Consider the following 55,421-nt stretch of genomic DNA (forward strand, 5'->3'; position numbering starts at 1 on the left):
TTCACCCATGGAGGAAGCTCGGGAGGCTCGCTCATGTCAACTCCTGGATGGGCTCGATAATGAAGCACAGTACTTTCAGTGCCTTCCCGGCATGCACGGGTTCGGTGCCGTGGACCACTTCAGATCCAAAGGCGAAGCCGTCTCCGTCTCGCAAGCCCGAGAGGACCCAGCGTGGGCTCCGTGTGAAGTCGTAGCTGGACGACAGTGGGTCCAGCCCGGTACGGGTTCCCTCGGTCCAGTCGTTGGGGAAGGTCTCGTGCACAGTGTAGAACTCGCCTCCGCCTTGGGGATTGCAGGCCCGCACGCGGCTCGGGCTCGGCAACTACACGTTGCACTCGTTCCGAAAGGCGGTGGCGACGGCGCTCGACCAGGCGGGCCTCTCGCCGCGCAACATCGCCGAGTACCTCGGGCACGCTGACCCGTCGCTGACGATGGGCACCTACATGAGCAAGACGGTCGGCGGGCCGAGGACAGCCAACGCCCTCGACTCCGTGCTTGGCGCATGATCGAGGAATCGGGGATTGCCGTCGCCCGGGATGGGTTGAGTCGAGCTGCGGCTGCGATCGACCCCGACGACCTGCGCGGATCAACGATTGCGGCCGGCCAGGCGTTGTTCTGGGCTTGCGCGCTCGATGAACAGCTTTGGGAAGTCGCCGGTTACGTCGAAGCAAGATCAGCAGCCGAGTGGGGGCGGCTCCTACCCGCGATGCGTCTCGCGAGGAACGCCGTGGCACACGGAGCAGCGATCTGCGTTCGCCACCAGGAGGGCTTGTCTTGGCCAATGCGATGGCCCGCTCGCTGGGCGGACGTCTACTGGGCACCTGTTGAGATCCCGCTCGCGGCCCTCGAAAAGAAGCCAACCGCAGCAGCAGTCGAGCTCTACCGACAAATGCAAGATCGGTCGGTGGGCGACACCCTCGAAGGCGTCGCAAACTGGTTCGACATCATGATGCCGTTCGACGAATCCGCGGGGTAAGCGCAGGACCGCGTGACCCATAACGCAAAACAGCCCCGGGGATTCCGGGGCTGATCTGGGTATTCGGTAGAGCCAGTACACCACTACTCGAATAAATCGGTCCTGCTGCCGCCGCCCCTGGTGGAACTGCAGAAATTGGCTGATCTGACGCCGAATTTCGCCACCTCTGCACTGGTCGAGCAGGTGAGTCGATCGCTTCGTCGGCGTCTCGAACCGGCCCTGGTCAAGCAAATCGCCGCCGAGTACGAATCGGGTGCGACGACACCGAGTCTCTGCGACACCTACGGACTCTCTAAGACAGGCATCCTCCGACTACTCCGAGACGAGGGGGTGGCACTGCGCCGCCAGCCACTCACGGACAATCAGGTCGAGGTCGCACGAACGCTGTACGAGCACGGCCACCCGATCGCCGCCATCGCAACCCGTCTCGACACCAGCTACAACAACGTCCGGCAGCGGCTGATCAAGGAAGGGGTTCAGCTACGCCCACGTGGCGGCAGTTACAAAGATGGAAGCCACCTCGTCGGGAGAGGTGAACCGTGACCTGCGTCCCGAGGAGGCGAATCTACAAGCCGGTTGGCGCGAGCCCACCGCGGCGCCGCGACCGAGCCGAAACCGATCAGTTCGCACAACCCCAAAGTACACGGGAGTCTTAATTCAGTAAACCCTGTACTATTGCCACATGCCCTCAGCGACTCTCACCGCCTCGGTGACGCACACCGCTGCGCTCGCCCGCCTCGGCCACGCCCTCTCCGACCCGACGCGAGCTGGCGTGCTGCTCGCGCTGCGAGAGGCTCCGGCATACCCGTCCGATCTGGCTGATGCGCTCGGCGTTTCGCGGCAGGTCATGTCGAACCAGCTGGCATGCCTTCGAGGTTGCGGGCTCGTGGAGTCCGTGCCCGATGGGCGACGGACCTGGTATCGACTCGCAGACGCCCACCTGGCCCCCGCCTTAGACGAGCTGCTACGCGTCGTTCTCTACGTCGAGCCCGGCTGCTGCGCCGGAGAGAGCTGCACCTGCGCATGACAACCACAGCTTCCCACCGCATCGATGACCGCCGACACGTGCTCCAACGCCGGGTCCGATGGATCGTCACCGCCACCATCGCCTACAACCTGGTCGAGGCCGTCGCCGCGATCGCCGCTGGCACAGTCGCATCCTCGGCCGCGCTGATCGGGTTCGGTTTGGACTCAACCATTGAGGTTCTATCGGCGGCCGCGGTTGCCTGGCAGTTCACCCGCCGCGATCCCGAGCGGTGGGAGAAGGGCACCCTCCGCGTGATCGCGGTCGCGTTCTTTGCCCTTGCCGCGTACGTCACGGTCACGTCCGTTCTCGCTCTCGTCGGCCAGGTCGACGTCGAGCACTCCCCGCTCGGCATCGTGATTACCGCCCTCAGCGTTGTCATCATGCCGTTCCTCTCCCTCGCAGAACGCCGAGCAGGCCGCGAGCTGGGATCGGCAACCGCCGTTGCCGACTCCAAGCAGACCCTCATCTGCACGTACCTGTCCGCCGCGGTGCTCGTCGGCCTCGTCGTCAACAGCCTGTTCGACTGGTGGTGGGCCGACGCGATCGCTGGCCTGATCATCGCCGCCTTCGCGGTCCGAGAGGGCGTCGAAGCGTGGCGCGGTGATGCTTGCGCTACCTCAGTGGGGATGCTGCTCGAGGATGAGCACGACGATGAGCACGAGCACGTCCACCACGAGCATTGAGCCGTGCGGGCTAACGCCAAGCCGCTGATTGCAGCGGCTTCCGTTCTGGTCGTTGTCGTTCTCGCTGGCCTGGTCTACTTCCTCATCAACCGCGCACAGGCACCCGATCCCGCATCGGCCAGCGTCGTCCGATCGGACTCGCACGTACTCGACGACGGCGGCGCCGATGCCGTGACCGTCGTGGAGTTCCTGGACTTCGAGTGCGAGGCGTGCGGCGCGTACTATCCGGTTGTCGAGGAGCTGCGCGAGAAGTACGCCGGTCGCATCACCTATGCAGTGCGGTCTTTCCCGCTCCCGGGGCACTTCAACGCCACCCATGCTGCGGTCGCCGCCGAAGCCGCCGCCCGGCAAGGCCGCTTCGAGGACATGTATCACCGACTGTTCGAGACACAAGACGCGTGGGGCGAAGCCCAGGAATCTCGCGCCGCCGTGTTCCGGGACTACGCCGAGCAGCTCGGGCTCAACATGTCCGCGTACGACGCAGCGGTCAGCGACCCGATGACCGAAGAGAGAGTGCGCTCCGACTTTGAAGAAGGGCGCACGTTGGGGGTCGGCAGCACCCCGACCTTTTTCGTCGATGGCGAACCGCTCGTGATTGAGCGGTGGAACGACCTGGATACAGCGATCGAGTCGGCTCTGCGCGGCTAGACGACGACCGACCGAACCTCCCGCTCCCACGCCTGTGTCGCCATTTGCACGGCGTCCCACGGCGAGCCCAGCGGCGGGGTGTACGAGAGGTCGAGGTCGCTCATTCCGGCGACGGTCATGCTGTGGTGCAGGGCGGTGGCGTAGGTGTCGACGCGCTTGGAGATTTCGGCTCCGCGGGTGCCGACGAGCTGCGCGCCGAGGAGGCGGCCGTCGCGGGTGTCTCCGGTGATGCGTATGTTGATGGGGGTGGCTCCGGGGTAGTAGCGCTTGTGGTCGTCGGCGATCGCGGTGTGACTGTGCGGGGCGTAGTCCGCAGCGGCGGCTTCGTGATCGCGGAGGCCGGTGCGGGCGGCTACGACGTCGAAGACCTTGACGACCTGGGTGCCGAGGCTGCCGGCGAAGCGAGCGTCGCCGCCGATGGCGTTTTCTCCGGCGACGCGGCCCTGCTTGTGCGCGGTGGTGCCGAGAGGCAGGTAGGTGACGCCGAGGAGGCGGTGCTGGGTGACAACGCCGTCTCCGGCTGCCCACACGTGCGGCAGGCCGGTGCGCATGTGCTCATCGACGACGACCGCGCCACCGGCCCCTGTGGTTGCGCCGGCTGCGGTGAGGAGGCTGGTGTTGGGGCGCACGCCTACGACGACGAGCACGAGGTCGGCGCTGCGGGAGAAAGCGTCACCGTCGCGGGTGCCGGTCACGGTGAGCTGACCCGCGTCGCGGGTGACGGCTTCGATGCGAGTTCCGGTGAGGACGTTGACGCCGTGGCGGGTGAGTTCGTCGCGGACGAGGGAGCCGAGTTCGGGGTCGAGGGTGGAGAGCACTTCGGGGCCTCGTTGGAGTTGGGTGACGTGCAGGCCGCGCACGGTGAGGGCTTCGGCCATCTCGAGGCCGACGTAGCCTGCGCCGACGATGATCGCGGTTTCGGGCTGGTGCTCGTCGAGGTAGCGCTCCAGCGCGAAGGTGTCGCCCATGGAGTGCAGCAGGTGCACGCCGTCGTTGGCGCCGAGCTGGTCAAGGCCGACGATGCCGGCGGTGGACGGGGATGCTCCGGTGCCGACCATCAGGGCGTCGTAGGCGATCTTCGATTCGGTGCCAGCGGCGTCGCGGACGGTGAGTCTGCGCCCGCCGACGTCGATGCTGGTGGCCAAGGTGTCCAGGCGCAGGTTCATGCCGGTGGCTTCGAGGTCGGCGTGTGTGCGGTGGGCGAGGGATTGCCAGGGCTGCACTTCGCGGGAGAAGTAGTACGGGATGCCGCAGATGGAGAAGTTCGGGAAGGCGTCGGCCACGACGACGGTGACGTCGACGGAGGGGTCGAGTTCGCGGGCGCGGAGGGCAGTGGAGATTCCGGCGTCGCTTCCGCCGATCGCTACAAGGTGCATGGGTGTGCCTCTCAGGAGGTGGTTTCGGGTTGCATGGGGACCACGACGTCACCTGCGGTGCGGGCGGCGGTCGGGTAGAAGACGAGCAGCAGTGCGAGCCCGAGGGAGGCGCCGACGAGCTGGGCGAGGATGAACGGTGCCGCGGAGGTGGGGGCGATGCCGGCGAACGTGTCGGTGAACATGCGGGCGATGGTCACGGCAGGGTTGGCGAACGATGTGGAGCTGGTGAACCAGTACGCGGCGCCGATGTAGGCCCCGACCGCGGCCGCGGTCACCGGGCCTTTCCCTGTTCGGGCGAGGGCGAAGATCAGCAGCACGAGCCCGGCGGTGGCGACCACTTCCCCGACCAGGTGTCCACCGGTCGCGCGGTCATTGCCGGAGAGCGCGGGAGCGGTGTCGAACATCAGCCCCGCGAGGAGGGTTCCGGCCATGCCGCCGAGAACTTGCGCGGCCAGATACGGGGTGAGGTCGCGCAGCGGCAGGCCCGTTCTCTCGCGGCGCCCGAGCAGCCAATCGGCAAGCGACACCACGGGGTTGAAGTGCGCTCCCGACACGGGCCCGAGCATCAGGATCAGCACCATTAGGCCGAGGGCTGTGGTCAGGCTGTTCTCGAGAAGCTGCAACCCCACATCGTCCGAGGAGAGCCGCTGCGCGGCGATCCCCGATCCGACAACGACAGCGACGAGCATCCCTGTTCCGACGAACTCGGCAGCGGCACGGCGGAGCACGTGCGGCCGCGTGGCGGACGGGTGAGAGCGGGCGGTGGTTTTCATGTCGGCTCATCTTGACCCGAGCGATATAGATCAGTCAAGATTGATTCAATGAACACTGAACGAACTGACGCGGTGGAGGCACGGGCCGCTCGGCATGCCGCTCTTAGTGACCCGTCGCGCCTGCGGATCGTTGACCTCCTGACGCTCGGCGACCTGTCGCCGTCGGAAATTCAGACCGCTCTGGGCATGCCGGGAAACCTGGTGTCGCATCACCTGAACGTGCTGGAGACTGCGGGCATGGTGGCCCGGTCGCGGTCGGAAGCGGACAAGCGACGCAGCTACGTCCACCTGACCGACACCGCGCTGCAGGGCCTCACCCCCGGTCGAGTAGAGAGGGCGGGCCGAGTGGTGTTCGTGTGCACGGCGAACTCGGCTCGATCCCAATTGGCCGCGGCGCTGTGGTCGACCCGCAGCAGCATCCCTGCCGCGTCCGGCGGCACACACCCCGCAGACCGGATCGATCCCGGCGCGATCGCCACGGCGGACCGTCACGCACTCGACCTTCCCGATGAATCGCCGCGGGCGTTGGAGACGGTGCTGACCGGTTCGGACCTCGTGGTCACCGTGTGCGACAACGCGCACGAAGAACTCGGCGTGACCGGGCATCTGCATTGGTCGATCCCGGACCCGGTGCGCGTCGGCACCGACGACGCCTTCGACACCGCCTACGACGAGCTGGAACGCCGCATCACGGAACTCGCTCCCCGGCTCGCCGCCATCTGACCCTCCCAGAAAGAGAACCCTTGACTGACACCACCCCGACCGTCCTCTTCATCTGCCAGCACAACGCCGGCCGCTCCCAGCTTGGCGCCGCGCTCCTAGAGCACCTGGCCGGCGACCGGTTCACCGCGACATCGGCGGGACTGTCGCCCGCGGGCGAAGTGAACCCCGCCGTAGCTGCGACGGTTGCTGAACTTGGTATCGACATCACCGACCGGGTGCCCCGTGCTGTCACCAGCAAAGACCTCGATACGGCGGACGTTGTGGTCTTGATGAAGCCCGGCCTGGCTCTGCCGTCCACGCCGCGTGGTGAGGTGTTGGAGTGGTCCTTCCCGAACCCGGAGGCGTGGGACGCCGAGGCTGTGCGGCCACTGCGCGAAGCCGTCTCCGACAAAATCCGGACAACACTCCTCGCACGCTGAGCAACGAGAAGGGGGCGGAATCGCTGATGCGATCCCGCCCCCTTTCCTGCGTCCAGTTAGACGGTGGCCGGAGCGCGGCCGATCTGGAGCACCTGAGCCGGCGGGGCACAACAAGCACCGCCCAGGGATGCCCCGGAGGCGTCGAACAGGCCGGCGCCGCCGCACACGCCCGTGTCGGGCAGCGCGAGCTCCACCCGGCGGGCAGCCTCGTGGTCGCCCGCGAGCTCTGCGACGACGCTGCGCACCTGTTCGTACCCGGTGAGGGCGAGGAAGGTCGGTGCCCGCCCGTAGGACTTCGCGCCCACGAGGTAGAAGTCAGGCTCCGGCTGGGCGAGGTCGGCCGCGCCGGTGGCCGCGACCGAACCGCAGGAATGCACGTTGGGATCGACCTCCGCAGCGATGCGCACGGGCGCCTGCAATGTGGGATCCAGCTCCAACCGCAGCTCCGACAGGAACGACAGGTCGGGGCGGAACCCGGTGAGCACCACAACGCGATCGGCGGTGAGCCTGCGGCCATCTTCTGCGACCAGGACCGGGCGGTCCCCATCCGTGGTGACGCGCTCGACGCGGAACCCGGTCACGAGCGACACCAGCCCGGCGTCGACGAATTCCTTCGCCTTGATCCCCAACGCCCCGCGTGCCGGTAGCTCGTCGGCCTCACCACCCCCGAAGGCGTTCCCCGCGCTGGCACGGCGCAGCGCCCACGTCACCGTCGTGCCCGGGTCGCGGCGCGCCATGCGCGCCAGCGCGAGGACCGCCGTCACCGCCGAATGCCCGGAACCGATGACGACCGTGTGCCTCCCCTCAAACCCTTCCCGATCCCGGAAGTCGGGGATGCGGTACGACAGCAACCCGGCGGCGGCCCGCTCGCCCAGTGCGGGCAGACCGTCCGCGCCCGCGGGGTTGGGCGAGGACCACGTGCCCGAGGCGTCGATCACCGCGCGCGCCTGCAACCGGTACTCCTCCTCCTCGCTCGGCTGCACGTGAACCGTGAACGGCTGATCGCCGCGGCCCGCGTCAACGAGACGATCACGACCCAGACGGGACACCCCGACAACCCGAGCGCCGTACCGCACCCGGTCGCCCAACTCAGCAGCAAGCGGCGCGAGATAGCCGCTGATCCACTGCGAACCCGTCGGATACCCCGTCGTCGGAGCCGTCCACCCAGTGGGCTCGAGAATCCGCGCTCCGGCCGCGTCGATCAACTCCGGCCACTCCGAGAACAGGCGCACATGCCCCCACTCAGCAACCGCCGAGGCTGGACCAGCCCCGGCCTCCAGTACAACGACCGGCAGATCCCGCTCGACCAGGTGGGCGGCAGCAGCGAGCCCTTGCGGGCCGGCGCCGATCACCACGACAGGCAACGTGCTCTCCATCACTCACTCCTCACGCATCGAGAGAATTCGATGGATCGAGAATCCTCGATGTATCGACAAATGTCAATGCGACGTGCCAGAATCGTTGCATGCCCACGACACTTCCCCTTCTCACAGCGGACGCGGCGGTGTGCTGCGCGCCGGTCACCGGCGGGGTGCTGTCGCCCGACGAGGCCGAGCGAATCGCGCGAACGTTCAAGGCCCTAGGCGACCCCACCCGCGTAAGACTTCTCTCCCTCATCGCAGCGTCCGGCGACGGTGAGGCATGTATCTGCGACCTCACCGAGCCCGTCGGGCTATCTCAACCGACCGTCTCCCACCACATGAAGCTGCTCGTCGACGCGGGCCTCGCCACCCGCGAACAGCGCGGCCGCTGGGCCTACTACCGCGTCGTCACTGAAACGCTCGAGCGGGCCGCGAACGCACTTCACCCGTGAGCACTATCAGCATCCGTACGATGCAGCCCGAGGACTGGCCCGCCATCGAAGCCATCTACCGCGAGGGCCTCGCAACAGGCAACGCGAGTTTCGAAGCGGAGCCACCCACCTGGGACGCCTTCGACGGCGGGAAGCTGACGGCGGGCCGGCTCGTCGCCGTCGATACCGATAACGATGTGATCGGCTGGATCGCTGCGTCGGCTGTTTCGACCCGTGAGGTCTACCGCGGGGTTGTTGAACATTCGGTGTACGTCGCCACGCGCGTTCGCGGGGGTGGCGTCGGTCGAGCGCTTCTGAGTTCATTTCTCGAAGCGATGGACAACGCAGGAGTGTGGACGGTGCAGTCGAGCATCTTCCCCGAGAACCAAGCGAGCCTCGCGCTTCACGACCAGGCGGGCTTCCGTCGCGTCGGACACAGGGAACGCATCGCGCTCATGATCTACGGTCCGTGGGCTGGGCAATGGCGCGACACCATTCTGGTAGAGCGACGCCGCGCAGACGGGTGAAACCCCCGAAGAAATTGTTCGAGTAAGACCAGAGTCCTATCCCCGAAGTAGCGGGAGCGGGGCTTGAACCCGCGACCTCACGATTATGAGTCGTGCGCTCTCACCAACTGAGCTACCCCGCCGCGCCGCACCCACACGGCGAGATGTGGATGCTGCGAGCCCCGAGTCAGGATTGAACTGACGACCCCTTCCTTACCATGGAAGTGCTCTGCCACTGAGCTATCGGGGCGTGCCGCCCCTCGCGGGGCAACCAGAAAAGAATATCAGAGCCGAGGCGTCCGACAGAATCGGTCAGCCGACGGTGTGACCGCCCTTGGTGTGCTCGGCCAGCCACGGCATCGGGTCGATGCGCGTCGTGCCACCCAGAAGCACCTCGAGGTGCAGGTGCGGCCCGGTCGCCTTGCCGGTCTGGCCGACCCGGCCGATCACCTGACCGGCGGTGACCTTGTCGCCCTGCTTCACCTGCAGCGAGCCGTACTGCATGTGGCCGTAGCGGGTGGAGACGAGCTGACCGTCGATGATGTGATCGATGAGCACGGTCACGCCGTAGTCGCCGCCCGCCTCGGTCGCGATGCGCACGGTCCCGGCCGCCACGGCGTGGATCTCGGCCCCTTCGCCCGGCGTGAGGTCGACGCCGTTGTGCGGCGTGGCGAACTCAGACTCGTAGGCGAGCGACCCGAAGGCGGCCGAGATCGGCACACCGACGGGGAACGGGTACTGGATCGGCGACGTCGGGTCATTGACCCACGTGTTGGCGAACAGGCGCACACCGGACTCGGCCGCGAGCTCCGCCATCGAGGTGACGTTGTAGCTCTCGGGACGATCGAGGGTGTTGGGCTGTTCGGCGCCCGAAGCGACGAACGCCTGGATCTGGCTGCCCGATCCCGTCGTGAGCTTCTGGCTGGCCGTCACGGCGGTCGAGGTCGAGGTCGAGGTGGTGGTGTCGGATGCCGAGGCGATCGCCGCGGCGGGAGTCGTCGTGCTGACCGCGAGCAGTCCCACGACGGCCATGACGCCCACGGAGAAGGATGCCGCCGCCATCCGCTTCACCACCGCCGTCGCACGGGGCCGACGCGGTGCGACGTGCGGGGCCGGCTCGGCAGCGGACACGGTGTCGTCGGTGGCGTCGACGACCGGGCGCTGGACGGGGGTCTCACCGGTGAACGAGAACAGTCGCGCGGCGAACTCGAACTCGTCGAGGTCGCAGGCATCGTCCGCGGGGGCCGTGAAGGCGGAGCCCGACGGAAGCTGCTCGGCCACGGGGATCGACTGCGCGGCGACCGGCTGGTCGTCGGCGGCGTCGACGTGGACGTCGCTCAGGCGGGCGTCGACGTGGACCTCCACCTCGGCGGCACCGTCGGCGGCGACCGACTCGAAGACGGCGCGCGCTGCGCGGCGCAGACGCCGACGCGACGCCTCGTCGGGCTGCGCGCCCACGACGGTCTCGGCCACGATCGCCGCGGCGACATCCGCCACGACGGCCTCGGCGAGCGAGGGCTCGTCGGTCAGGTCGGTGGCGGGGGCCTCGGCGAGCGCGGCTTCGGGCGAGACCACGTCGGGAGCGGAGGCCGCGGCCGCCTCGGCAGCCCGGCGCCGGTACTCCGCGCGGGTCAGCACACCCGACCCGTTCGGCGTCGCCGCCGCTTCGGGTCGTCGGCTTGCGCGCCGTGACGGCGCGGCGTCAGCCGTGGGGGTGTCGAGGGTCACATCACAGGCTCTCGTCAGGCCGCACGGAAGGGGGAGCTCCGGGCGGCGACGTACTACGGGCTTCGGATCACTCTGCCGTTCGGGCCGGCAAAGATAACGATCGGGTAAACACTACATGCTGCACGCTGGGAATGCCATGGACGCGCGGTGGACGTTCCTATCCGTTTCCGCCCACGCCGTCGACCTCGTCGAGCAGGTCGCGCATCCGCTCGAACAGGCCGGGCCCGGCGGCGATCGTCATGTCGGCACCGGGTGCTCCGCCGGGCCGACCGCCGACGAGGCCACCGGCTTCGGTGACGAGCAGGGCGCCCGCCGCGTGATCCCACGGCTTCAATCCGCGCTCGAAGTAGCCGTCGAGTCGCCCGGCCGCGACGTACGCGAGATCGAGCGACGCGGCCCCGGCCCGGCGAAGATCGCGCGCGAGCACCATCAGGCGTCGCACGCGCGCCAGGTCGCCGTCGTGGGTCGCCGGGTCGTATCCGAAGCCGGTGGCCAGGAGGGCCCCGGCATCCGTCACCGTCGACACGGCCAGCCGCTGCTCGCCGAGCCAGGCTCCCCCGCCGCGCAGCGCATGGAACAGCTCGTCCACGACGGGGCTGTAGACCGCGGCGGCCTGCGCCTCCCACCGGCCCGGGCGGGGCTCACCGGTCACCGCCGCGATGCTGACGGCGTAGTGAGGGATGCCGTAGGCATAGTTGACGGTGCCGTCGATCGGGTCGACGATCCAGGTCACCCCGCTGGTGCCGGGCTGCGCGTCGGACTCCTCCCCGACGAAACCGTCATCGGGTCGCTCCTCAGCGAGCCGGTCGCGGATGAGCTGCTCGACCTCGCGGTCGGCCTCGGTGACGATGTCGGCGAGCGTGGACTTCGTCGCCGCCACGGCGACGCCCTCGGAGCGCCGTCGCCGTGCGAGCGCACCCGCCTCCCGAGCGATCTCGACAGCGATCACGTGCAAGCGCTCGGCATCCACCATGCCTCCACCGTACGCGCACTACCGTGGGCTCATGAGCGCGCTCTACGACGTCGTGATCGTGGGCGGGGGCCACAACGCCCTCACCGCCGCCGCCTATCTCGCCCGCGCACGCAAGCGCGTCGTCGTGCTGGAACGACAGCACGGATGGGGCGGGGCGGCGGTGTCCGAACACCCCTGGCCGGGAGTGGACGCGCGGCTCTCGCGCTACTCCTACCTCGTGAGCCTCCTGCCGCGGACGATCGTCGACGACCTCGACCTCCCGCTGGATCTGCGCCGGCGCCGCTACAGCTCGTACACGCCCGACCCCGGCGATCCGACCCGCGGTCTCCTCGTCGACAACGCGGATGCCGTGGCCACCACCGCGAGCTTCATCCGCACGACCGGCGACGTGCGGGAGGCGGAGCGCTTCTCGGAGCTCTCCGATCGCCTGCTCCCGCTCGCCGCCGCGGTGTTCCCGACCGTGACCTCACCGCTCCGGCGCGAATCCGAGCTGCGCGCGCTGCTGCCCGACGCGGGCCTCTGGGATGCCGTGACCCGACGCCCGCTCGGCGATCTCCTGCGCGACAGCCTGCACACCGACATCGCGCGCGGCGTGGCGCTGACCGACGGCCTCATCGGCACGTTCTCGTGGGCCGACGACCCCTCGCTGCGCCAGAACCGGTGCTTCCTCTATCACGTGATCGGCGGCGGCACCGGAGACTGGGACGTTCCGGTCGGCGGCATGGGGAGCGTCAGCGCGGCGCTCGAGCACGCGGCGCGAGCGGCCGGCGCCGAGCTGCGCGCCGAGGCGGAGGTGGTCGCGATCGATCCCGACGGGACCGTCACGCTCGCCTCCGGCGAGACCTTCTCCGGGCGGCTCGTGCTCAGCGGGGTCGGGCCCGCGGTGCTCGCCGATCTCCTCGGCGATCCGCGCACAGACGAGGCCGATCCGCCCGAGGGGGCTCAGCTGAAGGTGAACCTCCTCCTGTCGCGCCTGCCACGCCTGCGCGACGACGAGGTGGCCCCCGAGGCGGCGTTCGCGGGCACGTTCCACGTCAACGAGACGATGAGCCAGCTCGACGACGCCTACGCGACGGCCGCGACCGGCGGCATCCCCGACCCCCTCCCGGCCGAGATCTACTGCCACTCCCTCACCGACCCGTCGATCCTCGGCCCCCGGCTGCAGACCTCGGGGGCGCAGACGCTCACCCTCTTCGGTCTGCAGCTGCCACACCGGCTGAGCGCGGGCGCCGATCCCGACGACTACCGCGCGAGGCTCATGGATGCCGCTCAGCGCACGCTCGACGCGGTGCTGGCCGAACCGATCGCGGACTGCATCTACACCGCCCCCGACGGCACGCCGTGCATCGAGGCGCGCACGACCGTCGACCTCGAGCGATCGCTGCGGATGACGGGCGGCGACATCTTCCACGGCCCGCTCGCGTGGCCGTGGGCGGCGGACGATGAGCCTCTGGACTCCCCCGCGCAGCGGTGGGGCGTCGCGTCCTCCCACGATCGCGTGCTGCTGTGCGGATCGGGAGCGCGCCGCGGGGGCGCCGTCAGCGGCATCGGCGGCCACAACGCCGCGATCGCCGCTCTCGAGATCCTCGGATGAAGCTCGCGGCGCGGCGCGGCGCGCCGCCGGGCGGCCGTCAGCTGTGCTGCTGTGGAGGAAGCGGGGGCGGCGGCGGGAAGCCCTCGTACCCCTGAGCCGGCGGGCTCTCGACGGAGGGCGACGCGGAGGCCTGCGGCTGGTGCGCCGCGGGGGCGGCGGGCGCCGCGGCATCCGAGAACCAGACGCGCGCACCCGGCGACGGCTGCCCCGTGTAATAGGCGTTCCAGTCGGGAGACCCGTCGGGGAACACCGGCAGCGGGGTCACGCCGTCGGCGTGCGTCGGCCACGGCGCGGGCGACGGAGCCGAGGGGGTGAACTCCGCGGCGGGAGCGGCGGGAGCGGCCGGCTGCGGCGCGGGGGCGGCGCCGTACGGGGCGGCGCCATAGGGGGCAGCGCCGTAGGGCGCGGGGGCGGGCACCGACGGGCGGGGACGCTTGGGGGCGAAGAGCGCGTTCACGAGCGGGATGAGCGCGGTGCCGACCGCGGCGAGGATCGCCAGCGCGACGACCACACGCCAGTACAGCGGGCGGTACGTCACGTACTCGTCGGTCATGAGAGGCAGCACCAGCATGACCATCAGGATCGCCACCAGGCCGATCGTGACGTAGGCGACGATCGACGTGAACGTGGTCTGGTGACGCAGGAATGCGTTGAGGTACAGGCGCGTGTGCAGCAGTGCGCCCTGGATGATGAGGGCGATGAGGATGAAGCGGAACACACGCTCGGCGCCGGAGCCGAAGTAGCCGGTGGTCGGCATCCAGATGAGCACCGCCCCGACCAGGAGGATCAGCACCCAGGAGATCATGCTCGTCAGCGCCAGCCACGTCGGGCGGCGCGGGGCCAGGTTCGACTCGCCGATCGCCACGCCGGCGAAGCCCGCGAGCAGGAGGATCGTCAGGAACGCCTTGCCGACGATGCCGTTCGAGTCGCCGATCAGCACCCATACGACACAGACGAGCGCCGCGGCGATGAGCGCCCCGATCGCCACCCAGATCGTCGCCCGCAGGATCTTCGTGGAGTGCGGTGAGCTCGTCGGCTCGGTCATGTCGTTCCCTTCGTCGGGCATCCATCCGTTCCCCCATCCTGACACGGGGTGCGCCGGCCGTGCAGGTATGCGGGCGGGCGGCGCGCTACCCGGGAACGCGAAAGGCCCCGCCGAGACGGGGCCTTTCTGAGGGTGGCGAGTGAGGGATTCGAACCCCCGAAGTCGAAGACGGCTGATTTACAGTCAGATCCCTTTGGCCGCTTGGGTAACTCGCCAAGTGCGCACCCGCCCGGCTTTTGCAGTCGACCGGAGGCGCGATCAACCATCTTACCCGGCCGGGCGCCTTCCGAAAAACCGGAGGGCGCATCGCCTCGTCAGACGGGTGCGACGACGCGATCGACGAAGGCCTCGACGCGGTGACGCGTGCCGTCGATCCGCCTGTCCACGCTCGCGCGCACCTCGCTCGGCGCGAGCGGTGCGGCCAGCCGGACGTTCTCGTGGCAGCCGAGATCGGCGCAGATATAGGTGCCGACGCTGTCGCCGCGGGCCCCGGCATCCCCCGCCCGTCGCGCCGTGAACAGGGCGACCTGATTGCCGGGCTGCATCGTGTGGCAGAGGTTGCACATCGCGGCGCGCGGCCGCGCTCCGGATGCCGCGCGCAGCACGATCCCGGTGGGCACACCGTCGCGCTCAACGACCAAGTACCCGCGGCCGCGGAAGTCGGGGTCGGACCAGGCGAGGAAGTCCAGGTGGTCCCAGTCGGCGAGCACGAGCGAGAGCGGCACGCCCATCCGATCGACCTCGTCGGGTGTCGCGTTGACGAGCGCGGCGCGCACCTGATCCTCCGTGAGCGGCTGCATCCGTCCAGTCTACGAACGCGTCCGCGCCTGCGGGGGCGGGCCTCCGGGGTCTGCTCGCGCGGGCGCGGCTAGACTGCCACGCATGGCTGACAGCTCTTTCGACATCGTCTCCAAGATCGATCGCCAGGAGGCGGACAACGCGCTCAACCAGGCCCGCAAGGAGGTCGAGCAGCGCTACGACTTCAAGGGGACCGACGCCTCCATCGACTGGAGCGGCGAGGCGATCCTCATCAAGGCCAACAGCGAGGAGCGCGCGAAGGCCGTGCTCGACGTGTTCCAGACGAAGCTGATCAAGCGGGGCATCTCACTCAAGTCGCTCGACTCGGGCGAGCCGCAGGCATCCGGCAAGGAGTACCGCATCACCTCCACACTCAAGGAGGGCATCTCCTCGGAGGACGCGAAGAAGATCAGCAAGATGATCCGCGACGAGGGACCCAAGTCGGTCAAGGCGCAGATCCAGGGCGACGAGTTGCGCGTGCAGTCCAAGTCGCGCGACGACCTGCAGGAGGTGCAGCGGATGCTGAAGGCCGCCGACCTCGACGTCGACCTCCAGTTCACCAACTACCGCTGAGGGCGCCGGCCGCGCGGTCAGCCGCGGCCGAGACCCGGCACCAGCACGGGCGTGCGCCGCTTGTACTCCCGGTAGGCGGGCTCGTCGCCCCAGCGGGCGTCGGCGCGCTTCTCGAGCAGGGGGATGCCGCTCACGCGGGTCAGCAGCAGCACGACGAACACCGGCGAGACGAGAGTGACCCACTGCCACCCGGTCGCGGCGGGCAACGCGACGACGGCGACACCCACCCACACGAGGATCTCGCCGAAGTAGTTGGGATGCCGCGACCACGACCACACGCCCACGTCGATGAACCGGCCCGTGTTGGCGGGATCGCGCCGGAACGCGGCCTTCTGCCCGTCCGCGACGATCTCGATCACGAGACCGGCGAGCCAGACGACCGCGCCGACGACGATCCAGACGTCGAAACCCCGGCTCTCTCGCGCGGTGATGCCCACCCACGCCGCCGAGGACGTGACCGCGACCCAGAGACCCTGCATGATCCACACCCGCAGGAACGCCAGCGGGTTCACCTTGATGTCGTCGAAGCGCCCGTCCGAGCCCTGGGCGTGCACCCGGACGAACAGGAACACCGACAGCCGTACGCCCCAGATCACGATCATGGCGACCAGCACCCAGGCTCGCGCATCGGCGGGTGCGACCGCGATCAGCAGGCCCACCGCGACGAGCGCGAAGGTCAGGCCGCCGGTCAGGTCGAAGAACTTCTCCGTGCGCAGCAGCACGGCCGGGAGGTACGCGATCAGCTGGATCGCGAAGGCCGCGGCGACGGCGAGGGCGAACAGGGGGATGCCGCCGAGCGACTGTCCGGCGGTACTGCCGGCGACGGCGAGCGCGGCGCCGAGACCGAGGGCGACGAGGATCGTGACGAGGATGGCTCCGGGGCGCTGTGACATGGGGTCTCTCCGGGTGGGACGGGTCGGGCGGGTGGGACGGGGAACGGGGGCGGAGCGGTCAGCTGTAGAGGGCGTCGATCGTGCGCGACTCGCGGTTCAGCAGCTCGCGCCGACGGATCTTGAGGGTGGGTGTGACGATCTCGCGGTCCTCGGCATCCGCGAACACGAGCGCGAAGCGGCGCACCTGCTCGCTGCGCGAGACCAGCGTGTTCGCATCGTCGACGGCGCGCTGCACGGCCGCCCGCAGATCGGGGTCGTCGAGGGCGACGCTGCGGCCGTCGTGGGCCGAGGTCACGGCGTCCTGATCGAGCACGATCAGCGCGGTCAGGTAGGGCCGACCCTCCCCCACGGTGACCGCGGACGAGATGAGCGGGTGCTCCTCGATCGCCGCCTCCCAGCGCGCGGGCGCGACGGTCTTGCCGCCGGAGGTGGTCACGACATCCTTCACCCGGCCCTGCAGCACCAGCCGGCCGCGCTCGTCGAGCGTGCCGAGATCGCCGGTGCGGAAGAAGCCGTCCACGAACGCCTCGCGGTCATCGTCCGGGTTGCGGTAGCCGGAGAACACGCCGACGCCCTTGGCGAGCACTTCGCCGTCGTCGGAGATGCGCACGGTCGAGCCGGGCAGCGGGACGCCCACCGTCCCGGAGCGGATGCGCCCCGGGAGGTTGCCGGTGAGCGGCGCCGTCGTCTCGGTCAGGCCGTAGCCCTCGATGACGGGGATGCCCATCCCCCGGAACAGCAACGACAGCCGCGACGGCAGGGTGGCGCCTCCGGAGAGGACGTAGCGGATCCGCCCGCCCATGAGCGCGCGGATACGACGGTAGAACAGCGCGTCGAACAGGCGCCGACGCAGCGAGAGGCTCCACGAGGATGCCGGGACCTCGCCGTCGTCGATCCGCTCCTCCCGGCGCGCGGCCTGCACGGCGGTCCGCGCCGCCGCGGACCACACGCCGCCCAGACGCTTCTCGGCGGCCTTGGAACCGGCGGCCGCGGCGATCTTCTCCAGGATGCGCGGGACCACGACCAGGAAAGTCGGGCGCAGGACCGACAGCGACGCGACGACCTCCGACGGCTCCGAGAGGTGGGCGATGCGCATGCCGCTCGCCAGGCAGATCAGCTGCAGCCCGCGGGCGAGCACGTGCGCCAGCGGAAGGAAGATCACGGTGCTGCCGTCGGCGCGCACGATGTCGGAGTAGGCGGCCGCGATGTTGAGCACCTGCCCCAGGAAGTTCTCGTGAGTGAGCACGACGCCCTTCGGCGTGCCGCTGGTGCCGGAGGTGTAGACGATCGTCGCGGGCGATCCGGGTCCGGCCTGCGTCCGGGCCCGCTCCAGCGCGTCGTCGCCGACGGCGGCCCCGCTCGCGATGAGCGCGGGCAGACCGTCGGCCAGCGAGATCACCGTCGCGAGGCCGGCCTGCTCCAGCGCCGCGCGGGAACGCGCGTCTCCGCAGAAGGCGACGCGCACCTGCGCGTCGTCGACGATCGCCGCCACCTGGCTCGACGCCGAGGAGTCGTAGACGGGCACGACGACGCCGCCCGCGAACCAGACCGCGAGGTCGGCGACCGCCCACTCGTACCGGGTCGGAGCCATGATCGCCACGGCATCCCCCGCCTGGAGCCCTCCGGCGAGCAGCCCCTTGGCCACGGCGCGCACCTCGTCGGCGAAGGCGGCGGTGCGGACACCCCGCCAGCTCGCGCCGGCGCTGCGCACGTCGAACGCGACGTGGTCGGGTGCCTCCGCGACGCGGCGGACGAGGAGGTCGGTGACGTTGCGGTAGGCGGTCAGGTCGGCCAGTGGCGCGGTCGTCGCTTCTCTCACGGGCAGAGCTCTCCTTCGGATGGGGCGTGGCTACCTGGTGTTCGGAGCCGAGGCCCGATCGGATGGGATATCCGCAGCGACATCCTCGCACGCCGCGAAAACAGCCCCGGAGGGGTTGCATTACGGTCGACGTATGTGTAGCCGAGCGGGCGCGTTCGGTCGGCCCGCCGTCACACCCACGCCCTCACCGGCGCCCTCGCCGACGGCCTGATCAGGAGATCGCGCCGGACAGGAGCCAGCGCCGGAGCGCGGCGTACGCGGCATCCCTCGGGCCGGGGGCCGACAGGAAAACGTCGTGGATCGCGCCGTCGATGCGCGCGACCGTCACCAGCGGACCCAACCGCGTCGCGGCGCGGGCGATGTCGTCGACGACGAGCACGCTGTCGGTCGAGGTCATCTGCGCGCTCCACAGCACGGGCGAGGTCGACCCGGTCGAGAGCATCGTGAGCACGGGCGCGTCGATCGTCATGCCCGCGGCGACCGTGGCGTGGCCACGCATGACCGCGGCCAGCCAGCCCGGATGGGTCGGGAAGCCCCGCTCGGGCCGCCACCCCTCAGGGCTGTCGGGCAGAGTGCCGAGCTCGCGCTGCGCGCGGGTGTAGAAGCCGAGGTCGACGACCGGGTGCGCCCCGAGCGGGTCGAAGCGCGCGCGCATCTCGATGAGCGGTGCGATCGCCTGACGCCCGATCGTGCCGGTCTGCAGTTCGAGCCACGGACTGTTGAGCACGACGGCGCTCGCGACGCCCGGATGCCGCGCCGCCCACAGGCTGAGCGTCAGCCCGCCCGTGGAATGCCCCAGGAGCACGAGCCGTCGCCGGCTCGCGCCGTCGTGTCCCATCGCGGCCAGTGCCGCCGCGATGTCGCCGTCGTAGTCCTCGAGGGCGGCGACGTAGCCGGGGGTCTGGCCGGGGCGCAGGCTGCGCCCGTAGCCGTGCAGGTCGAGCGCGTAGAACCGGGCGCCGAGGCCCGTCCACAGCCGGGCCAGCCCGGTCTGGAAGAAGTAGTCCGACCACCCGTGCACGTACAGCACGTCGACGCCGTTCAGGGCGCGCAGCCACGGCATCCGCGGGAGGGAGCGCACGAGGGTGGCAGGACCGGCGTCCGCCTCGAGCTCGAGCGTGAGCTGTTCGAAGCCCGGCCCGAGGATGTCTGCGCCCCACCCGCCCGCCATGCCGCCAGCCTATCGGCGGGACCCGTGCGCGGCACGGATGCCGGCCTCGCCGGCGCGAGCGGAGGAGATTTCTCCTCGGGAGGACGGATGCCGCGAAGACGACCTCCCGACGCGAAATCTCCTCCCGAGCGGTTCATCGTGCACTGTGGAGCCGTTGCGGCCCGACATGATGGCCGCCGTCGATCTGCAGGACGAGCCGCTCACCGATGAGCAGATCGACGCGGTGGCCGGCGATCCAGATCTGGCGCCGCAGCGGCAGACGCATCCACCGCAGCCGGGGCACGACGAAGGTCTCGAGCCCCGAGTCGGACCAGACCTCCGCCGCGGCGAGCACGCGGCGCGCACAGGCCGGAAGACGAAGCCGCGCGAGCGCCGCGGCATCCATCTCCGCATTCCGCAGCGCCGACTCCCACACCGCCAACGCGACCTCGAACGGCTGGCACGCGGCGACAGCAGCGAGCACGTTCTCGGGGGCATCGACCAGGGCATCCGGATGCCGCGGAACCACCGGCCGCGCCCAGTGCACGACCGCGGTGGCCGTCGGCGCCCTCCCCGCGTGCGCGTGAGCGGCGACGTGGACCCGCGTGTCGTCGTCGCGCACCCACCACCCGCGCCGGCGCGCCTGCGTCACGCACGAGATCACCACGCCCGACCGTGCCGCCGCGATCAGGTGCGGGTCGGCATCCGGTACGGCCAGCCAGCCGCGGGCCACGCGCACCAGCTCCCGCCGCGCCACCGCGCGGTCGAGCGCACCGCGCCCGTATCCGGCTCGCCCGATCCGGTCGCTGCGGACCACGCCCCCGCGCTCTCGGGCCCACGTCGCGGCATCCATGTGCGACATCGTGACCCGCGGCGCATCCGGCGACCCCGCACGCCGCGGCATCCGTGTACAACCTGTCGCTTTCGCCCCGCTGGGGAGGAGCCGAAGCAGGCCGACCGGTGCGCGCCAACGGAGGAGATTTCCGTTCCGGAGGATGGATGCCGCGAAAACGACCTCCCGACGCGAAATGTCCTCCCGAACCGACGGCTTACTCGCCGCGGGAGACCCGGACCATCTCGTCGCGGTCGACGACCTTGATGCGGGCGCGGTCCTGGGCCGCCCCGAGGGCGACCTCGTGCTCGTCCAGGCGGTGCCAGCCGTCGAGATCCGTCCACGCGACCCCGCGCGACTCCAGCAGCGCCGGGATCGCCTCGGCGGAGGGATCGGCCGGCTGCCACCACGACGCCTGGTCGTTGATGAGGTGGCTGATCGTCTCCATCGCGTCAGACTTGGTGTGGCCGATCAGTCCCACCGGACCGCGCTTGATCCAGCCGGTGGCGTACACACCGGGGACCCGCTCGTTGGAGTCCTTGTGCAGCACCTGGCCCTCGTGGTTGGGGATCACGCCGTGCTTCTTGTCGAACGGGACGCCGGGAAGCGGGGAGCCGAAGTACCCGACGGCACGGTAGAGCTGCTGGATCGGCACCTCGCGCAGCTCGCCGGTGCCGACGACGCCGCCCTCCGCATCGGGACGGGTGCGCTCGTAGACGAGGGCCGCGACGCGCCCGGTGTCGTCGGTCTTGACCTCGACCGGCTTGGCCCAGAAGTGCAGGTGCAGTCGGCGCGACGCCTCACCACCGGCGTTGTTCACGCCCGGGCGCTGACGCCACGACTGCAGCACGCGGTCGATGACCATGACCTGCTTGTTGCTCGCGACCGCGGCGCGCGAGGCCTCGTCGTAGTCGAAGTCCTCGTCGTAGACGACCATGTCGACGTCGCGCAGCTCACCGAGCTCGCGCAGCTCGAGCGGCGTGAACTTCACCTGCGCCGGGCCGCGGCGGCCGAACACGTGCACGTCGGTGACCTGCGACGCCTCGAGCCCGGCGTGCACGTTCGCGGGGATCTCGGTGACCAGGAGGTCCTCGGCGTGCTTGGCGAGCACGCGGGCGACGTCGAGCGCGACGTTGCCGTTGCCGATGACGGCGACGGACGCCGCATCCAGGGGCCATTCGCGCGGGAAGTCGGGGTGGCCGTCGTACCAGCTGACGAAGTCGGCCGCGCCGAACGAGCCGACGGCGTCGATGCCCGGGATGTCGAGCGCGGCGTCCTTGATCGCGCCGGTCGCGAAGATGACGGCGTTGTAGTGCTGCTTGAGGTCGTCGAGGGTGATGTCCTCGCCGAAGCGGACGTTGCCGAAGATGCGGATGTCGCCGCGGTCGAGCACGTCGCGCAGGGCCGTGATGATGCCCTTGATGCGCGGGTGATCGGGCGCCACGCCGTAGCGCACGAGCCCGTACGGGGCCGGGAGGTGGTCGAACAGGTCGATCGAGACGTCGAACTTGCGCTCCGCCTTCAGCAGGATGTCCGCCGCGTAGATGCCGGCAGGACCCGCGCCGACGATGGCCAGCCTCAGCTTGGTCATGGGTGTTTCCTTCGTGTTCTTCCGGTCGTTGAGCCCGGGCCGGCCGGCCCGCGCCGACACGCGATCAGCTGGAGCGGTCGACGATGACGTGGGCGAGTTTGACGAGCGCGTCGCGGACGGGGCCGGCCGGGAGCGGGTCGATCGCCTCGATCGCGGCATCCGCCCATTCGTACGCCTTCGCCCGGGTCGCCTCCGTGACCGCGTGGGTGCGCAGCTGCTCCATCGCCTCGTCGAGGATCGCCGGATCGGCGCCGTCGGCGATGCGGGCCACGCCGTCGTCGATCGTCGCCTTCAGCGCGCGCGACGCCGGGTCGGAGGCACGTCCGAGCAGCAGATACGGCATCGTCGGAACGCCGGCGCGCAGGTCGGTGCCGGGGACCTTGCCGGTCTGTGCGGGATCGTCGGAGAGGTCGATGACGTCGTCGAGCAGCTGGAAGGCGACGCCCACCTTCTCGCCGTACTCCAGCGCGGGCCGGCGGTACTCGGACGGAGCGTCCGAGAACAGGATGCCGGCCTGAGCGGATGCCGCGATCAGCGAGCCCGTCTTGTCGGCCAGCACCTGGAGGTAGAAGTCGACCGGATCCTCGCCCGCCTGCGCGCCGACGGTCTCGTGCATCTGACCGAGCACGAGACGCTCGAACGTGTCGGCCTGCAGGCGGATCGCCCGCTCGCCGATCTGCGCCATCAGCTGGCTGGCGCGCGAGAACATGAGGTCGCCGGTGAGGATCGCGACGTTGTTGCCCCACACCGCGTGGGCGCTGGGGACGCCGCGTCGCACGTCCGCGCCGTCCATGACGTCGTCGTGGTAGAGCGAGCCCAGATGCGTCATCTCGAGCGCGGTCGCACCGGTCACGACCTGCTCGGTCGTGCCCTCGCCGAGCTGCGCGGTCAGCAGCGTCAGCATGGGCCGCACCCGCTTGCCGCCCGCCTCGTAGAGGTAGCGGGTGGTGGCGTCGGCGAGCGCATCGCTCACGCGCAGTTCGCGGGCGAGGGTGTCCTCGACACGGTCGAGGCCGTCTTCGACGACCGCGAGGAGCTTGCGCATCCGGGGACCGGCGAGCACGCGCTCGGTCAGGCCGAGATTGGCCGTCAGTCGCGCGCCGGCAGCGGAAGGGCTCGGAGTCACCATCCCAGCCTACCCGCGGCCGTCAGGTCCCGCCCGCCGCGGGTTCAGACCAGCGGCTTCACCGCGCGGTGCAGAGCCACGATGCCGAAGGTGAGATCGCGGTGCGCGACGCGGGTCCACCCGGCATCCCGGATCCACGACGACAGGGTCACCTGGTCGGGCCAGTCCTTGATCGACTCGTTGAGGTAGTCGTACGCGTCGGCGTTGGAGCTCACCGTCCGGGCCACGGTCGGGAGGATCCGGTCGTTGTAGAAGCGGTACAGGCCCGCGAAGGCCGCGTTCTGCGGGTGCGAGAACTCGCAGACGACGAGCCTGCCCCCGGGCGCGGTCACGCGCAGCATCTCTGCGAGCGCCTTCTTGGGGTCGTTGACGTTGCGCAACCCGAACGAGATCGTCACGACGTCGAACTCGTCGTCGGCGAAGGGCAGTGCCATCGCGTCGGCCTCGACGAACGTGACGTTCGGGACGTGGCCGTGCCGGCGACGACCCTCGGCGATCATGCCGGGAGAGAAGTCCCCGGCCACGACCTCGGCGCCGCTGCGGGCGATCGCCACGGAACTGGCGCCCGTCCCCGCAGCCAGATCGAGGATGCGCTGGCCCGGGCGGGGCGCGATGGCGCGCGTCGTGGCGATGCGCCAGAGGCGGTCGTTGCCGAGGCTGAGGACCGTGTTCGTGCGGTCGTACCCCGCCGCGACCTCGTCGAACATGCCGCTCACGCGGGACGGATCCTTGCCCAGGTCGGCGCGGTGCTCACTCACCCTTCGATCCTAGGCGCGGGTCCCGGCCCACGGTGCGCCCCCGCCGGGCGCGACCGCGTCGAGCACCGCCAGCCAGCGCGCGGCGGTGGCGCCGTCGTACGGCGCCCGCTCCGCGCGGACGTCGGCCTCGAGCGCGACCGCGACGTCCTCCAGGCGGTCGACGATCTCCCGCGGGTATCCATAGCGGACGCGGTGCTCGTCCCACTCGTCGCGGTCGTCGATCCAGATGCCCCGGCCGTCGCGGGCGCGCACGACGTCGAGGTCCATGTCGATGCCCGTCGGCGTCGGGATGCCGTCGGCGTCGGCCGCGGCATCCCATCGCAGATCCCACGCGATGTCGATGTAGATCGCGATGCGCGGGTGGGTCGCGTTGAGGGTCGCCGCGTACTCGCCGCCGGGCGGGACGAGCGTCACGTTGTCGCCGAGGCTGACCGTGTCGACGCCGGGGCGCGCGCTGCGCCAGCCGTCACGCTGGCCGACCCAGTCGCCGTGCTCGTCGCTGCCGAGGAACACGCACTCGTGCTCCCAATGCGGGCCGCCGTCCCACTTGCGCCAGCGGAAGACGAGCGGGGTGCCGGGCGCGGGGCGAGCGGTCATGGTCGCGAGCCTAACCGGCCGCCACCGTCGCCGCGGCCGGCACGGACGCGGCGGATTAGGCTGAACGGGTGAGTTCCGCGCCGTCCCGTCCGCCCCGTCTGCGCATCGTGACCCGCGAGATCGCCCCCATCGACGACCCGCTCGAGTACGCCGACCCGGCCGATCCGCTGGTGTGGACCCGGCGCGGCTCGTGGCTGGTCGGTGTCGGCTCCGCCCTGACGCTCACGGCCTCGGCGACGGATGCCGCGACCCTCGCCGACCGCTGGCGCGAGGTCGCGGCGGCGGCGGTGGTCGACGACCACGTCCGGGCGCCGGGAACGGGGCTGATCGCCTTCGGCGCACTCCCCTTCGACACGCAGTCCGCCTCGTCGGCCGTCCTCACCGTGCCGCTGCTGACCGTGGGCTCGCGCGACGGGCGCACGTGGGCGTCGTGGGTGCTGCCCGAGGAGGGCGCCCCCGAACCCGACGAGCCGCGCGCCATCGGCTACGGACCGCACTGGTCGGCCGCGGTCGGCCCCGGCGCGCTCACCCCCGAGGGCTACCAGGACGCGGTGCGCGCGGGCCTCGCGGCGATCGCCTCGGGCGAGGTCAGCAAAGTCGTCCTCGCCCGCGAGCTGGCGGGCACGGTGCCGGCCGACGCCGATCTGCGCCGGCTGGTGCGCTCCCTCGCCTCGGCCTACCCCGACACCTGGGTCTACGCGGTCGACGGTCTCATCGGAGCCAGCCCCGAGACGCTCGTGACGGTCTCCGGGGGCCAGGTCACCGCGCGCGTGCTCGCCGGCACGGTGGCGCGCGGTTCGGGTCCGGATGCCGATCGCGAGGCGGCTCTGCGGCTCGCCACCAGCGCGAAGGATCTGGCGGAGCATCAGTACGCCGTCCGCAGCCTCGTCGACGCGCTCACCCCGCACACGAGCGCGCTGGCCGCCGCCGAACAGCCCTTCACCCTCGCCCTGCCCAACGTCTGGCACCTCGCCACCGACGTCGAGGCGACCACCTCGCCCGAGACGTCGGCGCTCGATCTGCTGGGCGTGCTGCATCCCACGGCGGCCGTCGCCGGAACACCGACGGCCGCGGCGCTCGCGGCCATCCGCCGCATCGAGCCGTTCGACCGCGGGCGGTACGCGGGCCCGGTCGGGTGGGTCGACGCCCACGGCGACGGGGAGTGGGCCATCGCGCTGCGCGGGGCGCAGTTCGACCTCGCGGCGACGGATGCCGGCGGCATCCCGTTCCGCGCCCACGCGGGCGCGGGGATCGTCGCGGGCAGCGACCCCGAGGCCGAGATGCTGGAGACCCGCGTGAAGTTCCGGCCGATCGTCGACGCGCTGGCGTAGGGCGTCTCGACTCGGCGCTGCGCGCCGCAACTCAACGACCGGGCGCCGCGGGCTCAGGTCGCGGCGAGGCGGACCTTCTCGGCCTCCACGTCGAAGTCCGCCGCGGGCCACTGCGGATCGACGTCCTCGAGGGCGTCGAGCAGGAGCGCCTGGACGGCGAGGCGCGCGTACCACTTGCGGTTCGCGGGCACGACGTGCCACGGGGCGTTCGGCGTGGACGTCCGCTCGAAGACCGTCTGGTAAGCCGCCATGTACTCGTCCCAGCGCTGCCGCTCGTCGACGTCGCCGGGGTTGTACTTCCAGTGCTTGTCGGGACGGTCCAGCCGCTCCCGCAACCGCTCCTTCTGCTCGTCGGCGGAGATGTGCAGCATCACCTTCACGAGGCGGATGCCGCGGTCGGTGAGGCCCTTCTCGAAGTCGACGATCGCCCCGTAGCGGCGCTCGATCTCCTCGGCCGGGGCCAGCGCGCGCACCCGCCCGATGAGGACGTCCTCGTAGTGGGAGCGGTCGAAGACGCCGATGAGGCCCGGCGCCGGCACGCGCTTGTCGATGCGCCACAGGAAGTCGTGCGCGAGCTCCTCCGGCGTGGGCTTCTTGAAGGCGGCGAGCGCGATGCCCTGGGGATCCACCGAGCCGACGACGTGGCGGACGATGCCGCCCTTGCCGGCGGAGTCCATCGCCTGGAGCACGAGGAGCACGGCGGGGGCGTCCTCCTGGATGCGGCTCTGCGCGTACAGGCGCTCCTGCAGCTCGTCCAGCTCGTCGGCGCCCGCCTCGAGGTCCGACCGGCCGCTGCTCTTGCCCTCCTCGTACCCCGGCGTCGAGGACGGGTCGAGGTCGGCGAGGCGGAATCCGGGGTCGGCGCGGAGGATGTCGGCGGGGTCGGCGCTCCAGTGCTTCTGGCTTCTCGCGGTCATCACCACATCATGGCGCGACCCCGGGGTTTCGGCCAGGGCTCAGCGATCGAGCGCGACCTCGACGATCTGACGGCCGGCCACGCGGGCGGTGAGCGCCTGATCCAGCTCGGTCCGCGTCGCGGCGCGGACGTAGTCCCAGCCGTAGGCCGCGGCCAGCGCGGCGACGTCGACGTCCTGCGGCGTGTAGAGCACCCGCTCCATCGCGGACGGCGCGGCCACCGACGCGACCTCGAGACCGTCGAAGATCGTCCCGCCCCCGTCGTTGCCGACGACCACCTGGAGGCGCGGGGCCTCCTCACCGACCGGCAGCAGCAGCGCGCCCACGTCGTGGAGGAAGGCGAGGTCTCCCGTCAGCACCCGGGTCACCCCGACCGCCGCGGTCGCCTGACTCGCGAGGGCGATGCCGGTCCCGGTGGCGATCGTGCCGTCGATGCCCGCCAGTCCGCGGTTGGCGTGGACCGGGACCTTCTTGCCGCCGAGCACCTCGTCGGCGACCCGCACCAGCCGCGACGACGCGAACAGCAGCCGGTCGTGCGGCCAGGTGGCCCGCCAGACGGCGTCGACCAGCGCGACCCGGTCGATCGGCCTGCGCGCGATCGCCAGTTCCGACGCGATCGCCCCCAGCCGTTCGGCGGGAACGGCCGACGACAGGGCCTCGGCGTCGGGCGCCGGCGGCGCGAGATCGACGGATGCCGCGCGCGACGCCCGCATCCACGCGCCGAACCAGTCGCGGTCGACGTCGCCCACGGCGGCGACGACCGCATCGACCGCGATCGACGACCCGTTGAGATTGAGGGGCTCCCCCGGCCCGCGCACCGCGAGCACCTCGACATCGTCGCGCGAGAGCACCGCGACGACCTCGCGACTGAGCGTCGGATGCCCGAACACGACGGCGCGTTCGATGCGACCGCCGAGCTCCGGGTCGCGGAGCAGGCGGCGGTAGCCGTGCACGAGGTTGCGGCCGAACCGCGCCCCGCTGACGATCTCGGCGACGAGCGGCCACCCGCCGGCGTGCGCCAGCGCCTCGGCGCCGGTCCCGGCATCCGCGCCGGCGATCACCACGGTGCGCGGTCCGCGCACGAGCACATGGGGGTCGCCGTCGGGATCGGTCGGCAGGTTCGACTCCCCGATGCCGCCGCCACCCTGGTACAGCGCGCCCGACGGCTCGATCTGGACCGGATCCTCCGCGGCGACGTCGGGCCCGACGGGCGCGGTGTCCAGCTCGAGCTCCGGCGTGCCGAGCCACGGCGGCAGGCCGCCGGCCAGCGGGTCGCGCAGCGGCAGGTTGAGGTGCACGGGCCCGGCCTGACGGGTGCCCGCGCCGAGCGCCGCGGCGACCGCGTCCTCCGCCACCCGCCGCAGCATGGCGGACTGCTCCCCGGTACCGTCGGCATCCACCTCGTCCGGCACCGGCAGATCCTCCTCCAGCCGCATGTTCGGAGCGAACATGCCGGGCTGGCGGGTGGTCTGGTTGGCGCCGACGCCGCGCAGCTCGGGCGGACGGTCGGCCGTCAGCAGGATCAGCGGGACACCGGCATGGTGCGCCTCCAGCGCGGCGGGAAGGAGATTGGCGACCGCGGTGCCGGACGTGCACACGACGACCGCGGGCATGCCCGACTCGCGCCCGACGCCGAGCGCCGTGAAGCCGGCGACCCGTTCGTCGATGCGCACGTGCACGCGCACGGCGCCACGGCTCTCCAGCTCGGCCGCGACGAGGGCCAGCGCCTGCGAGCGCGATCCCGGGCTGACGACCACGTGCCCCACGCCGAGCTCGACGAGGCGCCCCAGGAGCGCCGCGGCGGCATCCGTCGCCGGCGCGCGACCGGCGAGAGGGCTCTCGTCCATGTCAGGCGGCGCTGCCGCGACGGTTCTCGTCGGGGTCATCGTCCGGGGCGGTCGCGGGCTCGTCGCCGGCGCCGCGCCGGCGGTCGGGCTCCGGACCCTCGGAGTCGAGGGCGGCCAGCTCCGCCTCCAGGCGGCGGATGCGCTCGTCCTGGTCGGCGATCGAGATCGCGCCCAGGCTGCCGAGGAAGTCGGGGTTGTCGTCGGGGGCGCGGAAGGTGCTCACCCGCTGGGGACGGCCGCGACCGACCACGAACCACATCACGCCGCCGATGATGGGCAGCAGCACCACGAGCAGGATCCAGACCGGCTTGCTGACGCCGCGATGGCGCGTCGGCGGCTGCAGGGCGCAGTCGACGATGCTGTACACCCAGAAGGCGATCAGCAACAGCGCCAGAGGCAGCAGAATGCGCACCACCCCTCCATCCTAGGCGCGCGCCGGCATCCTCGGCGGGCGCGGGCACGGGTACGGGCGCACGGACGACGCGCGTAGGCTGGAGGCATGCGTGTCCGTTCGGCCCTCGTCTACAGCGTGCTGCGTCTCCTGGTGTTCGTGGTGCCGTTCGGGATCATGATGCTGTTCCCGGTCATGCGCGAGTACTACTGGCTGTCGGCGATCTTCGCCGCCCTCATCGGCCTGAGCCTGTCGGTGCTGTTCCTGCGCCGTCCGCTCGACGATCTGACCGCGGGCCTCGCCGAGCGTCGCGCGCGCCGCGCCGCGACCGACGAAGACGTCGAGGATGCCGCGGCCGACCAGGCCGCCGCCGCACCGACGGAGTGAGCGCGGGCGCCGGGTGACCGGTGCCGTCAGCCCGTGAACGCCCAGAACAGCAGCGCCGCGACGGCCAGCGACGTCAGCGACGTCAGCCCGAGCGCCACGACCAGCTCCCGCGGCGCGCGATAGGTCCAGACGATCAGGACGGCGCAGGCCGCGGGGATGAGCGCGAGCAGCGCCAGCCAGGCGAGCGGGTAGAAGACCGCCAGGAACGCCACGATCGCGAAGGCGCCGACCACCAGCACCGTGAACAGGATCTGCGTCGCCCGGCGCCCGATACGCACCGTGAGCGTGCGCTTTCCGGCGAGGCGGTCCTGATCGATGTCGCGGAGGTTGTTGGCCAGGAGCACGGCGCAGGCGAGGAGCCCGGCGATCACGCCGCCGAACCAGCTCTCCTGCGGCACGGTGCCGACCTGGACGAAGGTGGTGCCGACCGTGGCCACCAGGCCGAAGAAGACGAAGACGAACAGCTCGCCGAGACCGGCGTACCCGTAGGGACGCTTGCCGCCGGTGTAGAACCAGGCCGCCACCAGGCACGCGGCGCCGATCAGCGCCATCCACCAGTACCCCGTGCGCACGATGAGGGCGATACCGGCGGCCGCCGCGATGCCGAAGAAGACGAGGGCGACGATCAGGACGGTGCGCGGCTGCGCCTTGCGCGACGCGGTGAGCCGCGCCGGCCCGACGCGGTGGTCGTCGGTGCCACGGATGCCGTCGCTGTAGTCGTTCGCGTAGTTGACGCCGATCTGGATCGACACCGCGACGACGAGGCAGCACAGCGCGACCACCCAGCGCAGCGGCATCCCGCCGAGCAGCGCCGCGCCGGTGCCGATGAGCACGGGCGAGACGGCGAGGGGCAGGGTGCGCAGGCGCGCCGCGCCGATCCAGTCGCGCGCGGTGGCGCGCTCGACGTGCGCGGGGTCGCCGGAGAGCTGCGCCCTCTGCGGATTGCCGCGCGGCGTGTGCGCCGCGGAGCGCCGTCCCGAACGGGCCTTCTTCTTGCGGGTGCTGCCTGCCACGCGAGAATCCTATGCCCGCGGACGCATGAGTCCCCTGTGATGCCGACGCGGCGCGCTCACGCGCCGGCGTCCGCCGCGAGCCGGCGGAGGGCGGCGCGATCGGGCTTGCCGCTCGGCAGCAGCGGGATGGCGGCGACCGGCACGACCGCCCGGGGGCGTGCGGGCGCACCGATCTCGGCCTCGACGGCGGCGCGGATGCCGCGGAGGGCGTCATCGGCATCCCCCGCGCCGGCCGCGACGACCACGACCGACGCCTCGCCCCACCTCTCGTCGGGCACCGGGACCACGACGGCGTTGACGAGCCCGGGAAGTGTCCGCACCACCCGTTCGACGCGGTCGAGCGCCACGTTGATCCCGCCCGAGATGATGACGTTGTCGCGGCGACCGGTGATCGCGAGGCGTCCGTCGAACGCGCCGGCGTCACCGGTGCGGTACCAGCGGGTGCCCGCCGCGTCGCGGAAGAACGCGGCATCGGTGCGCGCGGCATCGCCCAGGTAGCCGTCCGCGAGGGTGGGACCCGACAGGAGCACCTCGCCGTCGTCGATGCGGACGCCGACGCCGTCGAGCGGCACGCCGTCGTAGACGCAGCCGCCCGCGGTCTCGCTCGATCCGTAGGTGCGCACGATGCGCACGCCGGCGTCGGCGGCGCGCGCGGCGAGCGCGGGGGCGAGCGCCTGCCCGCCCACCAGCACCGCCGAGAACCCGGCGAGTGCGCGGCGGGCGGCCGGATCGGGGTCGTCGAGGAGGGTCTGCAGCTGCGCCGGGACGAGGGACGTGTACGTCGGCACCGGCCGCCCGCCGTCGCTCGATGCCATGGAGGATGCGGCGGCGACGAACCCCGCCGTGCGGAACGGCCCCGACAGGAGCGCGGGCTCGCGTCCGGCGACGAGCGCGCGCACGAGCACCTGGACCCCGGCGATGTAGCCCGGCGGCAGCGCGAGCAGCCACGCCCCCTCGCCGATGCGCGCGCTCGTCGCGAGCGCCGAGGCCGTCAGCGCGGAACGGCTGAGCGCGACCGCCTTGGGGTACCCCGACGACCCGGATGTCGTGACGACCACCGCGGTGCCGGCCGGAACCTCCGCGGGCAGCGCATCTCCGGAACCGGACGGCGCGCCGAGGGCGATCGCGGGGCCCGCCCCCAGCACCGCGCCCCGCAGTCCGCGCAGCACCGCGCGCGCATCGGCGGCATCCACCCGCTCCAGCTTCACCGTCGCCTCCGCGCCGTCGCGTCAGTAGTGGTACGGATAGGGCGACCAGTCGGGGTCGCGCTTCTGCAGGAAGGCGTCGCGACCCTCCACGGCCTCATCGGTGCCGTACGCGAGGCGCGTGGCCTCGCCCGCGAACACCTGCTGGCCGACCATGCCGTCGTCGATCGCGTTGAACGCGAACTTCAGCATGCGGATCGCGGTGGGCGACTTGCCGAGGATCGTCCGCGCCATCGCGATCGCCTCGCGCTCGAGCTCCGCGTGCGGGACCACGCGGTTCACGGCGCCCATCTCGTAGGCGCGCTGCGCCGAGTACTCCTCCGCGAGGAAGAACACCTCGCGCGCGAGCTTCTGACCGACCTGACGCGCCATGTAGGCAGACCCGTACCCCGCATCGAACGAGCCCACGTCGGCATCCGTCTGCTTGAACCGGCCGTGCTCGGCGCTCGCGATCGACAGGTCGCAGACGATGTGCAGCGAGTGCCCGCCGCCGGCGGCCCACCCGGGGATCACGGCGATGACGACCTTCGGCATGAAACGGATGAGCCGCTGCACCTCGAGGATGTGCAGCCGGCCGGCGCGGGCCGGGTCGGGGGCGGTCGCGTCGTCGGCCGCGTAGGTGTAGCCGTCCCGGCCGCGGATGCGCTGGTCGCCGCCGGAGCAGAACGCCCAGCCGCCGTCCTTGGGGCTCGGGCCGTTGCCCGTCAGCAGCACGACGCCGATGCGCGGGTCCTGTCGCGCGACGTCGAGGGCCCGGTACAGCTCGTCGACCGTGTGCGGCCGGAAGGCGTTGCGCACCTCGGGCCGATCGAACGCGATGCGCGCGATGCGGCCGTCGCCGGAGACGTGCGCCGTGATGTCGGTGTAGTCGGCCGCGCCGGGCGCGAGCGTCCACGCGGTCGGATCGAACAGCTCGGAGACGAAGGTGTCGGTCACCCGGCCAGCCTACGCGCGGGCATCGCCATGGCGTCGTGAGGGTGTCGTCATATGGCCGGGACGGGTGGGCGAATCCCCCTACGCTGGGACGGTGACGTCGACCCCCCGCATCCTCGCCCTGTTCGCCGCCGGAGCCCTCGCGCTCGGCCTGTCGGCCTGCGCCTCGACGGGCGGCGGTGCGGCGTCGCCGACCGCGACCGACGCGACCGCGTCGCCGATCACCGCCGGCGCGTGCGAAGGGACCGAGGGCGTCACGCTCGTCGTCGACTCCTCCGCCCTGGCGGGCGGCACCTCCGACACGCGGTGCTACACGACCACCGCCGAGGTCGCCGTCGCCGACATCGTCGCCGCGGCCGGGCTCGAGATCGAGGGCACGAAGGAGTACGGCGACCAGGTGATCTGCCGCGTCGACGGGCTGCCCTCGGCATCCGAGCCGGTCGGCTCCACCCAGGACCCGGCGTACGTCGAGAAGTGCGAGTCGATGCCCGCCGCGTTCGCGTACTGGGCGCTGTGGACCAAGCCCGCCGACGGCGCGTGGGACTACGCCCAGGAGGGCGTGTCGACGCTGACGGCTCAGCCGGGTGAGAGCGTCGAGCTGCTCTTCAGCCTGGACGGGGCGCCCGCGGCTCCCGCGGCCTGAGCGGCGCCGACGCGCGTAATCTCGGCGCGTGAGCTTCCGCACCGGCCCCCTGCGTGCCGCCGCCGCCCTGGCGGTGGGCTTCGTCGCGGTGCGCGTGGGGTACCGGGTGCTCTTCCACGGCGCCGACGGCGCCGGGCCGGTGGTGCTGCCACTGCCCCTGTGGCGCCTCGCGCCGCCGCTCGCCCACGTCGAGGTGCTCGGCCCCGCGACGGCGGGAGGGCTCTGGGATGCCGCGGTCAGCGCCCTGCCGATCGCGCTGACGATCCTCGCGTTCGGACTGCTCAGCGCCGTGCTCGACCTGCCGCGCCTGCTCGCCCGCGGCGCCCGGCGCGGCCCCTTCCAGGGCCTCGCCCGGGCGCTGTCGATCGGCTGGGCGACGCTGCCGTCGCTCGCCGACGCGGTGCGTTCGGCACGGCGGGCGGCGCGGCTGCGCGGCGAACGGGTCGGCGTCGCGGGCTCGGCCCGACTGCTCGCGCCGGTGCTCGAGGCGACGCTGGAGCGTGCGAGCGCCGTCGCCGCGGCCCTCGAACTGCGCGGCTACGCCGGACGGGGGCTCGAGGGCGACTGCGCGCACCCCGTGGCCGGGCAGGACGTCGCGCTCGGGTTCGGCACCGGCGATCCGGTCGTCGTGGCGGACGCGGTGGGGCGCGGCATCCGCCCCGGCGCCCTCACGGTGCTCACGGGAGCGACCGGGTCGGGCAAAACGACCCTGCTGCGGGCGCTGAGCGGCCTGCACAGCCATGTCGACGGCGGGTGGATCCGCGGCGAGCTGCGCGTCGCCGGACACGAGCGGACCGCCACCGCGCCCCGGGATCTGTCGCGCGTCGTCGGCGTCGTGCTGCAGAGCCCGCGCGCCGCCTTCGCGACGACGCGCGTGCGGGACGAGATCGGCCTCGCCCTGGAGCTGCGGGGCGTGGCCCCCGTCGTCGTGGACGAGCGCGTCCGCGAGGTGGCGGTGCGGGTCGGGATCGTGGACCTGCTCGACCGCGAGCTGGGGGCACTGTCGGCGGGGCAGGCGACGCTCGTCGCGATCGCCGCCGCGATCATCGAGCAGCCGGTCCTCCTGCTCGTCGACGAGCCGCTCGCCGACCTCGACCGCACCGCCCGCGCCCGCATCGTGGCGCTCCTGGGCGCGCTCGCCCACGAGGCCGGCGTCTGCGTGGTCGCCGCCGAGCACCGCGGCGACGAGTTCGACACGGTCGCCGACGCGTGGCTGCGCATCGACGCGGGTGGTTCCCACGGGCGGCCCGGGGTGCTCGCGACCGCGAGTGCGGGGCTCGCGCAGGCAGGTCGCCCCCGACCGCCGCGGACGGCGCCCGAGCCGGCGAACCCCCGGACTCCCTCGACGGAACCGGTGCTGTCGACCCGCATCACCGTGCGGTACGCGGACCGCGTCGCCGTCGACGACGCACCGATCGCGCTCCACGCCGGCGAGATCGTGGCGCTCGTCGGCCCCAACGGCGCCGGCAAGTCGAGCCTGCTCGTCGCCCTCGCCACCGGCGCGCACGCCCGCGAGGTGCGATTGGTCCCCGATGACTCCGACGCACTGTTCGTGCGCGACACCGTCGCCGCCGAGTGTCGGCGCACCGACCGGCGGGCGCGTCTGCCGGCCGGCACGACCGCCCACTGTTTCGCCGGGCTCCTCGGGCGCGGCAGCGACGACGAGGGCGGCGTGCAGGAGGCGCGAGAGCTGTGGCACCGGCATCCGCGTGACCTGTCTGCCGGTCAGCGGCGCTGCCTCGCTCTCGCGATCCAGACGGCGACAGGCGCCCCCGTCCTGCTCGTGGACGAGCCGACCCGCGGCCTCGACCCCGACGCGCGCCGCCTGGTCGACGCCGCCCTCGCGCGGCTCGGGGATGCCGGGACCGCCGTCCTGATCGCGACTCACGATCCGTCGGCCATCGCCCGCGCCGACCGCGTGCTGCCCCTGGCGGCCGGACGGCTCGCCGCCTCGCCCGCCGCGCCGCCCGCCCTCGCCGACCCCGCCCGCGCCGACCCCGCCCGCGCCGAACTCCTCCAATCCGCGACCGCCGACCCCGTCTCGGGGCCCCCACCCGGCCTCGCGCCACGATCCGGAGGAGTTCGGGACACGCCCCCCACCCGCACCCCACGGCGAGCCGCAGCCCGGACCCCGCAGCCAGGGCCCCGGCCGCAGGCCCGACCGCGGCGCAGCCTCACCGCGGCCCTGATCGCGGCGAACCTCGTCGCGGCGGCCGCGTTCCTGTGGCCCCTCGTGGCGACGGCGGTGCCGGCGCAGGCGCAGGCCGCCGCGCCGGTCATCGCGATGGCGCTCGCCCCTCTCGCGATCATCGTCGCCCTCGCGAGCCTCGACACGACGGTGCGGTCGGCGCACACCCTCGCGCTGCTGGCCGTGCTCGCGGCGATCGGGGCGGCCGTGCGCATCGCGAGCACCGGGGTGGGCGGCGTGGAGGCGCTGTTCGTGCTCCTGATCCTGGCCGGGCGGGCCTACGGGGCGCGCTTCGGACTGCTGCTCGGCGCGGCATCCCTCGCCCTGTCGGCGGTGCTGTGGGGCGGGGTCGGCCCGTGGCTGCCGTTCCAGATGTTCGCCTGCGGCTGGGTCGCGGCGGGCGCGGGGCTGCTGCCGCGGCGCGTGCGCGGCGGCGCCGAGGTCGCGATGCTCGCGGCGTACGGCGTCGTGTCGGCGTACGTGTTCGGGCTGATCATGAACATGTGGTTCTGGCCGTTCGCCGTCGGCGCCGGGACGAGCATCTCCTACAGCCCGGGCGCGCCCCTCATCGAGAACCTCGGGAACTTCCTCGTCTACTCGCTGGTGACCTCGACCCTCAGCTGGGACACGCTGCGCGCCGTCACCACGGTCATCGGGATCGGACTCATCGGGCGTGCGCTGCTGCGCTCGCTGCGGCGCGCGAAGCCCGTCGCCGGGGCTCCCGGGCCGCCGTCGCCCCCTCAGAGACCCCGCGGAGCGCTCGCTACAGTCGAATCATGACCACGACGGTGCGGCCCCTGACCCCGGACGAGATCGGCTCGGAGGCGTTCCTCCCCCTCCTCTGGGAGGCGGCCGGGGTGGATGCCGACGCGCTCCTGTGGATCCGCGACGCCGAACTGCCCCGGCTCACCGTCGTCGGCGTCGTGGCCGGCGGCATCCTCGGCTTCGCCGCCTTCGGCCCCGACCCCGCCCGCGGCCGCACGGAGCTGCACTACATCGCCGTCGCGCACGAGGCGCGGGGCACCGGTCTCGGGTCCCGACTCGTGGATGCCGCGCGTCGCGCCGACCCGACCCTCCCGCTGTTCGCGAGCACCGACGACGACGCGGTCGAGTTCTACCGTCGCCTCGGCTTCGCGGTCTCCGATGCGCCGCGCGACCCGCGGTGGCCGACCCGGCAGCGCTACGACTGCACGATCCCGCCGCTCGGCGACCCGCTCGAGCTGACCCTCGCCGTCTACCGCGACCACGCCCTGCGCTACGCCCAGCGCACGTCGGCCACACCGTCGCCGCTCGTCGCGGAGCTGGGGGCACTGCTTCCGGCGGGCTCCTCCGTGCTCGAGCTCGGTTCGGGCCCGGGCCGCGACGCCGATGCGCTGGAGGCGGCGGGCTTCGCCGTCGACCGCACGGATGCCGCGGCATCCTTCATCGCGCTGCAGCACGCGGCGGGCCATCGCGCACGCCTGCTCGACGTGCGCGACGCCGACTTCGGCGGCCCGTACGACGCCGTGTTCGCCAGCGCCGTGCTTCTGCACGTGCCGCGGGCGCGGCTGCGGGGCGTGCTGCGGCGAGCGCGCGCCGCGACCCGGCCGGGCGGGGTCATGATCGCCTCGTTCAAGAAGGGCGAGGGCGAGCACTGGTCGGCGCACAAGCTCGACGCGCCGCGACACTTCGTGCTGTGGCGCGAGGATCCGCTGGCCGAGGCCTTCGCCGCCACGGGCTGGACCGACGTCGTCGTCCGCGACACGACGGCCCCGGATGCCGCGGCCACCGACCCCTGGATCACGGTGACGGCTCGCAACCCGGAGGCCGGGTGATGCTGGTCGTCGGCTCCGTCGTGATCCGCGTCGACGACCTCGCGCGGGAGACGGCCTTCTGGACCGCGGCCCTCGACTACGTGGTGCGCGAGCCCGCCGGCGACGACTTCGCGCTGCTGCATCCGCGGCACGGGGCCGGGGTGAGCGTGTCGCTGGATGCCGTCGCGGCGCCGCGCGTCCTGCCCCCGCGGATCCACCTCGACCTCTACGCGCAAGACCAGGACGCCGAGGTGGCGCGGCTGGAGAGTCTGGGCGCGCGCCGCGTCGTCTGGGACCGGCAGCCGGCCGATGCGGACTACGTGATCATGGAGGATCCCGAGGGCAACCGGTTCTGCGTCGTCGACGCGGCGGAGTGGTCGGGATGGGCGGGGGCGGCATCCGCGGTGGCATCCGCTGCGGAGTGAGACCCGCCGGCGGCGCGGCCGTGGGAGAATGGGGCACGGCCGTCGTCCACCCGAGGATGCCGCCGGAAGGGCATGTCGTGCAGATCAGGAACTCCTCGGACTGGCGAGATGCCCTGCCGTTCGAAATCGCCGTCGCCGCCGAGCAGGCCGTGCCGGGCGACGCGACCCGGTGCTCGGGCTGCGGACCGACCAGCGAGCCGTGGCCGCGCGAAGCGCTGTGGGTGATGAAGCACCGGCATCCGAACAATCCGGCCGGATTCGTGCGGTTCTACTGCGCCGACCACAAGCCCGCGGCCAAGCTCGCCGCCGCGCCCGCGCCGACCACGCGCGAGCGTGCCCGCGCCGCCCGGGTCGCCTCGGGCACGCCGCGCACCGTCGCCGCCCCCACCATCCCCGAGCGCCCCGCGGTGATGTGCCCGGACTGCTTCGTGCAGGTGCCCGCGACCGGCATCTGCGGTATGTGCGGCACCCCCGTCGCCTGACCCTCACCCGCGGGCCGTATCCGAACTGCAAGCTCGCAGCCGCGACACGCCGACACCCCGCGCCCGGCCACGGCGTGTCGCCCGGCATCCCTTGCAGTTGGGTGCGTGCGGCTGGCCGTTAGGATCGCGGGATGGTCGTGCTGCACCGCCTCACACCGTCGTCGGACGGCGCACCTGCAGCGGTCCTGCTGCCCGGGCGCGGATACACCGCGCAGGCGCCGCTGCTGCACTGGACCGGCGTCATCCTGGCTCAGAACGGATGGGACGTCTACGCCGCCGAGTGGGCATTGGGTGACGCCGCGGACGACCCGGCCGACTTCGTCGCCCGGGAGTGGGGCGAAATCATCTCGGCCCTCCCGTGCGCGCCTGACCTTGTCGTCGCCAAGTCTCTGGGCACCTTCGCGGCCTCACACGCCGTCGCGGCAGGCATACCTGGGGTGTGGTTGACGCCGCTGGTCGTCCACGATGTCGTGGCTACGGCGTTGCGCGCGGCATCCGCGACTCATCTCATCGTCGCCGGCACGACGGATGCCACGTGGTGGCCCGACCGCATCAGCGAGACCGCAGCCGCGGTGATGGAGATCGCCGGCGCCGACCACGGTCTGCAGTCGGACGGCGATTGGGAGGAGTCGTACGCGGTGCAGCGACGCGTGTTCGCCCGAATCGCGGCGCATGCCGCCGCCCTGGCACGTCGCTGAGCCCGCTTCGGCCCCACCGTCACCTCCACCTCCTCACGCCCCGACTGCAAGCTCGCAGCCGCGACACGCCGCCACGCCTCGCCCGGCCACGGCGTGTCGCCCGGCATCCCTTGCAGTTCGGCCCCGGCGCCGAGACACCCGGAACCCGCACCCACCGCACCCGACCCACGCGCGGATGCCGCGACCCGCTCAGACCGAGAAGTACTTCGCCTCGGGGTGGTGGAACACGAACGCGTCGGTCGACTGCTCGGGATGCAGCTGCAGCTCCTCGCTCAGCTCGACGCCCATGCGCTCGGGACGCAGCAGCTCGACGACCTTGCGGCGGTCCTCCATGTCGGGGCAGGCCGGGTAGCCGAGCGAGAACCGCGCGCCGCGGTAGTCGAGCTTGAACAGTCCCGCGGTGTCGGCGGGGTCTTCCCCGGCGAAGCCGAGCTCGGCGCGGATGCGCGCGTGCCAGAACTCGGCGAGCGCCTCGGTGAGCTGCATGACCAGCCCGTTCAGCTCGTAGTAGTCGCGGTAGCGGTCCTCGGCGAACATCTTCGCGGTGACGGCGTCGATGGCCGCCCCCGCCGTGACCAGCTGCACGGGCAGCACATCGACCTGCCCCGACGCGCGGGAGCGCACGAAGTCGGCGAGGTTCAGGTGGCGGTCGCGCCGCTGCCGCGGGAAGTGGAAGCGCAGCCGGTCGCGGCCGAGGGCGCAGCCCGAGCCGCCGTCCGGCGCCAGCAGTCCGGCCGGCCCGAGCAGACCGGTCGGGTCGTCGCCGTGGTGCAGCACGACGAGGTCATCGCCCTCGGAGACGACCGGGAAGTACCCGTAGGCCACCGACGCGTCGAGCATGCGCTCGGCGAGGATGCGGTCGAGCCAGTACCGCAGCCGCGGACGACCCTCCGTGTCGACCAGCTGCTCGTACGACAGCCCGTGCTCCCCGCGGCCGGGCTTGAGCCCCCACTGCCCCATGAACGTCGCGCGTTCGTCGAGGAAGGCCGCGTAGTCGGCGAGCGCGATGCCGCGGACGATGCGCGTGCCCCAGAACGGCGGCGCGGGCACGGGGTTGTCGGATGCCACGTCCGACCGGGCCGGCATGGCCTCGGGCTCGGTGAGGGTCAGGCGCGACCCCGCGGCGTGGATGCGCTTCTTCAGCGGCGGCAGGCCGACGGCATCCGGAGCCTCGCCGCGCGCGATCCGCACGAGCGGCTCCATGAGCGCGAGCCCCTCGAACGCGTCCTTGGCGTAGCGGACCTCGCCGTCGAAGAGCTCCGCGAGATCCTGTTCGACGTACGCGCGCGTCAGCGCCGCACCGCCGAGGATCACCGGCCACCGCGTGCCGAGCCCTCGCGCCGAGAGCTCCTGCAGGTTCTCCTTCATCACCACCGTCGACTTGACGAGCAGGCCGCTCATGCCGATGACGTCGGCGCCGTGCTCCTCGGCGGCGGCGATGATGTCGGCGATCGGCTGCTTGATGCCGAGGTTGATCACCGTGTAGCCGTTGTTGGTGAGGATGATGTCGACGAGGTTCTTGCCGATGTCGTGCACGTCGCCGCGCACCGTCGCGAGCACGATCGTGCCCTTGCCGGCCTCGTCGGTCTTCTCCATGTGCGGCTCGAGCAGGGCGACCGCGGTCTTCATGACCTCGGCGGACTGCAGCACGAACGGCAGCTGCATCTGGCCCGACCCGAACCGCTCGCCGACGACCTTCATGCCCTCCAGCAGGTGGTCGTTGATGATCTGCAGCGGGCTGAGCGGCGCGGCATCCGCATCGCCGGCGCGCGCCAGGTCGAGGTCGGCCTCGAGACCCTTCAGCTCGCCGTCGATGATCCGGCGCTCGAGGCGTTGGCCGACCGGCAGCGCCGCCAGCTCGGCGGCGCGCTGGTCGCGGAGCGCCGCCGTGTCGACCCCGGCGAACAGGTCGAGCATCGTCGCCAGCGGGTCGTAGGTGAGGGTGCCGTCGGCATCCCATTCGCGCCGGTCCCAGACGAGGTCGAGCGCGACCTTCCGCTGCTCGTCGGGGAGGGATGCCAGGGGCACGATCTTCGCGGCATCGATGATGCCGCTCGTGAGCCCCGCCTGCGTCGCCTCGTGCAGGAACACGGAGTTGAGCACCGACCGGGCGGCGGGGTTGAGCCCGAACGAGACGTTGGAGACGCCGAGCGTCGTGTTGATGCCCGGGTATTTCGCGACCAGCCCGCGGATCGCCTCGATGGTCTCGATCGCGTCGCGGCGGGTCTCCTCCTGGCCCGTCGCGATCGGGAAGGTGAGGCAGTCGACGATGATGTCCTCGACCCGCATGCCCCACGCCCCGACGAGCTCGTCGACGAGCCGCGACGCGATGCGCAGCTTGTCCTCGGCGGTGCGCGCCTGACCCTGCTCGTCGATCGTGAGGGCGATGACGGCGGTGCCGTGCTCCTTGACGAGCGGCATGATGCGCCCGAAGCGGGATGCCGCGCCGTCGCCGTCCTCGTAGTTGACGGAGTTGACGACGGGGCGGCCGCCGATCAGCTCCAGCCCCGCCTGGATGACGGCGGGCTCGGTCGAGTCGATGACGAGGGGCAGAGTGGATGCCGAGGCGAACCGCGACACCACCTCGCGGATGTCGTCGACGCCGTCGCGGCCGACGTAGTCGACGCACACGTCGAGCAGGTGCGCGCCGACGCGGATCTGCCCGCGGGCGATCTCGACGCAGTCGTCCCACCGGCCCTCCAGCATCGCCTCGCGGAACGCCTTCGACCCGTTGGCGTTGGTGCGCTCCCCGATCGCGAGGTAGCTGGCATCCTGCCGGAACGGCACGTGCTGATACAGCGAGGCGACGCCCGGCTCGCGGTCGACCGCGAGGGGCGCCGCGCCGACAAGCGTGGTGCGCGAGCGCGAGGCCAGCGCGGTGTACTCCGTCGCCGCGTCCCCCGGCAGACCGTCGACGATCCGACGGGAGGTCACCGGGAGGGACCCCACCCGCTCCACCACCGCGGCGAGGTGCTCGGGCGTCGTGCCGCAGCATCCGCCGATGAGGCCCAGGCCGAACTCGCGCACGAACTGCTCGTGCGCCGTGGCGAGCTCCGCGGGCGTCAGCGGGTAGTGCGCACCATCGGCGGTCAACACCGGCAGCCCGGCGTTGGGCATGCAGGCGATCGTCACGGAGGAGTGCTTCGACAGGTGGCGCAGGTGCTCGCTCATCTCGGCCGGACCGGTCGCGCAGTTCAGGCCGATGGCGTCGACGCCCAGCGGCTCGAGCGCCGTGAGCGCCGCCCCGATCTCCGAGCCCATCAGCATGGTGCCGGTCGTCTCGACGGTGACCTCGACGAAGATCGGCAGCCGGATGCCGCGGGCGACGATGGCCTGCTTGCAGCCGTTGATCGCGGCCTTGGTCTGCAGCAGGTCTTGGCTCGTCTCGACCAGGAACGCATCCGCTCCGCCGTCAATGAGCCCCTCGGCCTGGAGGGCGAACGTCTCCTTCAGATGCGCATAGGTGGTGTGGCCGAGGCTCGGCAGCTTCGTGCCGGGCCCCATCGAGCCGAGCACCCAGCGCATCCGCCCGTCGACCGCTTCCGCCGCCTCCGCACGCTCGCGGGCGATCCGCGCCCCGGCGGCCGCGAGCTCCGTGATGCGGTCGTCGATGCCGTAATCCGACAGGTTCGACCAGTTCGCCCCGAACGTGTTCGTCTCCACGGCGTCCACGCCGACCGCGAAGTAGGCGTCGTGGATGTCGGCGACCACGTCGGGTCGCGTCACGTTCAGGATCTCGTTGCAGCCCTCGAGGCCGGCGAAGTCGGTGTCGATCCGCAGGTCGTGACGCTGCAGCATCGTGCCCATCGCCCCGTCGGCGATGACGACCCGCTCGGCGAGGGCGTCCAGCAGCGCCTGCGCCCGGGCGGGGCGCGGCACACCGTCGATGTCGAGCGCGAAGCGGGCGGCGGCGAGGGAGGCGGTCACCGCCCGATTCTACGGGCGTCGCCGCCACAGACGGCGGGCCCCGACGCGGGGTCCCCGCGGCGGCGGCCTCCCGAGGCAGGATGGAGCCATGACCGTCCCCGCACTCGGCGAGCTGCTCGCCACGGCGCACGTGGTGTCGCTGCCCCTCGTCACCCGCTTCCGCGGCGTCGACCACCGCGAGGCGGTGCTGATGGAGGGCCCCGAGGGCTGGACCGAGTTCTCCCCGTTTCTCGAGTACGACGACGCGGAGGCCGCCGTCTGGCTCGCCGCGGCGATCGATTTCGGATGGCGCCGACAGCCCGATCCGCGGCGCGACACCGTCCGCGTCAACGCCACCGTCCCCGCCGTCCGGGCCGACGAGGTGGCCGGGGTGCTGGCCCGCTTCGACGGGTGCCGCACCGCGAAGGTGAAGGTCGCCGAGCGCGGCCAGACGCTCGCCGACGACGTCGCGCGGGTGCGTGCCGTGCGCGCCGCGATGGGCCCGGAGGGGCGGGTGCGCCTCGACGCCAACGGCGGGTGGAACGTCGACGAGGCCGAGCACGCCGTGCACGCGCTCGCCGAGTTCGACCTCGAGTACCTGGAACAGCCCTGCACCGAGGTGGAGGAGCTCGCCCAGCTGCGCGCGCGCATCGCCGACTGGGACATCCCGATCGCCGCCGACGAGTCGGTGCGCAAGGCGTCCGACCCGCTCGCCGTCGCGCGCGCCGGCTCGGCCGACCTGCTCGTCGTGAAGGCGCAGCCCCTCGGCGGAGTCGCCGCGGCGCTGGCGATCGTCGCGGAGGCGGGCCTTCCGGCGGTCGTCTCGAGCGCTCTCGACACGAGCATCGGCCTGTCGATGGGCACGACCCTCGCCGCGGCCCTGCCCGATCTGCCCTACGACTGCGGCCTCGGCACGGCCTCGCTGCTCGCGGCGGATGTCACGGCGCGGCCGCTGCGTCCCTCCGGCGGGATGCTGCCCGTGGGGCGGGTCGTCCCGGATGCCGCCGCGCTCGCCCGGCACGCGGCGATGCCCGATCGGCGCGCGTGGTGGCTCGACCGCCTGGAGCGGTGCGCCGCGCTGCTGTGACCGCGGCGGATCGCGTCGGCTGTCGACCCCGCGGCGGTCAGCGGTCGGCGTAGCGGAAGGCCCGCTCCCCACCGGCGGCGACCAGCGCCGGGATCAGGGCGTCGAGGCGTCCGCGCAGCGCAGCGGTGACCCCGTCGTCCTCGATGCCCTGCAGCATCGCCGTCGTGCAGGTCTCGTTCGCGACGTCGAGGAGGATGCGCGCCGCCTCCGCCACCGACAGACGCAGGGTCAGCCCGTAGGTCGCGATGATGTGCTCGAGGAATCCTTCGATGCGGTCGAGCATGCGCCGCTGCAGGGTGAGGAAGGCCTCGGCGAGTCGCGGGTCGCGAAGCGCCTGCACGCGGATCTCCGTCATGAGCTGCGGATCCATGCCCTCGCCGAACGGCGCTCCCAGCTGGCCCACGAGCTCGGAGACGTCGACGGGACCGTCGGGCGAGAGGCGGTGGACCCGGCTGGCGACCGCGTCGAGCTTCGCGTCGGACAGGCGGGTCACGAGCGCGAGGAAGAGCTCGTCCTTCGACTCGAAGTTCGAGTAGAACGCCCCGCGGGTGAATCCCGCGCGCTCGCAGATCGCCTCGACCGACGCGGCATCCATGCCCACCTCGGCGAACACGTCGTGCGCCGCGTCGAGAAGGCGCGCCCGGGTCTGCTCGCGGCGCTGGCTGGGCGGGCGACTGCCGTCGGCACGTTCGGCGATGTCCGTCACGGTGTCCTCCCTTCGTCGGCGGGATGCGGCGCTCGGCGCCGGCCCTCAGTTTCACATCGAGTGCTCAGGATTGCGAGAACCCCGGCTCTTAGGATACATCTGTGTATCGGATACAGCGGTGTATCGAATCCCTGTCCGCCCCCACCCCGATCGTCTGAACCGGAGCACCTGTGTCCACTCTGCTTTACTCGCTGGGCCGCTGGTCCTACCGCCACTCGTGGCGGGTCCTCGTGTCGTGGCTCCTGCTGCTGGGCGTGGTGGGCGGCGCGGTCGGCGTCGGCGTCGCGACCGGCGCCGTGAAGGGCTTCGACAACTCCTTCTCGATCCCCGGCACCGAGGGTCAGGAGGGCCTCGAGCTGCTCAACCGCACGTTCCCCCAGGCGAGCGGGACGAGCGCGCAGTACATCGTCGTCGCCGCGGCGGGCGACCGCGTCGACGAGAAGCCGTACTCCGACGAGATCGCCTCGGCGGTCTCCGAGCTGGGCTCGCTCGACGGTGTGCTCGCCGTCACCGACCCGTTCAGCGAGAACGTCGACGGCATGGTCAGCGGCGACGGTCAGGCCGCCCTCATCCGCCTGCAGTTCCAGGGCACCGCGACCGACGTGCCGGCCGCGACGAAGACCACGCTCGAAGACCTGTCCACCTCGCTCGACGCCGCCCTGCCGGCCGGATCGACCGTGGTGGTCGGCGGCGACCTGTTCTCCACTTCGCTGCCCGCCCTGTCGATCATCGAGGCCATCGGCGTGCTCATCGCCCTGTTCGTGCTGATCGTCACCTTCCGCTCGCTCGCCGTCGCCTGGTTCCCGCTGGTGAGCGCCCTCATCGGCGTCGGCCTGTCGGTCGTGCTGATCTTCGCCTCCACGGCGTTCGCGACCGTGTCCTCGACGACGCCGATGCTCGCCATCATGCTGGGGCTCGCGGTCGGCATCGACTACGCGCTGTTCATCGTGGCGCGACATCAGGATCAGGTGCGCGCCGGTGTCGACCCCGAGGAGTCCGCGGCCCGCGCGACGGGGACGGCCGGCTCGGCGGTCATGTTCGCGGGCATCACGGTGCTCATCGCGCTGGTCGGCCTCGGCTTCGCCGGCATCCCCTTCCTCACGACGATGGGCCTGGCCGCCGCGGGCGCCGTGGCGGTGGCCGTCGTCGTCGCGATCACCCTCACCCCGGCGCTGCTGGGCTTCGCGAAGGGCCGCGTCGTGGGCTGGAGCCGCGTCCTGGGTCGCGGCATCCGCGTCGGTCGCCGTCGCCGCCCGGCGCGCGCGCAGGCGGATGCCGCCGGTACGGCGCCCGTCACGAAGACGAACCCGTGGGTCGCCCTCGTGACGCGCCATCCCGTCGTCAGCACGCTCGCGGTGATCCTGACGCTCGGCGTCATCGCGATCCCGGCCTCCAGCCTGCAGCTCGCCCTGCCCAACGCCGGCATGCAGCCGACATCCAGCGAGGCCCGCCAGGCGTACGACCTGACGGCGGAGCACTTCGGCCCCGGCGCGAACGGGCCGCTGATCCTCACCGGCACCATCGTCACCTCGACCGACCCGCTCACGCTCATGGCCGACCTCAAGGCGGATGTCGAGAAGATCCCCGGCGTCGAGCGCGTGGCCCTCTCGACCCCCAATGAGACGGCGGACACGGGGCTGGTGCAGATCGTCCCGACCACCGCCCCCGACGCGCCGCAGACCGCCGAGCTCGTCCGCGAGCTGCGTGCCCACCACGACGAGTGGCTCCAGAAGTACGGCATCGACCTGAAGGTGACCGGTTTCACCGCGATCGCGATCGACATCTCCGATCGCCTCGGCGCCGCACTGCTGCCGTTCGGCCTGTTCGTCGTGGGCCTGTCGTTCGTGCTCCTGATGATCGTGTTCCGCTCGATCTGGGTGCCGCTGAAGGCGACGCTGGGCTACCTGCTGTCGATCCTCGCGGCGTTCGGCGCCGTCGCGGCGGTGTTCGAGTGGGGCTGGCTCGCCGACGCCCTGCACGTGACGCGCACCGGGCCGGTGATCAGCTTCATGCCGATCATCCTCATGGGTGTGCTGTTCGGCCTCGCGATGGACTACGAGGTCTTCCTCGTCTCGCGCATGCGCGAGGACTTCGTCCACGCGCGCCGCGACCGCGGCGGGCGCGCCGACCGGGCCATGGCGGTCGACGCCGTGCGCAGCGGCTTCACGGCCTCGGCGCGCGTCGTCACCGCGGCGGCCGTCATCATGTTCGCGGTCTTCGCGGCGTTCATCCCCGAGGGCGACACCTCGATCAAACCGATCGCGTTGGGACTGGCCGTCGGCATCGCCGTCGACGCCTTCCTCGTGCGGATGACGCTCGGCCCGGCCATCATGACGCTCCTCGGCGACAAGGCCTGGTGGATGCCGCGATGGCTCGACCGTGTGCTCCCGCACTTCGACATCGAGGGCGAGGCCGTCGAGCGCGAGCTCGCGCTCACCGCATGGCCGGAGCCCGGCTACGACGGCGCGCTGGCCGCCGACGACCTGACGGTCCGCGTCGACGGCGGGGCCGGTGTCGGCGAGGTCATGCTCTTCCGCGCGTCGACGATCCGTCTCGAGCAGGGCGGCACCCTGCTGGCGACGGCGGCCGACCCGCGCGCCGGACGCGCCTTCGTCCTCGCCGTCGCCGGCCGCGTCGACCCGAGCGAGGGGCGCCTGCGCGTCGCCGGGCACCTCCTGCCCGGCCGCGGGGCGTGGGTGCGCGCCCACGTGGGCGTCGCCCTCCTCGACGGCGCCGCCGCTCCGCTCACGGAGCTGCGGCGAGCGCTCGCGGGCGGGACGACCATCGTCGCCATCGACGGCCTGGACACGCTCACGGGCGCCGACCGCGATCAGGCCGCAGCCCTGCTGCGCGACGCCCAGGAGCGCGCCGCCGCGCGCATCTCCCGCGGCGGCGCACACGCCCGCCCGCTCACCCTCATCGCGTCGGCACGTCGCGAGGGCCCCGCCCTCGACGTGCTCGCCGACGCTCATCGCCGGAGCGTGACCGCCCTGGCCCTCACCACCGGTACCGCCGACTCTCCCACGCAGGTGATCTCCGCATGACTCTCCCCCTCGAACGCGCTCGTTCCCGCCGCCCCGTGACCTGGCTCACGGTGCTCGGCGTCCTCCTGCTGCCCGTGCTGATCGGCGGCATCCTCCTCACGGCGCTCTACAACCCGACCGAGCGCCTCGGCAACGTCCGCGCGGCGATCGTGAACAACGACGAGCCCGTCACGATCAACGGCCAGACCGCACCGCTCGGGCGGCAGCTGACCGCCGGCCTCGTGGAAGGCTCGTCCGACGTGCCGAGCAACCTCGACTGGGTGATCTCGAACACCGACGACGCCGCCTCCGGTCTCGCCGACGGCACCTACGACGCCGTGATCACGATCCCGCAGAACTTCTCGGCGGCCGCGACCTCGACCGCCCCCGGCAAGACGCCGGAGAAGGCGACCATCCAGGTGCAGACCGCCCCCGACGGCCGCGTGGTCGACGGCGCCATCACGGCGACGATCACCCAGACCGCGGCATCCGTGTTCGGCAGCGCCGTCTCGCAGCAGTACCTCACCAACGTGCTCATGGGCTTCACGACGCTTCACGACCAGCTCGGTGAGGCCGCCGACGGCGCCGACCAGCTCGCCAGCGGCGCCCAGCAGGCGGCGACGGGCGCCGCGCAGCTCCCGGACGGGGCGACGGCGCTCGCCTCCGGAGCGGGCCAGCTCGGCTCGGGCGCGAGCGACCTGTCGAGCGGGCTGGCGACGCTCGCGACCGGTGCGCGCGACTCGTCCGCGGGAGCGGGACAGCTCGCCGGCGGGCTGAACCAGCTGTCGGCGCAGGTCACCTCGACGCAGCCGAACACGCTCGGCGGCACGGTGTCGACGACGGCGCAGTACGCGTCGGCGGCGGCGGCCTCGACGCAGAGCCTGGCGACGCAGTACCAGAAGCTCCTCGCCGACAACAACTGCGTTCCGCCCGCGACGCCGACGACGCCCGAACAGGGTGCGGTCTGCGTCGCTCTGGGATCGATGGCCGACGGCGTGAAGGCGTCCGCCACGAACGCCGGGTACGCCGCGGGATACGCGAACGGTCTGAAGGACCAGGCGCTGCCCGAGACGGCCGCGGGAATCGCCCAGCTGACCGGTGGAGCCCAGGGGCTGCAGTCCGGTCTCGGCCAGCTCGCCGACGGCATCGACCAGGCGGCCACCGGCGCGACCGGACTGTCGACGGGTGCCTCCCAGCTGGCGGACGGGGCCACGCAGCTCGCCGACGGCGCGACCCAGCTCAGCACCGGCGTGACCCAGCTCGCCTCGGGCTCCAGCTCGCTGGCGCAGGGCCTGGACTCGGCCGTCTCGCAGATCCCGACGTACTCGCAGCAGCAGGCCGACGCCACCGCCGAGGTGGTGGCGAACCCCGTGAGCGCGGACGGCATCGGCACGAACCTCTTCGGCGCGTCGGCGATCCCGCTGTTGGCGATGCTCGCGCTCTGGTTCGGCGGTCTGGGCTCGTTCATCGCGCTCCAGGCGGTGCCGCGCCACGCGCTCAGCTCGCGCCGTCCGTCGGTGCTGCTGGCGTTGCGCAGCCTCGCTCCGGCCGCCGCCATCGGCGCGGCACAGGGCCTGCTGGTCGCCGGTGTCGCCCAGATCGCGGCGAACTACGACGCGGGCACCTGGTTCGCCTTCGCGGGTCTCGCCGTCGTCGCCGGCATCTCGTTCGCCGCCGTCAACCAGGCGCTGGTCGCGGTGTTCGGAGGCGCCGGCCGGTGGATCTCGACGCTCGTGGGCGTGCTCGCGGTGGCGACCGGGATCGTGTCGACGATCCCGGGCATCCTCGCCTCGATCGCCGGCGTCATGCCCACCTCGCCCGCCTACACCGCGCTGCTCGCGGCGACCACGTCGGCCGGCGGAGCGGCGGCCGGGCTGACGGCCATGATCGCGTGGGCGGTGCTGGCGTTCATCGCGAGCACCATCGCCGTGACGCGGCGCCGCACGGCGAGCGCCCGCGCGCTGCTCGCGGCATCCCCCGCCCTGGCCTGACCGCCGCGGACGGCCCGCGCGGCAGCGGGATACCGCCGACCGCGGGTCAGTTCAGGCCGCTGTAGACGTGCAGGCCCTTGAAGAACATGTTGACGATCGTGAAGTTGAACATGACCGCCGCGAAGCCGATGATCGACAGCCAGGCCGAGCGCGTGCCGCGCCACCCGCGGGTCGCGCGCGCGTGGATGTAGCCCGCGTAGAGCACCCAGATGACGAACGTCCAGACTTCCTTCGTGTCGAAGCCCCAGTAACGGCCCCACGCGTCGTTGGCCCAGATGGAGCCGGCGATGAGGGTGAAGGTCCAGAAGATGAAGCCGATGATCGTGAAGCGGTACGCGAGCGATTCGAGCACGTCGGCCGACGGCAGCGTCCGCAGGAAGCGCGGACCGCGGCGGCGCGCCGTGCTCTCCTCTCCCGCGGCGGCGATGGCGGCGATGGCGAGGCGCTCGCGGCGGGCCTGCATGAGCTGCAGCACCGAGAGGGCGAACGCGAGGGCGAACAGGGCCGTCGACAGCGACGCGACGAAGACGTGGATGACGAGCCACACGCTCTTCAGCGGATCGGACAGCGGCACGACCGCGGTGTAGAACCAGAGGACCGTACCGCCCAGCAGCACGACGACGAGGCCGGTGATGAAGGTGCCGAGGAAGCGCAGGTCGTACTTGAACAGCACGACCAGGTAGACGGCCATGATCAGCATCGTCCCGGTGAGCGCGAACTCGTACATGTTCGACCAGGGCACCCGGCTGGCGGCGATGCCCCGCAGCACGTCGCCCGCGACGTGGAACAGGAAGCCGAGCACCGTCAGCGACGTGCCGATGCGCGCCCACAGGTAACGCGTGCGGCGGGCGAGCGGCGCCTCCAGCTCCGCCTTGGCCGCCTGCTGCTGCGCCCGCATCTCGTCGAGCGGGCTCGCGAGCGACGTGGATGCCGTGGCCGACACCCCCGCGGCGGCACCGACGAGCACCCGCTCTCGCGCGGCATCCTTCTGCTGGATGGCGAGGTCGGACCGGCGCCCGAGGTCGATCGCGTAGGCGATGAACGCGAGCGCGTAGATCGCGACCGCGGTCCACACCAGGAGCCGGGAGATTTCGTCGAGGGAGAGGCCGTCGGGCATGACGATCAGTCTACGTCGGCGGTCTGCGCAGCGGTCCGGTCGGATGCCGCGGCGCCGGCGGTTCCCGCGGCATCCATGGCGGCACCGTGCTCGCGCACGAGGTCGGCGACGGCCGCCGCGATCGCGGGGTCCTCGCCGCGCGCGAGGCCGGCGTACTCCAGGTGCACGACGTCGCCGTCGGCGGTCGCCTTCACCCACATGCGCCGACGCGGGACGAACAGGGCGGCGAGCAGCCCGGCGAGGGCGACGATCGCGAAGCCCAGCACCCACGGCGCACCGACGTCGCGGTGGATGGAGAGGGAGACGTAGCGCTTCACCTGCTCGGCGGCCCCGCTGGCCTTGGCGTCCTCGAACGTGATCGTGCCCAGACCGTCGGGCAGATCCACCGTCTGCCCCGGCGCGAGCTCGAGGGAGGGGACGTCGATGCTGCGGCCCGTGAGCTGCGTCATGCCGCTGACGTCCAGTGCGTAGACGTTGCGCGGGGTGCCGTCGTCGATGCCGAGGTCGCCCGTGTAGACGTCGAGGGTCAGCACCGGATTGGCCAGGGCCGGGTAGGCCGAGGTGAGCGCCCCCGTGTGCAGCTTGGCCGCGGTGGGATAGAAGAAACCGACCAGGCCCACCTGCTGCGCGAGCCCGTCGGGCACCTTCACGACACCCAGCGAGGTCATGGTGGCGCCCTGCGGCAGGAACTCGACGTCTTCGCGCAGCACGACATCGCCCGCGGGGTTTCGCACCGTGATGGTCGGCGCGTAGCCGTTGCCCATGAGGTACACGCGGTCGCCCGCCATGTCGACCGGATGGTTGACGCGCACGGTCTGCTGCTGCGCATCGTGCCCCGGCTCGCGCGTGGTCAGGTTCGCCGCGAAGTCGCCCGCCTGCCCCTGCCCGGCCTCGCCGACCGGGACGTACGTGACATCGAAGCTGTCGAGGGTCAGCGAGTAGGGCGGGAGCGCGTTCGTGTCGACGAAGCGTCCGGGGTTGAAGGAGGTGTAGCCCAGGCCCAGGGAGTTGACGAAGCTGTCGCCCTCGACGATCACGGTCTGGCCCGTGTAGGTGAGACCGCCGCCGACGCCCACGGAGATCAGCACGCCGACGAGCGCGGCGTGGAAGACGAGGTTGCCGGTCTCGCGGGCGTAGCCGCGCTCCGCCGAGACGGATGCCGTGGCAGGACGCTTGCCCACCGCGGGCGTGTCGTACCGCTCGACGCGGTACCCCGCTTTGCGCAACTGCGCCTGCGCGAGCTCGACGGCGGCCTCGGCGTAGGCCGCGGCGTCCGCGCCCGCGGGCACGACACGGTCGATCTCCGCGTGGTCGTCGAGGCGCGAGAGCCGTACCGGCGTGCGGGGCGGACGCGCGCGCAGCGCGTTGAAGTGGTGCTTGGTGCGCGGGATGACGCACCCGATCAGCGAGATGAACAGCAGGATGTAGATCGCCGAGAACCACACCGACGAGTAGACGTCGAACAGCTGCAGCGTGTCGAGGACGGGGAACAGGTCGGGATTGTCCGTCTTGTACTGCAGCACGCCGTTGGGGTCGGCGGAGCGCTGCGGCACGATCGAGCCGGGGATCGCCGCGATCGCGAGCAGCAGCAGCAGCACGAGCGCGGTGCGCATGCTGGTGAGCTGGCGCCACCCCCAGCGCAGCCAGCCGACCACGCCCAGCCGCGGCTGGGCGATCCCGGTGGCGGGCGCCTCGGCATCCGCGTGGTCGTCCGGACGCAGCGGATCGCTGCCCGCGCGCTCAGAGCGGGAGTTCGACACCGCCGATCACCCCCGTCAGCTGCGACATCGCCGCGGTCCAGAGCCCGGTCACCATCAGCAGACCGAGCACGATCAGAAGCAGGCCGCCGATGACGTTGACCGTGCGGATGTGGCGGCGCAGGAACGCGACCGACCGCGTGGCCCAGCCGAACCCGACGGCCAGCAGCAGGAACGGGATGCCGAGGCCCAGCGAGTACGCGACGGCCAGCAGCACGGCCCGGAGCGGATCGGCCTGCGTCAGCGAGATCGAGAGGATCGCGGCGTAGGTGGGGCCGATGCAGGGCGCCCAGCCGATGCCCATCGCGACCCCCAGCAGCGGCGCGCCGGCGAGGCCGAGGCCGCTGCGCACCTGCGGCTTGAGCGTCCGCTGGGCGAAGCCGAACAGCCCGAGGAACACGAGCCCCATGACGATGACGACCACGCCGAGGATGCGCGTCAGCAGCTCTCCGTACTGGATGAAGAAGCGGCCGGCGGTGCCCGCCAGCACACCCATCGCGACGAAGACGACGGTGAAGCCCGCGATGAACAGGAGCACGCCGATCAGCAGCCGTCCGCGGCCGGCGCGCACCGTGCGCCCGCGCGCCGCGGCGGCGCCGGATGCCCCGCCGAGGAAGCCGAGGTAGCCGGGGACGAGCGGCAGCACGCAGGGCGAGAGGAAGGAGACGAGACCGGCGAGCATGGCGATCGGGATCGCGAGCCACAGCGCCCCGCTGAAGACGACCTCGGTCACGAGGTCTCCGACAGCGCGTCGTTGACGATCGTCTTGAGGATCGACTCGCTCTCGACGCGACCGACGAAGCGCGCAGCGACGCGGCCCTGCTTGTCGAGCACCAGCGTGATGGGCACCGACTGCAGCGGCGTCCACGAGGCGAAGGCGAGCTTGAGGTCGGCGTCGTCCTTCGCGAGCAGCGACGGGTAGCTGATGCCGTACGTCTGCTCGAACGCGGTCGCCGCCTCCGGCCCGTCGTAGATGTTGACGCCCAGGAAGGCCGCGCCGGCGGGCTCGACCGACTGGAAGGTGTTCTCGAGGGTGGGCGCCTCGGCCCGGCACGGACCGCAGCCGGCGTACCAGAAGTTCAGCACGAGGACCCTGCCCGCGTAGTCGGCGCTGGTGACGGTGGAGCCGTCGACGGCCGTCCCGGTGAACGCGACGGCGGACGTGCGGTCCTCCGGCGCGATCTCCTGCACGCTGCCGTCACCGGAGATGTACCCCTTGCCGTCGCCCTGCTTGTACTGGTTGGCCAGGTCGTCGTTCGCTCCGCTGCACCCCGCGAGACCGACGGCGAGCGCCAGGGCGACCAGGGATGCCGCGAGCTTCGCGGTCGTCGAGCGCCTCATACCGCCCCCACGTCCACGGCCCGCGATGTCGACGCCGGCTCGGCGTAGGCCACCTCGCGCCAGCCGGAGCCGTCGCGCTCGAAGCTCGTCACGCTGGACAGCGCACAGCGGCGCTTGCGCGGATCGTGACGGAGCGGCTCGCCGGCCACGGCGAGGTGCGTCACCCAGATCGGCAGCTGGTGCGACACGATGACGACATCGCCGCCGTCGGCGTCGTTCCACGCCTCCGTCATCGCGGCATCCATGCGGGCGACGACCTCGGCGTAGGGCTCACCCCAGCTGGGCACGGCGGGGCGGGCGAGGTGACGCCAGTTGAGCGGGTTCAGCACGGCGCGCTTCATGCGCTTGCCCTCGAAGACGTTGGTCGGCTCGATGACGCGCTCGTCGATGATCGGATCGAGGTCGAACAGCTCCGCGATCGGCTCGGCGGACTCGCGCGTGCGCTGCAGCGGCGAGGCGTACAGCGCCGTGACGGGACGACCGAGAGCGGACAGGTGCGCGGCGGCGCTGCGCGCCATCTCGCGCCCGTCGGCGCTCAACCGGAAGTTCGGGAGGCGACCGTACAGCACGCGGCCCGGGTTGTGGACCTCGCCATGGCGCACGAGGTGGAGGCGATCGGCGGGCACACCTTCAGTCTACGCGGGCCTCATCTGTGGCCGGGCTGGGAACGGAGCCCGCGGCGGCGCTCAGGCGGGATCGCGATCCGCGGTCCGTCCGCGCAGCTGGCGCACGCGGTTCACCGTGAACCAGACGAGGGCCGCGGCGGCGACGCCGATGACGGCGTACTGCAGCACCCCGGCGTACTCCTCGACGACGTGCCACTGGTCGCCCAGGAGATAGCCGGACAGCACGAACACGGCGTTCCAGAGGAACGATCCGGCGAGGGTCAGCAGTCCGAAGCGCCACAGCGGCATCCGTGTCACGCCCGCGGGGATCGAGATGAGGCTCCGGAAGATCGGGAGCATGCGCCCGAAGAACACCGCCTTGCCGCCGTGGCGCTCGAACCACGCGACCGTGCGGTCGACGTCGTCGACCTTCAGCAGCGGCATCCGTCGTACGAGCGCACGCAGCCGGGCGATACCGAGCCACGCGCCGAGGCCGTAGAGCGCGAAGGCGCCCGCGACCGAGCCGGCGGTCGTCCACAGCAGCGCCTCGACGAGCGTGAACGATCCGCGTGCCGCGGCCAGTCCCGCCATCGGGAGGATGACCTCGCTCGGCAGCGGCGGGAAGAGGTTCTCGAGCGCGATCGCGATGCCCGCGCCGGGGGCACCGATGAGGTTCATGAGGCCGACGACCGCATCGACGAGCGCGGTGAGCCACGAGCCGTCGGATGCCATCGCCATGGCGTCGACGGTACCCACCGCAGATGGCCAGAACCTGGGCGGATGCCGGGTGCGGGGCGTTTCGACTCGGCGCTGCGCGCCTCGCTCAACGACCGGGCCCGCCCCCACCCCCGGTCGTTGAGCGAGCACAGCGAGTCGAAACGCCGCACACCCCCGGTCGTCGAGCGAGCGCAGCGAGTCGAAACGCCGCACACCCCCGGTCGTTGAGCGAGCGCAGCGAGTCGAAACGCCGCTCCACGTAGACTGATCCCTCGTGAGTGAACGCACCCTCGTCAGCCAGCTGCAGTCCCGCGAAGACGGCACCGTCTCGGTGTCCGGATGGGTGGAGACCGTCCGCGACCAGAAGAAGGTGCAGTTCGTCATCCTCCGCGACGAGACCGGTGCCGTCCAGCTCGTGAACCCCGCGACGCGTCCCGACCCGGCTCTCCTCGAATCGACGGGCGCCGAGCAGGATGCCGCGGCCCTCGCGCTCACCGCGCTGATCTCGGAGCTGTCGACG

The 55,421-nt window shown here is 71.9% G+C and carries 54 protein-coding genes and 3 tRNA genes (2 of these 57 running past the window's edge); 24 read left to right on the plus strand and 33 right to left on the minus strand.

Annotated elements, in window-relative coordinates; genetic code table 11:
• Positions 1–35, minus strand: partial view of an NUDIX domain-containing protein gene (locus AC6CQV_RS10885; protein WP_498259468.1) — the 5' portion only. Its footprint begins 457 nt before the window's first position; 35 of the gene's 492 nt are visible here — the first part of the coding sequence; the start codon lies at positions 33–35; the stop codon falls past the left edge of the window.
• 255 nt (positions 36–290) lie between these two features.
• Between AC6CQV_RS10885 and AC6CQV_RS10890 the strand changes: the two genes are divergently transcribed.
• The 6 genes from AC6CQV_RS10890 (at position 291) to AC6CQV_RS10915 (ending at position 3,334) form a co-directional block, all read left to right on the plus strand.
• Positions 291–506 (plus strand): tyrosine-type recombinase/integrase, encoded by a 216-nt coding sequence (locus AC6CQV_RS10890; RefSeq protein WP_498259469.1) that lies wholly within the window; start codon positions 291–293, stop codon positions 504–506.
• Positions 503–976 carry a hypothetical protein gene (locus AC6CQV_RS10895; RefSeq protein ID WP_498259470.1) on the plus strand — a complete coding sequence of 158 codons (474 nt, stop codon included), beginning with the start codon at positions 503–505 and terminating at the stop codon, positions 974–976. The genes AC6CQV_RS10890 and AC6CQV_RS10895 overlap by 4 nt, the downstream gene beginning before the upstream one ends.
• Before the next feature lie 120 nt (positions 977–1,096).
• Entirely contained in the window at positions 1,097–1,519 is a 423-nt protein-coding gene (locus AC6CQV_RS10900; RefSeq protein WP_498259471.1) for a helix-turn-helix domain-containing protein, read from the plus strand.
• 139 nt (positions 1,520–1,658) lie between these two features.
• Complete coding sequence (locus AC6CQV_RS10905) at positions 1,659–2,003, plus strand: ArsR/SmtB family transcription factor (protein WP_498259472.1); 345 nt, start codon at positions 1,659–1,661, stop codon at positions 2,001–2,003.
• The gene (locus tag AC6CQV_RS10910; protein WP_498259473.1) at positions 2,000–2,686 is read left to right on the plus strand and encodes a cation diffusion facilitator family transporter; all 687 of its coding nucleotides are present in this window, start codon (positions 2,000–2,002) and stop codon (positions 2,684–2,686) included. Before AC6CQV_RS10905 ends, AC6CQV_RS10910 begins: the two co-directional genes overlap by 4 nt.
• A 3-nt stretch (positions 2,687–2,689) precedes the next feature.
• On the plus strand, positions 2,690–3,334 hold the full coding sequence (locus tag AC6CQV_RS10915; protein ID WP_498259474.1) for a DsbA family protein: 645 nt from the start codon (positions 2,690–2,692) through the stop codon (positions 3,332–3,334).
• Here the strand turns inward: AC6CQV_RS10915 and AC6CQV_RS10920 are convergent.
• Positions 3,331–4,710 carry an FAD-dependent oxidoreductase gene (locus AC6CQV_RS10920; RefSeq protein ID WP_498259475.1) on the minus strand — a complete coding sequence of 460 codons (1,380 nt, stop codon included), beginning with the start codon at positions 4,708–4,710 and terminating at the stop codon, positions 3,331–3,333. The genes AC6CQV_RS10915 and AC6CQV_RS10920 overlap by 4 nt on opposite strands.
• Before the next feature lie 11 nt (positions 4,711–4,721).
• Positions 4,722–5,483, minus strand: a complete 762-nt coding sequence (locus AC6CQV_RS10925; protein WP_498259476.1) for an MIP/aquaporin family protein — start codon at positions 5,481–5,483, stop codon at positions 4,722–4,724.
• A 48-nt stretch (positions 5,484–5,531) separates the two neighbouring features.
• Here AC6CQV_RS10925 and AC6CQV_RS10930 point away from each other — a divergent pair, with 48 nt between their 5' ends.
• Together AC6CQV_RS10930 and AC6CQV_RS10935 are read left to right on the plus strand one after the other, a co-directional pair.
• Positions 5,532–6,206, plus strand: a complete 675-nt coding sequence (locus AC6CQV_RS10930; protein WP_498259477.1) for a metalloregulator ArsR/SmtB family transcription factor — start codon at positions 5,532–5,534, stop codon at positions 6,204–6,206.
• Positions 6,207–6,226: 20 nt separating this feature from the next.
• Positions 6,227–6,625 (plus strand): arsenate-mycothiol transferase ArsC, encoded by a 399-nt coding sequence (locus AC6CQV_RS10935; RefSeq protein WP_498259478.1) that lies wholly within the window; start codon positions 6,227–6,229, stop codon positions 6,623–6,625.
• A 56-nt stretch (positions 6,626–6,681) separates the two neighbouring features.
• Here AC6CQV_RS10935 and AC6CQV_RS10940 read toward each other — a convergent pair whose 3' ends face one another.
• On the minus strand, positions 6,682–8,001 hold the full coding sequence (locus AC6CQV_RS10940) for an NAD(P)-binding domain-containing protein (RefSeq protein WP_498259479.1): 1,320 nt from the start codon (positions 7,999–8,001) through the stop codon (positions 6,682–6,684).
• 89 nt (positions 8,002–8,090) lie between these two features.
• Here AC6CQV_RS10940 and AC6CQV_RS10945 point away from each other — a divergent pair, with 89 nt between their 5' ends.
• Positions 8,091–8,438 carry an ArsR/SmtB family transcription factor gene (locus AC6CQV_RS10945; RefSeq protein ID WP_498259480.1) on the plus strand — a complete coding sequence of 116 codons (348 nt, stop codon included), beginning with the start codon at positions 8,091–8,093 and terminating at the stop codon, positions 8,436–8,438.
• A 20-nt stretch (positions 8,439–8,458) separates the two neighbouring features.
• The gene (locus AC6CQV_RS10950; protein ID WP_498259481.1) at positions 8,459–8,944 is read left to right on the plus strand and encodes a GNAT family N-acetyltransferase; all 486 of its coding nucleotides are present in this window, start codon (positions 8,459–8,461) and stop codon (positions 8,942–8,944) included.
• Between the two features lie 48 nt (positions 8,945–8,992).
• On the opposite strand, the gene AC6CQV_RS10955 is transcribed toward AC6CQV_RS10950, so the two are convergent.
• The 4 genes from AC6CQV_RS10955 to AC6CQV_RS10970 form a co-directional block, all read right to left on the minus strand.
• Positions 8,993–9,066, minus strand: a tRNA-Met gene (locus tag AC6CQV_RS10955).
• 35 nt (positions 9,067–9,101) lie between these two features.
• Positions 9,102–9,173 (minus strand) — tRNA-Thr (locus AC6CQV_RS10960).
• Between the two features lie 62 nt (positions 9,174–9,235).
• Positions 9,236–10,561, minus strand: coding sequence for a M23 family metallopeptidase (locus AC6CQV_RS10965; protein WP_498259482.1), 1,326 nt, complete (start codon positions 10,559–10,561; stop codon positions 9,236–9,238).
• Between the two features lie 247 nt (positions 10,562–10,808).
• On the minus strand, positions 10,809–11,624 hold the full coding sequence (locus AC6CQV_RS10970) for an inositol monophosphatase family protein (RefSeq protein WP_498259483.1): 816 nt from the start codon (positions 11,622–11,624) through the stop codon (positions 10,809–10,811).
• A gap of 31 nt (positions 11,625–11,655) precedes the next feature.
• On the opposite strand from AC6CQV_RS10970, the gene AC6CQV_RS10975 reads away from it, so the two are divergent.
• Complete coding sequence (locus AC6CQV_RS10975; protein WP_498259484.1) at positions 11,656–13,218, plus strand: phytoene desaturase family protein; 1,563 nt, start codon at positions 11,656–11,658, stop codon at positions 13,216–13,218.
• Between the two features lie 37 nt (positions 13,219–13,255).
• On the opposite strand, the gene AC6CQV_RS10980 is transcribed toward AC6CQV_RS10975, so the two are convergent.
• From AC6CQV_RS10980 to AC6CQV_RS10990, 3 genes are all read right to left on the minus strand, one after another.
• Positions 13,256–14,263: a hypothetical protein gene (locus tag AC6CQV_RS10980; protein ID WP_498259485.1), complete on the minus strand. Its 1,008-nt coding sequence runs from the start codon at positions 14,261–14,263 to the stop codon at positions 13,256–13,258.
• A gap of 133 nt (positions 14,264–14,396) precedes the next feature.
• A tRNA-Tyr gene (locus AC6CQV_RS10985) sits at positions 14,397–14,478 on the minus strand.
• A 99-nt stretch (positions 14,479–14,577) separates the two neighbouring features.
• Positions 14,578–15,063 (minus strand): FBP domain-containing protein, encoded by a 486-nt coding sequence (locus AC6CQV_RS10990; protein WP_060960374.1) that lies wholly within the window; start codon positions 15,061–15,063, stop codon positions 14,578–14,580.
• 82 nt (positions 15,064–15,145) lie between these two features.
• Here AC6CQV_RS10990 and AC6CQV_RS10995 point away from each other — a divergent pair, with 82 nt between their 5' ends.
• On the plus strand, positions 15,146–15,634 hold the full coding sequence (locus AC6CQV_RS10995; protein ID WP_060960373.1) for a YajQ family cyclic di-GMP-binding protein: 489 nt from the start codon (positions 15,146–15,148) through the stop codon (positions 15,632–15,634).
• A 17-nt stretch (positions 15,635–15,651) separates the two neighbouring features.
• Here the strand turns inward: AC6CQV_RS10995 and AC6CQV_RS11000 are convergent, their stop codons facing one another.
• From AC6CQV_RS11000 to AC6CQV_RS11035, 8 genes are all read right to left on the minus strand, one after another.
• Entirely contained in the window at positions 15,652–16,527 is an 876-nt protein-coding gene (locus tag AC6CQV_RS11000) for a DUF1295 domain-containing protein (RefSeq protein WP_060960372.1), read from the minus strand.
• 58 nt (positions 16,528–16,585) lie between these two features.
• Entirely contained in the window at positions 16,586–18,346 is a 1,761-nt protein-coding gene (locus AC6CQV_RS11005; protein ID WP_498259486.1) for an AMP-dependent synthetase/ligase, read from the minus strand.
• A gap of 211 nt (positions 18,347–18,557) precedes the next feature.
• Positions 18,558–19,517: an alpha/beta hydrolase gene (locus AC6CQV_RS11010; RefSeq protein ID WP_498259487.1), complete on the minus strand. Its 960-nt coding sequence runs from the start codon at positions 19,515–19,517 to the stop codon at positions 18,558–18,560.
• 133 nt (positions 19,518–19,650) lie between these two features.
• Positions 19,651–20,349, minus strand: a complete 699-nt coding sequence (locus tag AC6CQV_RS11015; RefSeq protein WP_498259488.1) for a DNA/RNA helicase — start codon at positions 20,347–20,349, stop codon at positions 19,651–19,653.
• Positions 20,350–20,545: 196 nt separating this feature from the next.
• Complete coding sequence (locus AC6CQV_RS11020) at positions 20,546–21,919, minus strand: FAD-dependent oxidoreductase (RefSeq protein WP_498259489.1); 1,374 nt, start codon at positions 21,917–21,919, stop codon at positions 20,546–20,548.
• A 64-nt stretch (positions 21,920–21,983) separates the two neighbouring features.
• Positions 21,984–23,045 (minus strand): polyprenyl synthetase family protein, encoded by a 1,062-nt coding sequence (locus AC6CQV_RS11025; RefSeq protein ID WP_082734227.1) that lies wholly within the window; start codon positions 23,043–23,045, stop codon positions 21,984–21,986.
• A gap of 44 nt (positions 23,046–23,089) precedes the next feature.
• On the minus strand, positions 23,090–23,803 hold the full coding sequence (locus tag AC6CQV_RS11030) for a demethylmenaquinone methyltransferase (protein WP_060960366.1): 714 nt from the start codon (positions 23,801–23,803) through the stop codon (positions 23,090–23,092).
• A gap of 9 nt (positions 23,804–23,812) precedes the next feature.
• Positions 23,813–24,400 (minus strand): DUF402 domain-containing protein, encoded by a 588-nt coding sequence (locus AC6CQV_RS11035; protein ID WP_205282345.1) that lies wholly within the window; start codon positions 24,398–24,400, stop codon positions 23,813–23,815.
• A 68-nt stretch (positions 24,401–24,468) separates the two neighbouring features.
• On the opposite strand from AC6CQV_RS11035, the gene AC6CQV_RS11040 reads away from it, so the two are divergent.
• Complete coding sequence (locus AC6CQV_RS11040; protein ID WP_061782305.1) at positions 24,469–25,731, plus strand: isochorismate synthase; 1,263 nt, start codon at positions 24,469–24,471, stop codon at positions 25,729–25,731.
• Positions 25,732–25,784: 53 nt separating this feature from the next.
• Here AC6CQV_RS11040 and AC6CQV_RS11045 read toward each other — a convergent pair whose 3' ends face one another.
• From AC6CQV_RS11045 to AC6CQV_RS11055, 3 genes are read right to left on the minus strand one after another with little or no spacing between them, the layout of a single operon-like run.
• Complete coding sequence (locus AC6CQV_RS11045; protein ID WP_060960363.1) at positions 25,785–26,648, minus strand: polyphosphate kinase 2 family protein; 864 nt, start codon at positions 26,646–26,648, stop codon at positions 25,785–25,787.
• Between the two features lie 39 nt (positions 26,649–26,687).
• Positions 26,688–28,493: a 2-succinyl-5-enolpyruvyl-6-hydroxy-3-cyclohexene-1-carboxylic-acid synthase gene (gene menD / locus AC6CQV_RS11050; RefSeq protein ID WP_101305639.1), complete on the minus strand. Its 1,806-nt coding sequence runs from the start codon at positions 28,491–28,493 to the stop codon at positions 26,688–26,690.
• A 1-nt stretch (position 28,494) separates the two neighbouring features.
• Positions 28,495–28,908: a PLD nuclease N-terminal domain-containing protein gene (locus AC6CQV_RS11055; RefSeq protein ID WP_191007963.1), complete on the minus strand. Its 414-nt coding sequence runs from the start codon at positions 28,906–28,908 to the stop codon at positions 28,495–28,497.
• Positions 28,909–28,992: 84 nt separating this feature from the next.
• On the opposite strand from AC6CQV_RS11055, the gene AC6CQV_RS11060 reads away from it, so the two are divergent.
• Positions 28,993–29,271 (plus strand): DUF4229 domain-containing protein, encoded by a 279-nt coding sequence (locus AC6CQV_RS11060; RefSeq protein WP_101305638.1) that lies wholly within the window; start codon positions 28,993–28,995, stop codon positions 29,269–29,271.
• A 26-nt stretch (positions 29,272–29,297) separates the two neighbouring features.
• On the opposite strand, the gene AC6CQV_RS11065 is transcribed toward AC6CQV_RS11060, so the two are convergent.
• The 3 genes from AC6CQV_RS11065 to AC6CQV_RS11075 are packed head-to-tail and all read right to left on the minus strand — an operon-like array spanning position 29,298 to position 32,425.
• Positions 29,298–30,284, minus strand: a complete 987-nt coding sequence (locus AC6CQV_RS11065) for a 1,4-dihydroxy-2-naphthoate polyprenyltransferase (protein ID WP_101305637.1) — start codon at positions 30,282–30,284, stop codon at positions 29,298–29,300.
• A 56-nt stretch (positions 30,285–30,340) separates the two neighbouring features.
• A complete protein-coding gene (locus tag AC6CQV_RS11070; protein ID WP_498259490.1) occupies positions 30,341–31,492 on the minus strand; it encodes an AMP-binding protein in 1,152 nt (383 codons plus the stop codon).
• A gap of 21 nt (positions 31,493–31,513) precedes the next feature.
• A complete protein-coding gene (locus AC6CQV_RS11075; RefSeq protein ID WP_492492901.1) occupies positions 31,514–32,425 on the minus strand; it encodes a 1,4-dihydroxy-2-naphthoyl-CoA synthase in 912 nt (303 codons plus the stop codon).
• A gap of 91 nt (positions 32,426–32,516) precedes the next feature.
• On the opposite strand from AC6CQV_RS11075, the gene AC6CQV_RS11080 reads away from it, so the two are divergent.
• From AC6CQV_RS11080 to AC6CQV_RS11105, 6 genes are all read left to right on the plus strand, one after another.
• Positions 32,517–33,065, plus strand: a complete 549-nt coding sequence (locus AC6CQV_RS11080) for a hypothetical protein (protein ID WP_498259491.1) — start codon at positions 32,517–32,519, stop codon at positions 33,063–33,065.
• Between the two features lie 28 nt (positions 33,066–33,093).
• Positions 33,094–36,033 (plus strand): ATP-binding cassette domain-containing protein, encoded by a 2,940-nt coding sequence (locus AC6CQV_RS11085; protein ID WP_498259492.1) that lies wholly within the window; start codon positions 33,094–33,096, stop codon positions 36,031–36,033.
• On the plus strand, positions 36,030–37,067 hold the full coding sequence (locus AC6CQV_RS11090) for a GNAT family N-acetyltransferase (RefSeq protein WP_498259493.1): 1,038 nt from the start codon (positions 36,030–36,032) through the stop codon (positions 37,065–37,067). Before AC6CQV_RS11085 ends, AC6CQV_RS11090 begins: the two co-directional genes overlap by 4 nt.
• Complete coding sequence (locus AC6CQV_RS11095; protein WP_498259494.1) at positions 37,067–37,471, plus strand: VOC family protein; 405 nt, start codon at positions 37,067–37,069, stop codon at positions 37,469–37,471. Before AC6CQV_RS11090 ends, AC6CQV_RS11095 begins: the two co-directional genes overlap by 1 nt.
• Before the next feature lie 77 nt (positions 37,472–37,548).
• Positions 37,549–37,953: a glucose-6-phosphate dehydrogenase gene (locus AC6CQV_RS11100; protein ID WP_191007957.1), complete on the plus strand. Its 405-nt coding sequence runs from the start codon at positions 37,549–37,551 to the stop codon at positions 37,951–37,953.
• 131 nt (positions 37,954–38,084) lie between these two features.
• The gene (locus tag AC6CQV_RS11105) at positions 38,085–38,651 is read left to right on the plus strand and encodes a hypothetical protein (RefSeq protein ID WP_498259495.1); all 567 of its coding nucleotides are present in this window, start codon (positions 38,085–38,087) and stop codon (positions 38,649–38,651) included.
• A 189-nt stretch (positions 38,652–38,840) separates the two neighbouring features.
• Here AC6CQV_RS11105 and AC6CQV_RS11110 read toward each other — a convergent pair whose 3' ends face one another.
• A complete protein-coding gene (locus AC6CQV_RS11110) occupies positions 38,841–42,578 on the minus strand; it encodes a methionine synthase (RefSeq protein WP_498259496.1) in 3,738 nt (1,245 codons plus the stop codon).
• A gap of 88 nt (positions 42,579–42,666) precedes the next feature.
• On the opposite strand from AC6CQV_RS11110, the gene AC6CQV_RS11115 reads away from it, so the two are divergent.
• Complete coding sequence (locus tag AC6CQV_RS11115; protein WP_498259497.1) at positions 42,667–43,644, plus strand: o-succinylbenzoate synthase; 978 nt, start codon at positions 42,667–42,669, stop codon at positions 43,642–43,644.
• 37 nt (positions 43,645–43,681) lie between these two features.
• On the opposite strand, the gene AC6CQV_RS11120 is transcribed toward AC6CQV_RS11115, so the two are convergent.
• The gene (locus tag AC6CQV_RS11120) at positions 43,682–44,350 is read right to left on the minus strand and encodes a TetR/AcrR family transcriptional regulator (RefSeq protein ID WP_060958878.1); all 669 of its coding nucleotides are present in this window, start codon (positions 44,348–44,350) and stop codon (positions 43,682–43,684) included.
• Between the two features lie 170 nt (positions 44,351–44,520).
• Between AC6CQV_RS11120 and AC6CQV_RS11125 the strand changes: the two genes are divergently transcribed.
• Both AC6CQV_RS11125 and AC6CQV_RS11130 read left to right on the plus strand, forming a co-directional pair.
• Positions 44,521–47,394 carry an MMPL family transporter gene (locus AC6CQV_RS11125; protein ID WP_498259498.1) on the plus strand — a complete coding sequence of 958 codons (2,874 nt, stop codon included), beginning with the start codon at positions 44,521–44,523 and terminating at the stop codon, positions 47,392–47,394.
• Positions 47,391–49,364: a YhgE/Pip family protein gene (locus AC6CQV_RS11130; protein WP_061782291.1), complete on the plus strand. Its 1,974-nt coding sequence runs from the start codon at positions 47,391–47,393 to the stop codon at positions 49,362–49,364. The genes AC6CQV_RS11125 and AC6CQV_RS11130 overlap by 4 nt, the downstream gene beginning before the upstream one ends.
• A gap of 46 nt (positions 49,365–49,410) precedes the next feature.
• Here AC6CQV_RS11130 and ccsB read toward each other — a convergent pair whose 3' ends face one another.
• Genes ccsB through AC6CQV_RS11160 form a run of 6 tightly spaced genes read right to left on the minus strand, consistent with a single transcriptional unit; the run spans position 49,411 to position 54,922 of the window.
• Positions 49,411–50,481 (minus strand): c-type cytochrome biogenesis protein CcsB, encoded by a 1,071-nt coding sequence (gene ccsB / locus AC6CQV_RS11135; protein ID WP_498259499.1) that lies wholly within the window; start codon positions 50,479–50,481, stop codon positions 49,411–49,413.
• Between the two features lie 5 nt (positions 50,482–50,486).
• The gene (gene resB / locus AC6CQV_RS11140; RefSeq protein WP_498259500.1) at positions 50,487–52,241 is read right to left on the minus strand and encodes a cytochrome c biogenesis protein ResB; all 1,755 of its coding nucleotides are present in this window, start codon (positions 52,239–52,241) and stop codon (positions 50,487–50,489) included.
• Positions 52,222–52,971: a cytochrome c biogenesis CcdA family protein gene (locus tag AC6CQV_RS11145; protein ID WP_082808075.1), complete on the minus strand. Its 750-nt coding sequence runs from the start codon at positions 52,969–52,971 to the stop codon at positions 52,222–52,224. Before AC6CQV_RS11145 ends, resB begins: the two co-directional genes overlap by 20 nt.
• Entirely contained in the window at positions 52,968–53,579 is a 612-nt protein-coding gene (locus AC6CQV_RS11150) for a TlpA family protein disulfide reductase (RefSeq protein WP_060961074.1), read from the minus strand. The genes AC6CQV_RS11145 and AC6CQV_RS11150 overlap by 4 nt, the downstream gene beginning before the upstream one ends.
• A complete protein-coding gene (locus AC6CQV_RS11155) occupies positions 53,576–54,205 on the minus strand; it encodes a histidine phosphatase family protein (protein ID WP_205282329.1) in 630 nt (209 codons plus the stop codon). The genes AC6CQV_RS11150 and AC6CQV_RS11155 overlap by 4 nt, the downstream gene beginning before the upstream one ends.
• A 60-nt stretch (positions 54,206–54,265) precedes the next feature.
• On the minus strand, positions 54,266–54,922 hold the full coding sequence (locus AC6CQV_RS11160; RefSeq protein ID WP_060961072.1) for a DedA family protein: 657 nt from the start codon (positions 54,920–54,922) through the stop codon (positions 54,266–54,268).
• A 253-nt stretch (positions 54,923–55,175) separates the two neighbouring features.
• Between AC6CQV_RS11160 and aspS the strand changes: the two genes are divergently transcribed.
• On the plus strand, positions 55,176–55,421 hold the start of the coding sequence (gene aspS, locus AC6CQV_RS11165; RefSeq protein ID WP_060961071.1) for an aspartate--tRNA(Asn) ligase. 1,110 nt of this gene lie beyond the right edge of the window; 246 of the gene's 1,356 nt are visible here — the first part of the coding sequence; its start codon is at positions 55,176–55,178; its stop codon lies beyond the right edge, outside the window.

This window comes from Microbacterium sp. EG9, assembly GCF_059759475.1.

What these genes read in the sequence shown, in the direction of transcription:
- AC6CQV_RS10940 (WP_498259479.1), bottom strand. Translation starts at nt 8,001, where the DNA reads ATGGAGAGCACGTTGCCTGTCGTGGTGATCGGCGCCGGCCCGCAAGGG.
- AC6CQV_RS10925 (WP_498259476.1), bottom strand. Translation starts at nt 5,483, where the DNA reads ATGAAAACCACCGCCCGCTCTCACCCGTCCGCCACGCGGCCGCACGTG.
- AC6CQV_RS10970 (WP_498259483.1), bottom strand. Translation starts at nt 11,624, where the DNA reads ATGGTGGATGCCGAGCGCTTGCACGTGATCGCTGTCGAGATCGCTCGG.
- AC6CQV_RS11090 (WP_498259493.1), top strand. Translation starts at nt 36,030, where the DNA reads ATGACCACGACGGTGCGGCCCCTGACCCCGGACGAGATCGGCTCGGAG.
- AC6CQV_RS11035 (WP_205282345.1), bottom strand. Translation starts at nt 24,400, where the DNA reads ATGACCGCTCGCCCCGCGCCCGGCACCCCGCTCGTCTTCCGCTGGCGC.
- AC6CQV_RS11010 (WP_498259487.1), bottom strand. Translation starts at nt 19,517, where the DNA reads ATGGCGGGCGGGTGGGGCGCAGACATCCTCGGGCCGGGCTTCGAACAG.
- AC6CQV_RS11000 (WP_060960372.1), bottom strand. Translation starts at nt 16,527, where the DNA reads ATGTCACAGCGCCCCGGAGCCATCCTCGTCACGATCCTCGTCGCCCTC.
- AC6CQV_RS10910 (WP_498259473.1), top strand. Translation starts at nt 2,000, where the DNA reads ATGACAACCACAGCTTCCCACCGCATCGATGACCGCCGACACGTGCTC.
- AC6CQV_RS11115 (WP_498259497.1), top strand. Translation starts at nt 42,667, where the DNA reads ATGACCGTCCCCGCACTCGGCGAGCTGCTCGCCACGGCGCACGTGGTG.
- AC6CQV_RS10980 (WP_498259485.1), bottom strand. Translation starts at nt 14,263, where the DNA reads ATGACCGAGCCGACGAGCTCACCGCACTCCACGAAGATCCTGCGGGCG.
- AC6CQV_RS10945 (WP_498259480.1), top strand. Translation starts at nt 8,091, where the DNA reads ATGCCCACGACACTTCCCCTTCTCACAGCGGACGCGGCGGTGTGCTGC.
- AC6CQV_RS10895 (WP_498259470.1), top strand. Translation starts at nt 503, where the DNA reads ATGATCGAGGAATCGGGGATTGCCGTCGCCCGGGATGGGTTGAGTCGA.
- AC6CQV_RS11150 (WP_060961074.1), bottom strand. Translation starts at nt 53,579, where the DNA reads ATGAGGCGCTCGACGACCGCGAAGCTCGCGGCATCCCTGGTCGCCCTG.
- AC6CQV_RS10975 (WP_498259484.1), top strand. Translation starts at nt 11,656, where the DNA reads ATGAGCGCGCTCTACGACGTCGTGATCGTGGGCGGGGGCCACAACGCC.
- AC6CQV_RS11020 (WP_498259489.1), bottom strand. Translation starts at nt 21,919, where the DNA reads ATGACCAAGCTGAGGCTGGCCATCGTCGGCGCGGGTCCTGCCGGCATC.
- AC6CQV_RS10995 (WP_060960373.1), top strand. Translation starts at nt 15,146, where the DNA reads ATGGCTGACAGCTCTTTCGACATCGTCTCCAAGATCGATCGCCAGGAG.
- menD (WP_101305639.1), bottom strand. Translation starts at nt 28,493, where the DNA reads ATGGACGAGAGCCCTCTCGCCGGTCGCGCGCCGGCGACGGATGCCGCC.
- AC6CQV_RS11160 (WP_060961072.1), bottom strand. Translation starts at nt 54,922, where the DNA reads ATGGCGATGGCATCCGACGGCTCGTGGCTCACCGCGCTCGTCGATGCG.
- AC6CQV_RS10950 (WP_498259481.1), top strand. Translation starts at nt 8,459, where the DNA reads ATGCAGCCCGAGGACTGGCCCGCCATCGAAGCCATCTACCGCGAGGGC.
- AC6CQV_RS11105 (WP_498259495.1), top strand. Translation starts at nt 38,085, where the DNA reads ATGGTCGTGCTGCACCGCCTCACACCGTCGTCGGACGGCGCACCTGCA.
- AC6CQV_RS11045 (WP_060960363.1), bottom strand. Translation starts at nt 26,648, where the DNA reads ATGACCGCGAGAAGCCAGAAGCACTGGAGCGCCGACCCCGCCGACATC.
- AC6CQV_RS11095 (WP_498259494.1), top strand. Translation starts at nt 37,067, where the DNA reads ATGCTGGTCGTCGGCTCCGTCGTGATCCGCGTCGACGACCTCGCGCGG.
- AC6CQV_RS10990 (WP_060960374.1), bottom strand. Translation starts at nt 15,063, where the DNA reads ATGCAGCCGCTCACGGAGGATCAGGTGCGCGCCGCGCTCGTCAACGCG.
- AC6CQV_RS10930 (WP_498259477.1), top strand. Translation starts at nt 5,532, where the DNA reads ATGAACACTGAACGAACTGACGCGGTGGAGGCACGGGCCGCTCGGCAT.
- AC6CQV_RS11130 (WP_061782291.1), top strand. Translation starts at nt 47,391, where the DNA reads ATGACTCTCCCCCTCGAACGCGCTCGTTCCCGCCGCCCCGTGACCTGG.
- AC6CQV_RS11060 (WP_101305638.1), top strand. Translation starts at nt 28,993, where the DNA reads ATGCGTGTCCGTTCGGCCCTCGTCTACAGCGTGCTGCGTCTCCTGGTG.
- AC6CQV_RS11015 (WP_498259488.1), bottom strand. Translation starts at nt 20,349, where the DNA reads ATGGATGCCGCGACGTGGGCCCGAGAGCGCGGGGGCGTGGTCCGCAGC.
- ccsB (WP_498259499.1), bottom strand. Translation starts at nt 50,481, where the DNA reads ATGCCCGACGGCCTCTCCCTCGACGAAATCTCCCGGCTCCTGGTGTGG.
- AC6CQV_RS10905 (WP_498259472.1), top strand. Translation starts at nt 1,659, where the DNA reads ATGCCCTCAGCGACTCTCACCGCCTCGGTGACGCACACCGCTGCGCTC.
- AC6CQV_RS10920 (WP_498259475.1), bottom strand. Translation starts at nt 4,710, where the DNA reads ATGCACCTTGTAGCGATCGGCGGAAGCGACGCCGGAATCTCCACTGCC.